Origin of the sequence: Actinomyces sp. zg328 (assembly GCF_009829635.1) — a bacterium.
Classification (GTDB): domain Bacteria; phylum Actinomycetota; class Actinomycetes; order Actinomycetales; family Actinomycetaceae; genus Actinomyces; species Actinomyces marmotae.
On the sequence record NZ_VWPE01000003.1, the window covers coordinates 169832 to 227502 of the forward strand.

At 72.2% G+C, this 57671-nt stretch carries 47 protein-coding genes, 1 tRNA gene and 1 riboswitch (1 of these 49 cut by a window edge); of the genes, 21 read left to right on the plus strand and 27 right to left on the minus strand.

What is annotated here, in order from left to right; all coding sequences use genetic code 11:
* The first annotated feature begins 36 nt into the window (after nt 1-36).
* On the plus strand, nt 37-351 hold the full coding sequence (locus tag GVV75_RS03230; RefSeq protein WP_159522762.1) for a YtxH domain-containing protein: 315 nt from the start codon (nt 37-39) through the stop codon (nt 349-351).
* A 50-nt stretch (nt 352-401) separates the two neighbouring features.
* Here GVV75_RS03230 and GVV75_RS03235 read toward each other — a convergent pair whose 3' ends face one another.
* Nucleotides 402-1262, minus strand: a complete 861-nt coding sequence (locus GVV75_RS03235) for a trimeric intracellular cation channel family protein (RefSeq protein WP_442858359.1) — start codon at nt 1260-1262, stop codon at nt 402-404.
* Between the two features lie 286 nt (nt 1263-1548).
* On the opposite strand from GVV75_RS03235, the gene GVV75_RS03240 reads away from it, so the two are divergent.
* Nucleotides 1549-2481, plus strand: coding sequence for a cation diffusion facilitator family transporter (locus GVV75_RS03240; RefSeq protein ID WP_159813512.1), 933 nt, complete (start codon nt 1549-1551; stop codon nt 2479-2481).
* A gap of 123 nt (nt 2482-2604) precedes the next feature.
* A complete protein-coding gene (locus tag GVV75_RS03245) occupies nt 2605-3540 on the plus strand; it encodes a copper homeostasis protein CutC (RefSeq protein WP_175993993.1) in 936 nt (311 codons plus the stop codon).
* Between the two features lie 31 nt (nt 3541-3571).
* Here the strand turns inward: GVV75_RS03245 and metE are convergent, their stop codons facing one another.
* On the minus strand, nt 3572-5998 hold the full coding sequence (gene metE / locus GVV75_RS03250; RefSeq protein ID WP_159813444.1) for a 5-methyltetrahydropteroyltriglutamate--homocysteine S-methyltransferase: 2427 nt from the start codon (nt 5996-5998) through the stop codon (nt 3572-3574).
* 24 nt (nt 5999-6022) lie between these two features.
* Nucleotides 6023-7075 carry a methylenetetrahydrofolate reductase gene (locus GVV75_RS03255; protein ID WP_159813446.1) on the minus strand — a complete coding sequence of 351 codons (1053 nt, stop codon included), beginning with the start codon at nt 7073-7075 and terminating at the stop codon, nt 6023-6025.
* Nucleotides 7076-7079: 4 nt separating this feature from the next.
* Nucleotides 7080-7161, minus strand: a riboswitch (SAM riboswitch).
* Nucleotides 7162-7342: 181 nt separating this feature from the next.
* On the opposite strand from GVV75_RS03255, the gene GVV75_RS03260 reads away from it, so the two are divergent.
* Both GVV75_RS03260 and hrpA read left to right on the plus strand, forming a co-directional pair.
* On the plus strand, nt 7343-8176 hold the full coding sequence (locus GVV75_RS03260; RefSeq protein WP_159624560.1) for an alpha/beta hydrolase family protein: 834 nt from the start codon (nt 7343-7345) through the stop codon (nt 8174-8176).
* Between the two features lie 163 nt (nt 8177-8339).
* Nucleotides 8340-12980 carry an ATP-dependent RNA helicase HrpA gene (gene hrpA, locus GVV75_RS03265; RefSeq protein ID WP_159813448.1) on the plus strand — a complete coding sequence of 1547 codons (4641 nt, stop codon included), beginning with the start codon at nt 8340-8342 and terminating at the stop codon, nt 12978-12980.
* 119 nt (nt 12981-13099) lie between these two features.
* On the opposite strand, the gene GVV75_RS03270 is transcribed toward hrpA, so the two are convergent.
* The 3 genes from GVV75_RS03270 to GVV75_RS03280 all read right to left on the minus strand — a co-directional run bounded on the left by GVV75_RS03270 (nt 13100) and on the right by GVV75_RS03280 (nt 17426).
* Nucleotides 13100-14575 carry an IS1096 element passenger TnpR family protein gene (locus GVV75_RS03270; RefSeq protein WP_159813450.1) on the minus strand — a complete coding sequence of 492 codons (1476 nt, stop codon included), beginning with the start codon at nt 14573-14575 and terminating at the stop codon, nt 13100-13102.
* Between the two features lie 190 nt (nt 14576-14765).
* Nucleotides 14766-16355 (minus strand): phospholipase D-like domain-containing protein, encoded by a 1590-nt coding sequence (locus tag GVV75_RS03275; protein WP_159813514.1) that lies wholly within the window; start codon nt 16353-16355, stop codon nt 14766-14768.
* A gap of 105 nt (nt 16356-16460) precedes the next feature.
* Complete coding sequence (locus tag GVV75_RS03280) at nt 16461-17426, minus strand: hypothetical protein (protein WP_328703531.1); 966 nt, start codon at nt 17424-17426, stop codon at nt 16461-16463.
* Between the two features lie 89 nt (nt 17427-17515).
* Here GVV75_RS03280 and GVV75_RS03285 point away from each other — a divergent pair, with 89 nt between their 5' ends.
* Nucleotides 17516-18076 carry a SprT-like domain-containing protein gene (locus GVV75_RS03285; protein ID WP_159813452.1) on the plus strand — a complete coding sequence of 187 codons (561 nt, stop codon included), beginning with the start codon at nt 17516-17518 and terminating at the stop codon, nt 18074-18076.
* Between the two features lie 65 nt (nt 18077-18141).
* Nucleotides 18142-18510 carry a heavy metal-binding domain-containing protein gene (locus tag GVV75_RS03290; protein ID WP_159717673.1) on the plus strand — a complete coding sequence of 123 codons (369 nt, stop codon included), beginning with the start codon at nt 18142-18144 and terminating at the stop codon, nt 18508-18510.
* Between the two features lie 37 nt (nt 18511-18547).
* On the opposite strand, the gene GVV75_RS03295 is transcribed toward GVV75_RS03290, so the two are convergent.
* The 6 genes from GVV75_RS03295 to GVV75_RS03320 all read right to left on the minus strand — a co-directional run bounded on the left by GVV75_RS03295 (nt 18548) and on the right by GVV75_RS03320 (nt 23331).
* The gene (locus GVV75_RS03295; protein WP_159624553.1) at nt 18548-20035 is read right to left on the minus strand and encodes an MFS transporter; all 1488 of its coding nucleotides are present in this window, start codon (nt 20033-20035) and stop codon (nt 18548-18550) included.
* Between the two features lie 122 nt (nt 20036-20157).
* Nucleotides 20158-20919: a 2-C-methyl-D-erythritol 4-phosphate cytidylyltransferase gene (ispD, locus tag GVV75_RS03300; RefSeq protein WP_159717675.1), complete on the minus strand. Its 762-nt coding sequence runs from the start codon at nt 20917-20919 to the stop codon at nt 20158-20160.
* Nucleotides 20920-20957: 38 nt separating this feature from the next.
* Nucleotides 20958-21452: a CarD family transcriptional regulator gene (locus GVV75_RS03305; protein WP_159522742.1), complete on the minus strand. Its 495-nt coding sequence runs from the start codon at nt 21450-21452 to the stop codon at nt 20958-20960.
* 153 nt (nt 21453-21605) lie between these two features.
* Entirely contained in the window at nt 21606-22343 is a 738-nt protein-coding gene (locus tag GVV75_RS03310) for a phosphoglyceromutase (protein ID WP_159522740.1), read from the minus strand.
* A 174-nt stretch (nt 22344-22517) separates the two neighbouring features.
* Entirely contained in the window at nt 22518-22838 is a 321-nt protein-coding gene (locus GVV75_RS03315; protein ID WP_159522738.1) for a histone-like nucleoid-structuring protein Lsr2, read from the minus strand.
* Between the two features lie 420 nt (nt 22839-23258).
* Nucleotides 23259-23331, minus strand: a tRNA-Thr gene (locus GVV75_RS03320).
* A 361-nt stretch (nt 23332-23692) separates the two neighbouring features.
* On the opposite strand from GVV75_RS03320, the gene GVV75_RS03325 reads away from it, so the two are divergent.
* Together GVV75_RS03325 and GVV75_RS03330 are read left to right on the plus strand one after the other, a co-directional pair.
* On the plus strand, nt 23693-25162 hold the full coding sequence (locus tag GVV75_RS03325) for an amino acid permease (RefSeq protein WP_159522736.1): 1470 nt from the start codon (nt 23693-23695) through the stop codon (nt 25160-25162).
* 52 nt (nt 25163-25214) lie between these two features.
* Nucleotides 25215-26264 carry an asparaginase gene (locus GVV75_RS03330; protein ID WP_159522734.1) on the plus strand — a complete coding sequence of 350 codons (1050 nt, stop codon included), beginning with the start codon at nt 25215-25217 and terminating at the stop codon, nt 26262-26264.
* On the opposite strand, the gene GVV75_RS03335 is transcribed toward GVV75_RS03330, so the two are convergent.
* From GVV75_RS03335 to tmk, 3 genes are all read right to left on the minus strand, one after another.
* Complete coding sequence (locus tag GVV75_RS03335) at nt 26248-27891, minus strand: alpha/beta hydrolase (protein ID WP_159522732.1); 1644 nt, start codon at nt 27889-27891, stop codon at nt 26248-26250. The two genes, GVV75_RS03330 and GVV75_RS03335, sit on opposite strands and share 17 nt — an antisense overlap.
* Nucleotides 27892-28033: 142 nt before the next feature.
* A complete protein-coding gene (locus GVV75_RS03340) occupies nt 28034-29254 on the minus strand; it encodes a DNA polymerase III subunit delta' (protein WP_159522730.1) in 1221 nt (406 codons plus the stop codon).
* A complete protein-coding gene (gene tmk / locus GVV75_RS03345; protein WP_235925216.1) occupies nt 29251-30012 on the minus strand; it encodes a dTMP kinase in 762 nt (253 codons plus the stop codon). Before tmk ends, GVV75_RS03340 begins: the two co-directional genes overlap by 4 nt.
* Nucleotides 30013-30418: 406 nt before the next feature.
* Here tmk and GVV75_RS03350 point away from each other — a divergent pair, with 406 nt between their 5' ends.
* The 7 genes from GVV75_RS03350 (at nt 30419) to GVV75_RS03380 (ending at nt 38356) form a co-directional block, all read left to right on the plus strand.
* Nucleotides 30419-31648, plus strand: coding sequence for an arginine deiminase (locus tag GVV75_RS03350; RefSeq protein WP_159522728.1), 1230 nt, complete (start codon nt 30419-30421; stop codon nt 31646-31648).
* A 56-nt stretch (nt 31649-31704) separates the two neighbouring features.
* Nucleotides 31705-32715, plus strand: a complete 1011-nt coding sequence (argF, locus tag GVV75_RS03355) for an ornithine carbamoyltransferase (RefSeq protein ID WP_159522727.1) — start codon at nt 31705-31707, stop codon at nt 32713-32715.
* 3 nt (nt 32716-32718) lie between these two features.
* Nucleotides 32719-33684: a carbamate kinase gene (locus GVV75_RS03360; protein WP_159522726.1), complete on the plus strand. Its 966-nt coding sequence runs from the start codon at nt 32719-32721 to the stop codon at nt 33682-33684.
* A 147-nt stretch (nt 33685-33831) separates the two neighbouring features.
* Complete coding sequence (locus GVV75_RS03365) at nt 33832-34959, plus strand: serine/threonine protein kinase (RefSeq protein WP_159522725.1); 1128 nt, start codon at nt 33832-33834, stop codon at nt 34957-34959.
* Between the two features lie 154 nt (nt 34960-35113).
* Nucleotides 35114-36142, plus strand: coding sequence for a DMT family transporter (locus tag GVV75_RS03370; protein ID WP_236266042.1), 1029 nt, complete (start codon nt 35114-35116; stop codon nt 36140-36142).
* A gap of 94 nt (nt 36143-36236) precedes the next feature.
* On the plus strand, nt 36237-37622 hold the full coding sequence (locus GVV75_RS03375; RefSeq protein WP_159813518.1) for an MFS transporter: 1386 nt from the start codon (nt 36237-36239) through the stop codon (nt 37620-37622).
* A gap of 140 nt (nt 37623-37762) precedes the next feature.
* Nucleotides 37763-38356 (plus strand): TetR/AcrR family transcriptional regulator, encoded by a 594-nt coding sequence (locus GVV75_RS03380; RefSeq protein ID WP_235905104.1) that lies wholly within the window; start codon nt 37763-37765, stop codon nt 38354-38356.
* Nucleotides 38357-38439: 83 nt separating this feature from the next.
* On the opposite strand, the gene GVV75_RS03385 is transcribed toward GVV75_RS03380, so the two are convergent.
* The 5 genes from GVV75_RS03385 to GVV75_RS03405 all read right to left on the minus strand — a co-directional run bounded on the left by GVV75_RS03385 (nt 38440) and on the right by GVV75_RS03405 (nt 45003).
* Nucleotides 38440-38916 carry a hypothetical protein gene (locus tag GVV75_RS03385; protein ID WP_159813454.1) on the minus strand — a complete coding sequence of 159 codons (477 nt, stop codon included), beginning with the start codon at nt 38914-38916 and terminating at the stop codon, nt 38440-38442.
* Nucleotides 38917-39278: 362 nt separating this feature from the next.
* Nucleotides 39279-39419 carry a hypothetical protein gene (locus GVV75_RS03390; RefSeq protein WP_159813456.1) on the minus strand — a complete coding sequence of 47 codons (141 nt, stop codon included), beginning with the start codon at nt 39417-39419 and terminating at the stop codon, nt 39279-39281.
* 419 nt (nt 39420-39838) lie between these two features.
* On the minus strand, nt 39839-42781 hold the full coding sequence (gene topA, locus GVV75_RS03395; protein ID WP_159813458.1) for a type I DNA topoisomerase: 2943 nt from the start codon (nt 42779-42781) through the stop codon (nt 39839-39841).
* 142 nt (nt 42782-42923) lie between these two features.
* Entirely contained in the window at nt 42924-44270 is a 1347-nt protein-coding gene (locus GVV75_RS03400) for a diguanylate cyclase (protein WP_159813460.1), read from the minus strand.
* 190 nt (nt 44271-44460) lie between these two features.
* Nucleotides 44461-45003: a hypothetical protein gene (locus GVV75_RS03405; protein ID WP_159813462.1), complete on the minus strand. Its 543-nt coding sequence runs from the start codon at nt 45001-45003 to the stop codon at nt 44461-44463.
* A gap of 284 nt (nt 45004-45287) precedes the next feature.
* Here GVV75_RS03405 and GVV75_RS03410 point away from each other — a divergent pair, with 284 nt between their 5' ends.
* Together GVV75_RS03410 and GVV75_RS03415 are read left to right on the plus strand one after the other, a co-directional pair.
* Nucleotides 45288-46073 (plus strand): response regulator transcription factor, encoded by a 786-nt coding sequence (locus GVV75_RS03410; protein ID WP_159522719.1) that lies wholly within the window; start codon nt 45288-45290, stop codon nt 46071-46073.
* Complete coding sequence (locus tag GVV75_RS03415; protein WP_201288692.1) at nt 46070-47740, plus strand: sensor histidine kinase; 1671 nt, start codon at nt 46070-46072, stop codon at nt 47738-47740. The genes GVV75_RS03410 and GVV75_RS03415 overlap by 4 nt, the downstream gene beginning before the upstream one ends.
* 219 nt (nt 47741-47959) lie before the next feature.
* Here GVV75_RS03415 and GVV75_RS03420 read toward each other — a convergent pair whose 3' ends face one another.
* Entirely contained in the window at nt 47960-48880 is a 921-nt protein-coding gene (locus tag GVV75_RS03420; RefSeq protein ID WP_159813464.1) for a phosphatase PAP2 family protein, read from the minus strand.
* A 306-nt stretch (nt 48881-49186) separates the two neighbouring features.
* Between GVV75_RS03420 and GVV75_RS03425 the strand changes: the two genes are divergently transcribed.
* Together GVV75_RS03425 and GVV75_RS03430 are read left to right on the plus strand one after the other, a co-directional pair.
* On the plus strand, nt 49187-49768 hold the full coding sequence (locus tag GVV75_RS03425) for a peroxiredoxin (protein ID WP_159522717.1): 582 nt from the start codon (nt 49187-49189) through the stop codon (nt 49766-49768).
* A gap of 50 nt (nt 49769-49818) precedes the next feature.
* Nucleotides 49819-50349 (plus strand): carboxymuconolactone decarboxylase family protein, encoded by a 531-nt coding sequence (locus GVV75_RS03430; RefSeq protein ID WP_159522716.1) that lies wholly within the window; start codon nt 49819-49821, stop codon nt 50347-50349.
* 119 nt (nt 50350-50468) lie between these two features.
* Here the strand turns inward: GVV75_RS03430 and GVV75_RS03435 are convergent, their stop codons facing one another.
* From GVV75_RS03435 to GVV75_RS03460, 6 genes are all read right to left on the minus strand, one after another.
* Nucleotides 50469-50981 carry a PH domain-containing protein gene (locus tag GVV75_RS03435; protein ID WP_159522715.1) on the minus strand — a complete coding sequence of 171 codons (513 nt, stop codon included), beginning with the start codon at nt 50979-50981 and terminating at the stop codon, nt 50469-50471.
* Between the two features lie 93 nt (nt 50982-51074).
* On the minus strand, nt 51075-51818 hold the full coding sequence (locus GVV75_RS03440) for an HAD family hydrolase (RefSeq protein WP_159813466.1): 744 nt from the start codon (nt 51816-51818) through the stop codon (nt 51075-51077).
* Between the two features lie 19 nt (nt 51819-51837).
* Nucleotides 51838-53148 carry a type II secretion system F family protein gene (locus tag GVV75_RS03445; protein ID WP_159813468.1) on the minus strand — a complete coding sequence of 437 codons (1311 nt, stop codon included), beginning with the start codon at nt 53146-53148 and terminating at the stop codon, nt 51838-51840.
* Complete coding sequence (locus GVV75_RS03450) at nt 53145-54374, minus strand: TadA family conjugal transfer-associated ATPase (protein WP_159813470.1); 1230 nt, start codon at nt 54372-54374, stop codon at nt 53145-53147. Before GVV75_RS03450 ends, GVV75_RS03445 begins: the two co-directional genes overlap by 4 nt.
* Complete coding sequence (locus GVV75_RS03455) at nt 54371-55750, minus strand: cellulose synthase operon protein YhjQ/BcsQ (protein WP_159813472.1); 1380 nt, start codon at nt 55748-55750, stop codon at nt 54371-54373. Before GVV75_RS03455 ends, GVV75_RS03450 begins: the two co-directional genes overlap by 4 nt.
* Nucleotides 55751-56032: 282 nt before the next feature.
* Nucleotides 56033-57193: a cell filamentation protein Fic gene (locus tag GVV75_RS03460; RefSeq protein WP_159813474.1), complete on the minus strand. Its 1161-nt coding sequence runs from the start codon at nt 57191-57193 to the stop codon at nt 56033-56035.
* Nucleotides 57194-57232: 39 nt separating this feature from the next.
* Here GVV75_RS03460 and GVV75_RS03465 point away from each other — a divergent pair, with 39 nt between their 5' ends.
* Nucleotides 57233-57671, plus strand: the 5' end (the start) of a protein-coding gene (locus tag GVV75_RS03465; RefSeq protein ID WP_159717709.1) for a hypothetical protein. Its footprint extends 593 nt past the window's final position; the window shows 439 of its 1032 coding nt (coding positions 1-439); it begins with the start codon at nt 57233-57235; its stop codon lies beyond the right edge, outside the window.

A 57671-nucleotide genomic window follows, 5' to 3' on the forward strand; every position in this document is an offset into this window, starting at 1 on the left:
CATGACGCGCCCGCCGCGCACTTCTAGGAGGCACGCATGAGCAAGCTCCCCTTCGTCCTCGGCCTCGGCGCCGGGTACGTCCTGGGCACCCGGGCGGGCCGCGCCCAGTACGAGCGCATCAAGGCGACCGCCCGGGGCGTCGCCGAGCAGCCCTTCGTCCGCACCCGGGTCGACGCCGCCCAGGCGAGAGTCGCGCAGGCCGTGCGCCAGCAGGGCGAGGCCGTCACCGACAAGGTCGCCGACGCCGTCAAGGAGCGCCTTTTCGGCGCCCCCGCCTCCCCGGCCCCGGCGAAGGGCTCGGAGCCGGCCGCGGTCGCCGTCGACGACGCCACAATCCGCCCCATCAAGTAGCGCCGCGCGGCGCCCACTTCCCCACGCGGCCCCGGTGAGAGCCCCGGCCCTTAGAGGTCCTCGGGGGCGAGGGGCTCGCGGTCGCGCCGTCCCCGGGAGGACCCGCCGCCCGCGCTCGCCCGCCGGGCGCCATCTCCCCTGACGCGCAGACCCATGAGCCCGCGGCGCCATCCGATCGCGGGGCCGCTCGGAAGCGCCCACTTCAGGGGCCTCTCCCCCCGGGCGCGCCGCCGCATCTCGCGGTCCCCCACCACGGGCAACTGCCAAGAGCGCCAGTAGGCGAGCAGGCACATGCCCGCCCCCACGAGCGTGGCCACGAGAATGCCCCAGCTCTCGTGGAAGCCTACGCGCACCATCACCACATCGGTGAGCGCCGCCAGGAGCGCCGGGATCGCGTAGAGCTTGTTGCCGCCGAAGACCGCCGGCGTCTCACCCACGGACACGTCGCGGATCATGGAGCCGCCCACCGCCGTCAGGCAGCCCAGGAGCAGCGCCGGCATCACGCCCAGCCCGTTCGCCAGGGCCTTGGTGGCGCCCGTGGCCGCCCACACCCCCAGGACGACGGCGTCGGCCACCACGAGGAAGCGGCGAGCCGGGCGGGAGGTGAAGGGGACGAGCCAGGCGATCATCGCGCCGGCGCAGGCGGCGTAGAGGTAGTAGGGGTCCGTCAGGGCGAAGGGCGGGCCGTTCTGGATCATAACGTCGCGCAGGATGCCGCCGGCGGTCGCCGTGAGGATCGCCAGGACCACGAAGCCCACGAGGTCGAAGTTCTTGCGGCGGGCGATGAGCGCCCCCAGGATCCCGTTGAGCAGCACACCGGACAGGTCGATGGCGCGGAAGGTGACGGGCAGGGCGCCGAGCGCCGTGATCTGCACGGGATGAAGCGCGATGGGGAGGCAGACCACTGACAGCACGGCCACACGATAGAGGATGCGCGGCGGTGAGGGCCCGCACGGGGCGGGGACTCACCGGGCCAGCGCCATCCCGCCCGGGGTAGGCGGCGGGGGCCGAGCCGGGGCGCGCCCGCGAGGCCTCGCGCCCAGCAGGGCCGCCCACAGCATCAGGCTCACCGAAACCGCCGCTGGCGGGCACGACCGGCCAGGGGGGAGGATCGGGCGCGTGCCGTCACAGCCCTCCCCGCCCCCGCAGCCCTCCCGGCCCTCGCCGCCAGCGCCGCCAGTGCCGCCAGTGCCGCCAGTGCCGCGGCGCTCGGCCACGGGCTCGCGCTACGCCCCGCCCCAGGACCTGTCCACGTACGCGTGGCTGTCCATCGGGGCGGCCCTGGCCACCATCGCCCTGAAGTCCTGGGCGGCATGGGTGACCGGATCGGCCGGGCTCCTCTCGGACGCGGCGGAGTCGCTCGTCAACCTGGTGGCGGCGGTGGTGGCCCTGTGGGTGCTCAAGGTCTCGATCCGCCCGGCCGACGAGGACCACCAGTTCGGCCACTCCAAGGCGGAGTACTTTTCCGCGGTGGTCGAGGGCGTCATGATCTTCGTCGCGGCGGCCCTCATCATCGTCACGGCGGCCGAGCGGATCATCCGCCCGGTCATGCCCGAGAGGCTGGGGCTGGGCCTGGGGGTCTCCGTGATCGCCTCGGTCATCAACGGCGGGGTCGCCTGGGTCCTGCATCGAGCGGGGCGCGCCGAGCGCTCGGCCGCGCTCATCGCCGACGCCAAGCACCTGGCCACCGATGTCATCACCTCCGCGGCCGTGCTCATCGGCGTGGGGATCGTGGCGCTCACCGGCTCGCCGGTGCTCGACGCCCTCGTGGCCCTGGGGGCGGGCCTCAACATCATGTGGACGGGCTTCAAGCTCATCAACGAGTCGGTGGGCGGGCTCATGGACGCCGCCCCCGCCGCCGAGGCGATCGCCCGGGTGGAGGAAGTGCTGGGCACCCGCCGCGAACCCGGCCGCATCGACTTCCACGCCATGCGCATCCGCGAGGCAGGAAATCGCCGTTTCATGGATCTCCACGTGCTCGTGCCCGACGCCTGGACGGTCAAGCAGGGGCACGACTTCGCCGAGGACCTTATCGATGACCTGGTCCGCGCGGATCCGGGCCTGCGGGTCTCCGCCCACCTCGAGCCGATCGGCGATCCGAAGAGTTACGAGGACCTCGACGACGTCTGACCGCCCGCGCGCCCGGGACCGGGGTCCTCGCCGCCGGGGATCGCACCGGCGAGGCGCGAAGCCAGACACGCTCCGGCGCAGCATGGGATCGCGAGATGGAGCGCCGCGTGCCACACTCGTGCCATGAACCCAGCAGTTCTATCCGTGACCGCTCCGTCCCTGCGCCATCACACCGCGCCACACACCGCCCCCTGGCGCGACCTCGACCACATCGGGGTCGAGATCTGCCTGGAGAACGTGGCGGGCGTGCGGCGCGCGGTCCGCGCGGGGGCGGATCGCGCCGAGTTATGCGACAACGTCACCGTTGGAGGCACCACGCCCTCGATCGGCGCTGTCGAGGCCGCCATCCTGGCCGCAGCCGAGGAGGTCGAGGCCAAGCGCCAGCGCATCGGCGCGCACTGGGCCTCCTCGAAGGACGGCGCCCCCTTCGGCCTGCGCGTCATGATTCGCCCCCGGGGAGGCAGCTTCGTCTACGACGGCGACGGCAGGCGCGCGATGATCGCGGACGTGCGCAGGATCGCCGCCCTGGCGCGGGAGATGAGCGAGTACACCCGGCCCGTGCCCACCTCCAACCCGGCCCAGCCGCTGCCCCCGGCCGTGGACCTGGGGATCGTCGTCGGCGGCCTGACGGACGACGGCACCGTCGACCGCGGCCTCATCCGCCTCCTCAAGGACCTCGCCGACGGCGCCACCCTGACCTTCCACCGGGCCATCGACGCCAGCCGCGACCCCCTGGAGGCCTACCGCGACCTGGGCCAACTCGGCGTCGACTACGTGCTCACCAGTGGCGCGGCGGACACCGCCCTCGACGGGGCGCGGATGATCGCCGCGATGGTGGCCGAGGAGGGGCCGACGGTCATCGCCACCGGCATGGTGCGCAGCGACAACGTCGCCGAGGTCATCGAGGCCACGGGCGCCGGGGAGATCCACCTGCGCTGCTCCTTCCCGGGCCTGCCCCCGCACCTGCCCCAGAACACCGACGAGGAGCAGGTGCGCGAGATCGTCAAGGTGGCGCGCGCCCTTCCGGTCCCGGGCCGGCCGGGCCGCTCAGAGGGCTGAGGGGCCCGGCCGGCTCTCACCGGCCCGGCGCTCAGCCCTCCAGGCCGCCCCGCACGCGCGCCGCGGCGTCCACGAGGTTCCGCAACGAGGTCGTGGTCTCCGCGTAACCGCGGGTCTTGAGTCCGCAGTCGGGGTTGACCCAGACGCTCCCGGCGCCCAGGGCGTCGACGGCGCGGCCGACGAGTTCGGCGCACTCCTCGGTGCTGGGCACGCGCGGGGAGTGGATGTCCCACACGCCCGGGCCGAGCTGGCGGGCGAAGCCGTGCTCGGCGACCGCCGGGAGGATGTCCATCCTGGAGCGGGAGGCCTCAATGGAGGTGACGTCGGCGTCCAAGTGGTCGACGGCGTCGATGACCACGTCGAACTCCGAGTAGCACAGGTGGGTGTGGATCTGGGTGGCGCTGGCCGCCCCGCCGGTGGCCAGGCGGAAGGAGCCGACGGACCACTCCAGGTAGGCGGGCTGATCGGCGCGGCGCAGCGGCAGGGTCTCGCGGATGGCCGGCTCATCGACCTGGATGACGCCGATGCCCGCGGCCTCCAGGTCGGCCACCTCGGCGCGTAGGGCCAGCCCCAGCTGGTCGGCCACCTCAGCGCGCGGCAGGTCGTCGCGGACGAAGGACCAGGCCATGATCGTCACGGGTCCGGTGAGCATGCCCTTGAGAGGCCTGTCGGTGAGCGACTGGGCGTAGGAGGACCAGGCGACCGTCATCGGCGCCGGCCGGGCGACGTCGCCCCACAGGATCGAGGGCCGGGTGCAGCGCGAGCCGTAGGACTGGACCCAGCCGTGCTCGGTGGTGGCGAAGCCGTCGAGCAGCTCGGCGAAGTACTGGACCATGTCATTGCGCTCGGCCTCGCCGTGGACGAGCACGTCCAGGCCGATCTCCTCCTGGAGGCGCACCACGCGCTCGATTTCGGCCCTCATCTGGGCCCCGTAGCCGGCGGCGTCGAGCTCTCCCCCGCGGTGGGCGGCGCGGGCGGCGCGGATCTCCGGGGTCTGGGGGAAGGAGCCGATGGTCGTGGTGGGCAGGAGCGGCAGGCCCAGGCGGGCGTCCTGAAGCGGCTTGCGCTCGGCGTAGGGCGGGCGCGCCCGGTCGGCGGGGGTGATGGCGCTGACGGCGTCGCGCACCTCGGCGCGCCGCACCCCGGGGTGGGCGGCCCGCTGGGCACGCAGGCTCGCGTCACGGGCGAGCTCGTCGGCGATGGCGTCCCGGCCCTCGGCCAGGCCCCGCGCGAGGGTGAGGACCTCCCCCACCTTCTGGTCGGCGAAAGCCAGCCAGGAGCGGATGGCCGGGTCGAGGCGGGCCTCGCGCTCGACGTCATGCGGGACGTGCTGCAGGGATGTGGAGGTGGCCACGGTCAGGGGCGCGCCCTGGGGCAGGGCGTCACGCAGGCGCTCAAGGGTGGTCAGCGCGGCCTCAAGGTCCGTTCGCCAGATGTTGCGGCCGGAGACCACCCCGGCGACGACGCTCTTGCCGCCCAGAGCCGCCAGGTCCTCGTCCCGCGGCAGCGCCCCGGCCACGAGGTCCAGGCCCACGGCCTCGATCCCGGTGGCCCCCAGCACGGGCAGGGCGTCGCCGAGCGAGCCGTAGGCGCCGGTGACGAGGACCCGCGGACGCTCGACGATGGCGGCGATCCAGGCGTAAGCCCGGTGGACGGCGGCCAGGACCTCCTCGCGGGGCACGCCCCAGGTGTCGGCGACGAGGGCGGGCTCGTCGATCTGGACCCACTGCGCCCCGGCGGCCCACAGGTCGGCCAGGAGGTGGCCGTAGGCGCCCAGGAGGTCGTCCAGGCGGTCGATCGGCCGGAATCCGGGGGCCGCGCCGTCGGCGGGCTTGGAGGCGAGCAGGTAGGTGACCGGGCCGACGATGACCGGCCGCGGATCCGGCTCGCCCGCGGCGAGGGCCTCCAGGACCTGAGCGGCGGGCCCGTCCGTGGGGTCAATGGCGCCGAATCCGGGGGCGTAGTCGAAGACGGTGGACTCGTCGATCTCGGGGACGAGGTAGTGGTAGTTCGAGTCCATCCACTTCGTCATCTCCTGCGCCGCGAGGTCTCCCTGGCCGCGCGCCACCGTGAAATGACCCTCAAGGCCCAGGCCGGGGTGCCCTTGCCCGGCGCCGCCGCGCAGGTGGGCGAAGCGGGCGGGCACGGCGCCCAGGGCGCTCGTGACCTGGAGGACCTGGTCGTAGTAGGCGAAGTCGGCGGGGACGGCGGCCGGCCCTGACAGCCCCAGGCCGCGCAGGCGCTCACGGGTGGCGCGGCGCAGCCCCGCGGCGGCGGCGCGCAGCTCATCGGCGCTGGTGGCGCCCTTCCAGTAGGACTCGACGGCGCGCTTGAGCTCGCGGTCGGGGCCGATGCGCGGGTAGCCGAGGATGGTGGCGGCGGGCAGGGGGGTGGAGGGGGCGGGCGCGGTTGTGGCGGCTGGCGTGGTCGGGCTAGTCGGGGTAGTCGGGGTAGTCATGGTCGTCGCTTTCGTCATCGAGGTTCAGGGGCGCGCAGGACCGGCGTGAGCCGGCTCGGGCATTCGACGATCACCGCCGGGCGTGGCGTTGAGGTAGGCGCGGAGCACGTCGCGCTGCATGGCGGCCGAGGCGCGCTCGCCGCCGAGGATGCCGCCCAGCCGCAGCTGGCTGACGACGTCGAGGGCGGGGCGGGTGCGGTTGAAGGTGTAGAGGTGGATGCCGGGGGCGCCACCGTCGAGGACCTCGGTGGCCAGCCTGAGGGTGGCGTCGATCCCTCGCGTGACGGCCTGGGCCCCCCGGGCGGGCTTGAGGCTGGCGGCGAGCCCCGCGGGGATGGGCACGCCGGTCAGGGCGGCCAGGCGGGAGAGCCGGGCGAGGTCGGTCATCGGCAGGATGCCGGGAAGCAGGGGCATGGAGACGCCGCAGTAGGTGGCGGCGCGGGCGAGCGAGAGGTAGTCCTCGGGATCATAGAAGACCTGGGTGATGGCCAGGTCCGCGCCGGCGGCCTGCTTGGCGGCGAGGACCTCAACGCCGCGCCCGTGGTCGAGCACCGCCGGGTAGGCGGCGACGGCGATCGTGAGGTGGCGCTCGCCGTCGTCGAAGTACTCGGCCTCGACCTCCCGGATGACGCGCACGAGGTCCTCGGCGTGGGCGAGCTCGCCGGGCAGTTCGTCGGCGTCGTGCCCGCGGGGAGGATCGCCGCGCAGGGCCAGGAAGCGGCGCACGCCCAGGGCCAGGAAGAGGCGGACGATCTCCACGACGTCGCGCTTGCGGTAGCCGATACAGGTCAGGTGCGCCATGAGCGGGGTGCGGGAGCGCGCCAGCACGTGGGTGACGACGTCCTCGGCGGGGTTGTGCTCGCGGATGACCCGCACGGCGGGATCGGCGGGACGGGCTCCCAGCACGAAGGTCGGCCGGTAGGTGACGGAGACGAAGTCCGGGGCGGTGGCCAGCAGCCGGTCCAGGGCGCTCCAGGTCTGAGAGGAAGCGGCGCCGGCGCGGGGCGGGAAGAGCTCGAGGGAGAGCGTGGGCGCCCCGTGCGGGGCGGGGGCCGAATCGTCTGGGGTGGTCGACATGTCTTCTCCATCGGTCCTGGCGGAAGCACCCTCAGGGGTTGCTGCGACGTCGTTGAGCCAGGTCTCTCAATCGCTCTGGATGGGTATTCGCATCCTGCCAGAGCCCAGCGGGGACCGGCCCCCGGGTCCGTTTTCTGAGACGCGGCGTCATGTTGCGGGAATCTGTGAGGGCCGTGCCGCGTCGGCAGTCACGCTTCGAGCGCAATCGGCGGATCTCCCCCTGTGGGGGGATGGTCGGGGCGACGGCACTGCCTTACCTTGGTGCCCATGTCTGATCAGCGCATCGAGGCGCGCATCGATACCGCCAGGGGCATCGGCCTCGCGGTTGAACTCGTGCTGCCCGCCGGGGTCCCCGACCTCGATCCCGACGATGGGCAGCGGGTGGTGGGCACCGGTGGCGCGATCCCCGGGCGCCCCGAGGCCATCGTCATCCTCGCCCATGACTTCCTCGCCGACCGCCACGGGCCCGGGCACAGCCTCGACCGGATGGCCGCCGCGTACAGGGAGGCTGGCCTGGCGACGCTCCAGTTCGATTTCTCGGGCCTGGGCGCCTCCGACGACGACGTCATCACCCTGGCCGGTGAGGTCGCCGATCTCCAGGCGCTGTGCGGGTGGCTCGCCCAACTGGGCTACGCGCGCCAGGGGATCCACGGGCATGGCCTGGGGGCCACGGCGGCGCTCGTCGCCAGGCCGGAGCAGGTGCGCACGGCGGTGGCCGTTGGCGCGATCGTCGGCCCGCAGTCGATCCTGTGGGAGGAGGTCTTCTCCCCCAGCCAGCTCGACGAGCTCGACAAGCACGGCATGACCCGCCTGCCGGATGACAACCCCAATGACCGCGCCTGGGATGTCCTGACCAAGGAGACCCTGGCGGACGTGTCGATGCAGCGCCCCGACGACGTCATGGAGGGCCTGCCCTGGCCGATCCTCATGGTGCACGGCGCGCGGGTCGAGGAGTCCTCCGACGCCGCCGACGAGGCCGCCAAGGGCTTCCCCCTCTTGCCCGACGGCTCGCGCATGCTTCAGATCCACTCCTCGGGCGAGGAGGCCGATGCCGAGCTCGCTCGCGCCGCGGTGGACTGGATGGCCCTGCGCCTGCGCTAGCCCCTCACAGCGCCTCCCCCCGGCGCCCACGCCACGGGCTCCTCCGGCGCCCCGGCGGGGAGGCGCCGGGCGCGCGCCACCGCCCTGCCCGACGAGGCGGGTGGCGAGGGGATCTTCCCGACCGTCCGCCCCTGCCCGCCGCATGGGGGACAATGGGCGGCCTATGGATACCACCAGTGCTGCCGGCGACGCCGGTGAGGGCCACGGGCGCCAGCAGGGGCGCCGCGATCGCCGCGACTCGGGAGGACGGCGAGAGGACGGGGGCCGTCGGGGGCGCCGCCCCGCCCAGCAGCGGGACGGGCATGTCCGCCGGCCCAGCGGGAGTCGCCAGGGCAGGCGCCCCCGGCCGGGTTTCACCGCGGATCAGCTCTCCGAGCGCGCGGCCTCCGTCCCGGAGATCGTCTACCCCGATGAACTGCCCGTCACCGCCCGCCGCGCTGAGATCGCCGAGGCGATCCAGCGCAACCAGGTGGTCATCGTGGCCGGGGAGACCGGGAGCGGCAAGACCACGCAGATCCCCAAGATCTGCCTGGAGCTCGGCCGCGGCATCACCGGGATGATCGGCCACACCCAGCCCCGTCGCATCGCCGCCCGCTCCGTGGCCGAGCGCATCGCGGACGAACTAGGCACCCGCGTCTCCTCCGAGGGGATCGTCGGCTACCAGGTGCGCTTCACCGAGGAGGTCGGGGCGCGCACCCTCATCAAGCTCATGACCGACGGCATCCTCCTGGCGGAGATCCAGTCCGACCCCATGCTCAACCGCTACGACACGATCATCGTGGACGAGGCCCATGAGCGCAGCCTCAACATCGACTTCATCCTGGGCTACCTCGCCCGGCTCCTGCCGAGCCGCCCGGACCTCAAGGTCATCATCACCTCGGCCACCATCGACTCTGCGCGCTTCGCCGAGCACTTCGGCACCAAGACCCCGCGCCCCGACGGCGCCGAGCCCGATGGCGCCGCCCCCGCCGCGCGCGTGCCCGCCCCGGTCATCGAGGTCACGGGCCGCACCTACCCCGTCGAGATCCGCTACCGGCCCCTGAGCGCGGACGAGCCCGATGACGGCGCGGACGAGCCCGATGACGGCGCGGACGAGCCCGATGGCGCCGACCGCGCCCCCCGGGCCGGGCGCGCCAAGCGGCCGGGGCCCACCCCCCGGGAGGACCGCGACCAGGTCACCGGCATCCTCGACGCCGTCGACGAGCTCCTGGCCACCGGCCCCGGGGACATCCTCGTCTTCCTCGCGGGCGAGCGGGACATCCGGGACACCGAATCGGCCCTGGCTGATCACCTCGGACCGCGCCTCGCCGTCGACGGGCGCTCACGGCTGCCCGGAGGGGTCGAAGTGGTGCCCCTGTACTCGCGCCTGAGCGCCGCCGAGCAGCACCGCGTCTTCGAGCCGCATTCAACGCGCCGGATCGTCCTGGCCACGAATGTCGCCGAGACCTCGCTGACGGTGCCCGGCATCCGCTACGTCATCGACCCGGGCCTGGCCCGCATCTCGCGCTACTCCAACCGCACGAAGGTCCAACGCCTGCCCATCGAGCCGATCAGCCAGGCCAGCGCCAACCAGCGCTCGGGGCGCTGCGGGCGCCTGGCCGACGGCGTCGCCATCCGCCTCTACTCCGAGGCCGATTTCAACTCCCGCCCCCAGTACACCGAGCCGGAGATCCTGCGCACCTCGCTGGCCAGCGTCATCCTGCAGATGGCGGCCCTGGGGCTGGGCGCGGTGGGGGACTTCCCCTTCATCGACGCCCCGGACCGCCGGGCCGTGCGCGACGGCATCGCCTTGCTCGCCGAGATCGGCGCGATCCACCCCGACGGCGCCACCAGCGCCGCCGGGCCGCGACTGACCGCCGTCGGGCGCCGCCTGGCGCGCCTGCCGATCGACCCGCGCCTGGGGCGGATGCTCCTGGAGGCCGGCGAGCTCGGCTGCGCCGGGGAGGTGCTCGTCATCGTCGCCGCCCTATCCATCCAGGATGTCCGCGAGCGCCCGGCGGACAAGCAGGAGGCTTCCGACGCCCTGCACCGCCGCTTTGCCGACCCCACGAGCGATTTCCTGACCTACCTCAACCTGTGGCGCTACCTGCGCACGCAGTCCCGGGAGTTGTCCGGCTCGGCGTTCCGGCGCATGTGCCGCGCCGAGTTCCTGCACTACCTGCGGATCCGCGAGTGGCAGGACGTCCACGCCCAACTGCGGCAGATGTCGCGGCAGTTGGGGCTCAGCGCCTCCCCCGTCGAGTTGCCGACTGCGCGCGCCATCCGCGCCGCCGGGGAGGCCCTGGAGCCCGGCTCGCACGCCGCCCAGATCGCCCACGGGGATGTGGCGGCCGCCGTCGTGGCGCTCGGCCGCAGCGCCGACACCCCCGACGCCGACGCCATCCACCGCTCCCTGCTGGTGGGACTGCTGTCCAATGTGGGCAACTGGGATGAGCGGCGCCGCGAGTACGCCGGGGCGAGGGGCACGCGCTTCACGATCTGGCCCGGCTCGGGGCTGCGCCGCAAGACCTACGACTGGGTGATGACGGCGGAGTTGGTGGAGACCTCCCGGCTCTTCGCGCGCACCGTGGCGAGGATCGATGAGCGGTGGATCGAGGAGGCGGCCGAGCGGGCGGGCCTGCTGCGCCGCGTCTACGGCGAGCCCTACTGGTCCACTCGCCACGGGGCCGCGATGGTCCACGAGAGGGTGATGCTCTACGGGATGACGCTCGTGGCGGACCGCCCCTCCACGCTGGCGTCGGTGGGCACGGAGTCGGCGCGGCAGGTGGCCCGGGAGATGTTCATCCGCTCCGGGCTCGTCGAGGGCGGCTGGCACGCCCGGCACGGCTTCGTGGAGCGCAACCGGGAGCTGCGCGAGGAGCTGGAGGATGTGGAGCGGCGGCGCCGCGTGCACGGCCTGCTGGCCGGTGACGAGGCGCTGTTCGACTTCTACGACGACCGCCTGCCCGAGGAGGTCCATGGCGCCGCCGACTTCGACGCCTGGTGGAAGCGGGAGCGGGGCCGCCACCCGGACCTGCTGGACTTCACGCGAGAGTTGCTGCTCCCCGGCGATGACGACGCCACGGGCTACCCGGACACCTGGACGCAGGGGGACCTGACCCTGGGCCTGGAGTACGTCTTCGAGCCGGGGCGCCATGATGACGGCGTCACCGTGCGGGTGCCGATCGAGGTGCTGGGGCGCCTGGAGCCGACCGGCTTCGACTGGCTCGTGCCGGGGATGCGCCCCGAGCTCGTGGTGGCCACGATCCGAGCGCTCCCCAAGCGGGTGCGCCGCCAACTCGTCCCCGCCCCGGATGTGGGCGCGCAGGCGTGGGCGGTCCTGCGGGAGGAATACCCGACGCCGCCGGGGGCCTCCTGCCCGGACACTCCCTTCGAGGAGGCCTTCGCTCAGGTGGTGGGGCGTCTGCGCGGGGTGGAGATCAGCGACGACGACTGGGCCGAGGCCGCTGAGCGCCTGCCCGATCACCTGTCGATCGCCTTCGTGGCGCTTGACTCGCGAGGGAAGGTCCTGGGGCGCGGCAAGGATCTCGTGGCGCTGCGGAGGCGGTTGTCGGGGCGCACCGAGGAGGCCGTGCGCTCGGCGGTGCGCGGGGCGCTCGCCCAGGCGATGGAGGAGGCGCGGGCCCGCTCCGGCGGGGGCGGCGGATCACGAGGCCCCGGAGCGGGGAAGGCGGGGCGGGGCCGGCAGGCCCCCGGGCGGCTCGGCCAACGCGGTCACAGGGCCGGCGCCGATCCCACGGGTGCGGCGGGCCCGGTTGGCCCGAAGGCGGGCGGCGCCGGGTCCGCCGGCATGAGCGCGGGGCTGGCCGAGCGGGCGGGCCTGGAGGAGTGGCCGAGCGGCCTGGCCGGACTCATCGGCCCGGATTCCTCCACGATACCCATCACGGTGGAGTCCACCGGCACGGCCGGGCTCGTCGTGCGGGGCTACCCGGCCCTGGTGGCCAGTGGTGGCGCGGCCCGGCTGCGCCCCGGCGGGGCCGGCGGGGGCGTGACCCCCGGCAAGCCCACGGCCCCCACCGCGGATCTGACGATCCTGTCCGACGCCGTCGCCCAGGGCCGGGAGCACCCCGCCGGTGTGATCGCGCTGGCACAGGCGCGCGTGGCGCTGCCGACGGGCCGGATCACGAGCCGCTGGAGCGGCAGGGAGTCGCTGACGCTCGCGGCGAGCCCTTACCGGTCCACCGAGGCGCTGGTGGCCGACCTCCAGCTGGCGGCGGCGCGCGCCGTCGCCGAGCGGTGGGCCTCCGGCACTGGCCGGGGACTCGCCGAGGTGCGCGAGAAGGCCGCTTTCGATGAGCTCGCGGGGGCGATGCGCGAGGGCCTGGAGGATGAGGTCCACCGGATCGCTCTCATCGTGGTGCGCGCGCTGGAGGCCCAGCGGGAGGTTCAGGACGCGGTGGACGCCCATGCCTCGCTCGCGCTGCTGACCACGCTGCAGGAGGTGCGCGAGCAGGCCGCCGCGCTCATCGCCGATGGGTTCATCACCGCCACGCCCACCGGCCGGTTGCGCCACCTGCCCAGGTACCTGAAGGCGCTGGCGATGAGGGTGGAGCGGGCGGCCTCCTCGCCGTCGGCGGCGGCGCAGGACGCGGCCCTGGCCTACCAGGCGCGCGAGGCCCTGGCGGGTGTCGAGCGGGCGCGTGAGCGGGCTGCGGCGCTCCCGCCGGACGCGGCGCGCGAGGCGGCGCTGGCCGAGGCGCGGTGGATGGTGGAGGAGTTGCGGGTGAGCCTGTTCGCCCAGACGCTGGGGACCTCCCAGAAGGTCAGCCCCCAGCGCATCTCCAAGCTCCTCGCCACCATCTAACCCCACCGCCCATCACCCCTCCCTATCAGCGAGACCGGTCGAAAATAGGAGCGAGACCGGTTCCGGGACCGGTCTCGCTCCTATTTTCGACCGGTCTCGCTGGAGGGGGCGGGCTGGCGTTAGGCCGGCCGCAGGCCCTCGGCGTCCAGCGCCGCCCGGGCCCGGCCCCAACGACGGTCGTCGCGGAAGGTGAGCCAGAGGGAATCGAGCCCCCGATCGACGACGGCGGCGTAGAAGGCCTCCGGCCCACGCTCGGCGCCGCGCCTCAGGGCCCGGGCGTTGATGATCTCCTCCTCGGACCGGCCCCCGGCCAGATGTGCGATGAAAGCGCGCCGATCGGACCACGCGGTTCCCGGATCGCTCTCATCGAGGTGGAGCCAGCGGTGCCCGGGCGCGATCCCGAGCGCCGCATCACCCTCGACGGGCGGGGTGATCGGCCCCGCCCAGTCCCGACCGGCCCGGGCGGCGAGGATCGAGGCTGGCCAGACGACGCCGGTGTCCAGGTCCAGCCAGACGCCGTCGCGCTGCCCCGCGGCGGCGATGGAGGTCACCAGGGCTCCCAGGCGCAGCGGCAGGGGCGAGCCGGCGGGGCGCTCTTGACGCAGCCGGGCCATGATCAGCTCGGCGAGGACGTCGTCGCCGGGCCATCCGCGCAGCCCGAGCTGGGTGATGGCGGAGAGCATCGCGGCGGTCATGGGCTCGCGCAGCGCGTAGCCGGGCCCGTCACTGGAGCGCCAGGCGCCCGCCAGACAGGCTCCGACCTGCTGGAGGGCGTGGCGGCAGTCGGCGCCGGTGATGGCGGACACGAGCGAGGGGATATCGCGCCTGGCCCGGGCCCTGCGCACCGCGCCGACGTCGACGGGCTCGGCCACGGGAGCGCCGAACTCCTCCAGGAACTCCAGGTGCCGGGGGCGGCCCCGCTCGCCGCGCGCGTCCCGCGGATCCCGACGCCCCTCACATCCCGGGTGGTCCCAGCGATCCGGGGCCCCGGCGCGCTCGGCGGCCCTGCGGGCGCGGCGGCTCGGTCCCGATTCGAGGGCCTCGGGTGCGGGCCGCGCCCCGCCGGCCCCACCGCCCTCATCATCGACGCGGCGGCTCCCCGCGCCCCGGTGGCGCTCGGCGTCGGGGCGGGTCCGGCCGTACTGATCCGGCAGGTCGCCCCAGCCGCGGATCGGCTGCGGGCCGGTGATCCTGGGGCCGATGAGCCGCTCGACGCTGATCTTGTCGGTGATGGCGCAGCGGTAGACCCACCGGTCGGACAGGTCGAAGACGTAGCGCATCGTGTCCCCGCGCTCCAGGAGCGGCTTGACCTGGGTGGTGCCGGGCAGGACGCGGTCGAGGATGGGACCGCCGGTGGCGGCGCGGGCCGCGAGGTCGCGCTGGGCGACGTCGTCGATGATGCGAGTGCCATCCGCGAGGGTGAACTCGTGGTGGTGGGCCCGATCCCAGCGGGCGAAGGCGAGGTCGATGGCGTGGGCGAGCTCGGCGAAGGTGGTCGACGGCGGCGCGATAAGGTCGCGCCCAGGGGGCGGGTCGAGGTCAATGCCGCGACCGCCCAGGAGCTCCACGGTGATGACCTGCCAGCGTCTCGCCATGGTCCCGATGCTGCCATAGCCTCGCGGAGCGCGCATGGGCCCCAACCTGGGAAAATCCTGGGGGCCGCGCCGGTGCGACCCACTCAGGGTCCACCCACCTGCGGCGGGTCCCGGACAGCCGGCGGACGTGTCGCAGACCACGATTCCGCGATGCGCGGGCGGGGAGCGCGGGGCCCCGCCGCTCAACGTCTCACAGCACCGAGGACATGAGCCGGCAGACATTGTCGATGTAGCGCAGGTAGCGGGGCTCGGCGGCCCACTGCTCTGCGGTCAGCTCCTCGGAGACGGCCCGGTAGGCATCATCATTGGCGCGCAGGAGGTCGTCGAGATCCCCGCCGAAGGCCAGCAGCATGACCTCGTAGTTGAGGGTGAAGCTGCGGAAGTCCATGTTGGACGAGCCGATGACCGCCACCTCGCCGTCCACCGTCATGTACTTGGAGTGCAGGACGGTGGGCGGGGGGTAGCGGAAGATCCGCACCCCGGCGGCCAGCAGCGCCGGGTAGTAGGAGCGCTGGGCGTGGTTGACGATGAACTGGTCGGACTCCTTGCCGACGAACAGCTCCACCCGCACGCCCCGGTAGGCGGCCGAGGTGATCGCGGCCAGCAGCGCCTCGTCGGGGATGAAGTAGGGGCTGGTGATGGACACCCGCCGGGTGGCCCCCTGGATGAGGGACAGGAACATCCTCAGGTTCGGCTCCAGGGGGTAGCCGGGCCCGGACGGCACGAGCTGCATGGCGTTGACGACGGCGTCGGGCCGCCCGGGACGGGGCGCGGCGGAGCCCACGGTGGGCGCGGGCCCCTGGCCCACCTCGGGGATGGCCTCGGGCAGGGCCTCGGCGATGGTGGAGGTGGGGCGCTTGTGGGCGGGCCGGGAGACGCCGGGCTTGCGCTTGCGGGCGGGGCTCAGGGCGAAGACGTCGAGGAGCTCGTCGGCCTCGAAGAGCCAGTCCATGGCGAAGACGGCCTGAGCCTCGGCGACGATCGCTCCTGTGACCTCCACGGTGAGGTCCTTCCAGACGCGCCCCGCCCAGCGGTTGCGGCGCAGCAGATAGGTGGGGTCGATGATGTTGTGGGAGCCGATAAAGGCCCGCTCATTGTCGATGATGAGGAGCTTGCGGTGATTGCGCAGGTCGGGGCGGCGCCAGCGCAGTCGGAAGGGCAGGAGGGGCATCATGAGCCACCACTCGATGCCCGCCGCGCTCAGCCGCCTGCCCAGGGTCCTCCAACCGGGGTACTTGCGGCTGCCCAGGTGGTCGAGCAGGAGGCGCACCTTGACGCCGCGGGCGGCGGCGCGCTCCAGGGCGCTGTAGAAGACGTCGGTGACGTCGTCCCAGGACTGGATGTAGCACTCGACGCTCACCGAGGTGGTGGCCCCGTCAATGGCGCGGGCCATGGCGGCGTAGGTGGCCTGGGAGTCGTCGTGCAGGGCGACGACCTCCCCGGTGAGGCAGGGCAGTCCGGTCAGGCGCCGGTTCATGCGCAGGATCGAGTCGAGGTGCCTGGACTCGCTGGCCCCGGGCGGGGCGTCGGGCAAGTGCGCGGTGTAACGCAGGGCCATCTCATTGACCTCGACCTGCTGGCGGTAGCGCTTGCCGGTCACGCGCGGGCTGCCCAGGAGCAGGTAGAGGGGGAGCCCGACGACGGGCAGGAGGAAGATGAGGATGAGCCAGGCCGTCGACGACGACGGGCGGCGGTTCTCGGGGATGGTCCCCAGGGCGATGATCTTGATGACGTACTCGATGACGACCCACGCGGTGGCGAGGGAGGTGGGGAGCGTCATCAGCCTCATGGGCGCATGATGCCACGTGGCGGGCCATGGCAGGGGGCGATCCCGCGAGCACCGCCGGCCCGGGCGCGGAGGGCCGCCGCCTCCAGCCCGGGCCGGTCAGCCGGCGATAAGAGGGGAGCCGAAGAACGTGCGGTAGTAGCCGTAGAAGTTCCAGTTCCCCCAGGTCGTGCAGTCATCCCCGCCGGAGGCGGCGGCGTCGTTGGCTAGATAGGGGGTGTAGTCATAGAGCCCCGCGGTGGCCTGGTTGGCGGCCGTGACCTCCCCGGACCCGCAGGAGGCGTCCGGGGAGTACGCGATGGTCGTCGGCGTCCCGGCGACGAAGGAGTAGCCACCGGGGTCGAGGCGGTAGCGCTGGAACTGCGCGGCGGCGCCGTACAGCTGGGCGAAGAAGCCGGCGAAAGCCGGGTCGCACTGGCCGCCATCGGGGCAGGCGTAGCCGGTGGCGGCCTCGTAGTCGCGGGCCGTGAGACGGCTGCCGGAGGCGGTGAGGAGGCCCTGCTCCTTCTGGATGAGCACGAGGAGGACCCGGGGGTTGATGCCGCAGGCCGAGGCGACGCCGGAGATGATGCGGGCGGCGCTCTGCCCCTCGGCGGCGATGTAGCCGCCGGGGCAGACATTGGAGACCTCGCGGGTCTGGGTTTGGAAGACGGCGTCGGCGAGGCAAGGCGTGCCGTCGTGGCCCGGGACGCAGCCCTTGTTGACCCTGGCGATGAAGGCGGCAATCTCCTCCTCACTCATGGCCTGGGAGTCGTAGAAGACCTCGTCGTCGATGATGCGGGAGGGGGTGTAGCCCGTCATGTCCGGGACGACGGGCGCGGGCCCCGCGGCCTCGGGGGTGGGGGTCGTTCCGGTCCCGAGGACCACGAGCCGGCCCTCAAGGGACAGGGCGAAGACGGCGACGAGCACCGTGATGAGGAAGGAGAGAATGAGGACGGTCAGCGGGCTGAGCAGGCGACGGCGCCGCGCGCGCGAACGGGCGCGGGCCGAGGCGCTCGGGCGCTGGCCCGCGCCGCTGGGCTGGTCACGGCGGGAACCGGGGGATGAGGGGGGCACTGCCCTCATGCTGCCATACTCGGGGCGGGGCTTCACGTCCGCGAGGCGTCAGGGCTCCGCCTCCCGAAGGCCGCGGGGGCCGGCCGTACCCTTGGCCCGTGGATCCTCACGACGCCCTGGCCCTCGCCCGCGAGCTCATGGACGCGCACGGGCTGGGCGATTGGGGGCTGGCCCTTGACCGCGCCCGGCGCCGCGCGGGCCAGACCGATCACGCCCGGCGCCGCATCACCCTGTCGCGCGCGCTGATGGCCCTCTACTCGCCCTCCGAAGCGCGCGAGACGATCCTGCATGAGATCGCCCACGCGCGGGTGGGGCCGGCACATGGTCACGACGCCGTGTGGGTGGCGGAGGCCCGGCGCCTGGGCGCGAGCGGCAGGCGGCTGGTCGCCCCGGACGCGCCGAGCCTGCCCGGCAGGTGGGTGGGCATCTGCCCGGTGGGCCACACGGTCAACCGGATGCGCCGCCCTCGTCGGCCGATGTCCTGCGCGCGCTGCTCCAGGCGCTTCGATCCCGCGCACCTGCTGAACTGGGAGCTCGACGGCGCCCCCGTGGCGCCCGGGCGCATCAGCGCCGAGTACGAGCGGGCGCTGCTGATGCTGCATGGGGCCTCCTCCCCCAAGGGCGATGTTGCCGGTGGGGGCGCCACTGGGCGAGGATGACACGGGGCCGCGTCAGCGGGCGCCGCCGCCATCGAGACCACGATCGAACCCGCCGAGGAGGCACAATGATCGTCACCACCACCCCCACCATCGAGGGATGCCCCGTCAGTCAGTACCTGCGCGTCGTGTGCGGGGAGACCATCGCCGGGGTCAACATGTTCAAGGACATCGCCGCGGGCTTCCGCAACATGGTGGGCGGGCGCGCGGAGTCCTATGAGCGCGAACTCATCCAGGCCCGCGAGACCGCCCTGGCGGAGATGGTGCAGCGCGCTATCGAGCTCGGCGCCGAGGGCGTCGTCGGTGTCGATATCGACTACGAGACGCTCGGCTCGGACAACGGCATGCTTATGGTGACGGCCTCCGGCACGGCGGTGCGCTTCACCCCCGTCCAGCAGGCCCCCGGCGCTGGCACCGCGGGCGCCGTCGGCTACTGACCCGCCGGGCAGCGGCCCGGGGCCCGGGCGGCCCCGGTCAGGCGAGATGCTGGAGGTGGCCGTCGGGGTCCTTGACCCCGGCCATCAGGACGAGCCCGGCGATGAGCACCGTCATGATGCCGAGAATCCCCCAGTAGCCGGAGCCCTGCCCCGCGAAGCGCGCGCCCACCCAGATCGCCGCCCCGTACAGGGCGGGAGCGAGGAAGGAGGCGGCGCGCCCCGTCGTCGCGTACAACCCGAAGATCTCGCCCTCGCGGCCCTCCGGGATGAGGCGGGCGAGGAAGGTGCGGGAGGCCGACTGGGCGGGTCCCACGCAGGCGGACAGCGCCAGGCCGAGCGCCCAGAACACGGCCTTCCCGCCGTCGTGGAGGAAGAAGACGGCGTTGCCGGCCACGACGAGGATGACGAGTGAGCCCATGATGACCCGCCGCGGCCCGACGATGTCGTCGAGGCGCCCGCAGGCGATCGTGGTGATGCCGGCCACCACGTTGGCGGCGACGGCGAACTGGATGACTTCGGCGTCGGAGAAGTCGAAGGTGGTGCGCGCGACGATGCCGCCGTAGGCGAAGACCCCGGCGAGCCCGTCCCGGAAGATCGCCGAGGCCAGGAGGAACCGCAGGACATTCGGGTGGGAGCGGTACAGCGAGCGCAGGGTGCGCCACAGGTGCCGGTAGGACGCGAGGATCGACTCGTGGCGCCCAGCGCCAGCGGCGCCCGCGAGGCCTCCCACGCCGGGGATGTCCCCGGGCTCCACGGGCTCCGCGCCCCTCCCGGGGATCCGGCTGGCGCCATCCGCCTCGGGGCCGCCCGTCGCGGGGCCTTGGCGCCGACGGCGCCGCCTGGCGGCGCTGGACTGAGTGAGCAGGACCGGGATCGCCGAGATCCCGAACCAGGCGGCGGCCACGAGCATGGCCACGCGGACATTGAGGCCGTCGGCGCTGGTCACGCCAAACCAGCCGACCTCGGGGCTGATGAGGCCCGCGTAGACCACGAGCAGCAGGACGATCCCGCCCAGGTAGCCCATGCCCCAGCCGATCCCGGAGACCGCGCCGATCCGCTCCTTGGAGGTCACATGGGACAGCAGCCCGTTGTAGTTGACGGAAGCGAGCTCGAAGAAGAGGTTGCCCACCCCCATGAGCACGATCCCCAGCCACAGGTAGCCGGGTTCGGGCTTGACGAAGAACAGCGCGGCGGAGACGGCCACGACCAGCGCGGTGTAGACCCCCAGGGAGGCGACGGCCCGCCCGGCACGATCGGCCCTCTGGCCCGTGACGGGGGCGAGCAGGGCGATGAGCAGGCCGGCGACCGCCATGCCCGCGGACAGCCGCGACTGGTTGGAGGTGGGATCTCCGAAGGACGAGGAGACCAGGTAGGTCGCGAAGACGAAGGTCGTGATGACGGCGTTGAAGGCGGCTGATCCCCAGTCCCACAGCCCCCAGGCCAGGACGGGCCAGGTCAGGGGGCGGGACTTGGTCTGCTGCCCAGGGGCGGTGATCGACCCCAGGAGTGAATCAGGGGAGAGCATGCGCCGAGCCTACGGCGTGAGCCCTTCGCTCTGCTCTCCTCTTAGGCACAGATGGAGCACCGTCCAGTTGGGCATTCCCGCACCTGCCCGCGGCCTCCCGCGCTGGGCGGGCGCGCTCCCGCCTACCCGCGCTGGGCGGGCACGCGCTCCTCGGCGGCGAGCAGGGCCTCGGCGAGGAGCAGGTCGAGGCTCGTGGTCACCTTGAGGGCGCGCGAGTCCCCGGCGACGGCGACGACGCCGGCGCCCATGGCCTCGACCAGACCGGCGTCGTCGGAGGCGGCCAAGCCCTCACTGGCCGCGCGCTGGGCGCCGGCGCGGTGAGCGGCCAGCAGGGTCTCACGCGCGAAGCCCTGGGGCGTCTGGACGGCGCGCAGCCGGGAGCGGTCCGGGGTGGCGACGATCGGCTCGACCGCCTCACCGGTCCGGACCTCCTTGATGGTGTCAGTCACCGGCATGACGGGGATGACGGCCTCGTGCCCCTCGCGCAGGGCGGCGACGACGCGCTGGATGACATCGGGGGGCGTGAGCGCGCGGGCGGCGTCGTGGACGAGTATGAGGGCGGCGTCGGGCTGGGCGCGCAGGGCGGCCTCAAGACCGAGGGCGACACTCGCCTGCCGGGAGGCGGAGGAGCCCGCGACCACCTCGACGTCGCCGAGATCGGCCACCTCGCGGCGGAAGTCCTCGATCCACCCCTGCGGCGCCGTGACGACGACGCGTTCGAGGACGCCGGAGGCCAGCAGGCCCTGCACCGCGCGCTGCACGAGCGACTGCCCGGCGAGGGGGACGAGGCCCTTGGGCACCTCGGCGCCGAGGCGGCTGCCCGAGCCTGCGGCGGTGACCACGGCGATCACCGGGGAGAGGGCCTCGGGGGCTGCGGCGGTCATGGCGGGGCTCGCTCGGGGGCGGGGCGGCCCGGGCGCCGTCAGGCGGCGGCGCCGGCGGCGAGGACCTCGTCGAGGCGGCTCTCGGCCTCCTCCTCGGGGGTCTTCTGCGCCAGGGCGAGCTCGGAGACGAGGATCTGGCGGGCCTTGGAGAGCATGCGCTTCTCACCGGCCGACAGGCCCCGATCGGTGTCCCGGCGCGACAGGTCCCGCACGACCTCCGCGACCTTGATGACGTCGCCCGAGGCGATCTTCTCCTGGTTGGCCTTGAAGCGGCGCGACCAGTTGGTGGGCTCCTCGGTGAAGGGGGCGCGCAGGACCTCGAAGACCTTCTCCAGGCCCTTCTCGTCGACGACGTCGCGCACCCCGATGAGCTCGACGGACTCGGCGGGGACGAGGATCGTCAGGTCGCCCTGGGCGACCTCGAGCTGGAGGTAGGTCTTCTCCTCCCCCTTCACCTTGCGCTGGCGAATATCGATGATCCGGGCCGCGCCGTGGTGGGGATAGACGACGGTCTCTCCGACTTCAAGGGTCATGGGTGAGGTCTCCAGTCAAGCAAACAGGAGCCTCAGTTTACCAGTGCCGAGCGGCGAGATACCGGGGGAGTTTGCTCACAGCGCGCGATGGCACCGGGCCCGCGGGGGCCCGGCGCCATCGTCGACAAGCGCGCCCGCGTGCGGGCGCGGGGCTCACTTGCCCTGGTTGGCCACGGCCGCGATCTTCGCCTCGGCCTCCGGGTCGAGGTAGCGGCCGCCCTTCTTGAGCGGCTGGAGGGTCTCCTCGTCGAGCTCGTAGACCAGCGGGATGCCCGTGGGGATGTTGACGGCGGCGATGTCGTCGTCGGAGATGCCGTCGAGGTGCTTGACGATCGCGCGCAGGGAGTTGCCGTGAGCGGCGATCATGACGGTCCTGCCGGTCTTGATCTCGGGGACGATCGTGGACTCCCAGTAGGGCAGGAGGCGGGCCAGGACATCCTTGAGGCACTCGGTGGCGGGAATCGGCTCGCCGGCGTAGCGCGGGTCGGCGTCCTGGGAGAACTCGGTGCCGGGCTCGATGGCCGGCGGCGGGACGTCGTAGGAGCGGCGCCAGAGCATGAACTGCTCCTCGCCGTACTCGTCGCGGATCTCCTTCTTGTTCTTACCCTGGAGGGCGCCGTAGTGGCGCTCGTTGAGGCGCCAGTCGCGCTCGACGGGGATCCAGTGAAGGTCGGCCGCGTCCAGGGCGAGGTTCGCCGTCATGATCGCGCGGCGCAGCATCGAGGTGAACAGCTTCTCGGGGAGGACGCCGGCCTCCTTGAGGAGCTCGCCGCCGTGGACCGCCTCGGCGCGGCCCTTCTCGGACAGGGGGACGTCCACCCAACCGGTGAACAGGTTCTTCGCATTCCATTCGCTCTCGCCGTGGCGGAGCAGCACAAGGGTGTAAGCCATGGGCCTATCCTGCCAGGCGCGTGCGCCGCGCGCGAGGCCCCCGGTCCCACCCGGGATCATCCGGAGCGGGGGCCGGGGGCCTGCGGGCAGCGGCGCCCGGGAGCGAGGGCCCTCCCGGGCGGCGCGCACGGGGTCTCGCGCCTTCGGCCAGGCGCGAGGGGCCCGCGAGCGACCTCAGTGGGCCTGGTTGTAGGCCTCGCGGATCGGGGCGGGGATACGCCCGCGGTCCGAGACCTCCATGCCCTGGCCGCGGGCCCACTCGCGGATCTTCTGGGTCTCGGCCGAGGCGCTGGCGCCCCGACGGCGGACATTGCGGCGACCGGAGACGCGACGGGCCTTGGAGGACCACTCCTCAATGGACTCGCGCAGCGCGGCGGCGTGCTCGTCATTGAGGTCGATCTCGTAGGTAACCCCATCAAGACCGAAGGTGACTGTCTGCGACGCGGCGGACTGGTCGATATCGTCGACGAGGATGATCTGGGTCTTCTGGGCCATGGCTCACTCTTCTCTTCGTGACGTAGGAGGATTGCTGAGATGAATCCTCTTGCGAACACCCCGAAGGATAATGGAGGAATACGGGGGACGCAATATCGCTCCTGGATTCACGGCCCTGAACTCCATGCATTTCCTCTGTGAGAACCCTGGGAGCGGCACTCTTCCGTTCTCGGAGGTGGCGCCCGGAACGGGATTCGACGAGCGGGCGGCCGATGAGCGCGTCCCTTATGCGCCGCGAGCCGCCAATGACGCCCCGCGGAGGCGCGAGTTCCAGGCGGGCAAAATAGCGCGCGCGGTCGGAGGGCAGGAGGAGGGCCCGCAAGAGCGGCGCGCGGGTGGAACTTACACGCCGCGAGCCCCTGAGCGCGGGCCCGCCAATGAGAGAGGGCCCCGGGATCACTGGTCCCGGGGCCCTGTTCGAGCCACCTGTGGGAATCGAACCCACGACCTATTCATTACGAGTGAATCGCTCTGCCGACTGAGCTAAGGTGGCGCGCCGCTAACGGCGGCGTGAGGACTCTACAGCGCGCGGCGCGCCGGGCGCAACGCGGGAGCCATCGCCACCCCGTGGCGCTGAGCACAGCCTCGGACCGCCTTGGATCGGCCTGGGCCGGCCTGAGCCAGCCTGGACCGCCTCGCGCGCGAGCGGCCGCGCCAGCCACGGTCAGTGGCGCGATGGCCCGGACGACGGCGGGATGCCGCGTATGACGGGCATTGGCGCGCGCCATGTCGCATGTCAGCGTACGCTGACGCACATTGGCGCGCCGGCACGGCCACGCGCGCCCCACCCGATCGGGCTCCGCCGCGTTCGCGGCGCTCCCAGGCCCCTCCTCTCCCTGGAAAGGACCAGCAGCATGTCGCAGCAGACAGATCCCCCGGCCGGCGCGGCGCACTCCGTGGCGCATGACAAGGGGGACGCCGGCTACAACAAGGAGTTGAAGAGCCGCCACCTCCAGATGATCGCCATCGGCGGCTCGATCGGCACCGGCCTGTTCCTGGGGGCCGGCGGGCGCCTGGCCCAGGGCGGGGCGATCCTCATCGTCGCCTACGCGATCTGCGGCGCCTTCGCCTTCCTCATGGTGCGGGCCCTCGGCGAGCTCGCGATCCGCCGCCCCTCCTCGGGCGCCTTCGTGTCCTACGCGCGCGAGTTTCTCGGGGAGAAGGGCGCCTACATCACCGGCTGGTTCTTCTTCCTGGACTGGGCGGTGACGGTCATGGCGGACATCACCGCCGTCGCCCTCTACTTGCACTACTGGGGCGCCTTCAGGGCCGTCCCCCAGTGGGTTCTCGCGCTCATCGCGCTGGCCCTGGTCTTCGTGCTCAACATGCTCAATGTCAAGATGTTCGGCGAGGCCGAGTTCTGGTTCGCCCTCATCAAGGTAGCGGCGATCATCTCCTTCATGCTCGTGGCCATCTGGGCGATCGTCAGCGGCGCGGAGGTGGGCGGCCACACGGCGGGCCTGAGCAACATCACGCAGCACGGCGGTTTCGCCCCCGCGGGAATCGGGGTCGTCCTCACCCTCACCCTCGGCGTCGTCTTCGCGTTCGGGGGCACGGAGATGGTGGGCGTGGCCGCCGGCGAGGCGGAGGACGCGATCACCGTGCTGCCCAAGGCGATCAACTCCATGATCCTGAGGATCTTCGTCTTCTACGTCGGCTCCGTGCTCCTCATGGCCTTCGTCCTGCCCTACACCTCCTACTCCAAGAATGAGTCGCCCTTCGTCACGTTCTTCTCTGGGATCGGCGTCCCCCACGCCGGGGACATCATCCAGGTGGTCGTCCTGACCGCGGCGCTGTCCAGCCTCAACGCGGGGCTCTACGCCACCGGCCGCACGCTGCGCTCCATGGCGGTGGCGGGCGAGGCGCCCAGCCTCGCGGCCGGCCTCAACAAGCACCAAGTGCCCGCGGGCGCCATCGCCATCACCTCCGCGCTGGGCCTCGTGGGCGTCGCCCTCAACGCCTTCCTCGCGGAGGACGCCTTCAACATCGTCATGAACCTGGCGGGCATCGGCATCGCCGGCACCTGGGTGGCGATCCTCGTGACGCACCTGGCCTTCCTCAAGCGGGTCAATCAGGGGCTGGAGGAGCGCCCGGCCTACCGGATGCCCGGCGCCCCGTACACCAACTACATCGCGATCGCCTTCTTCGTCCTCATCGTCATCGCCAATGTCCAGGAGCCCGAGGGCCGGTGGACCCTCGCCCTATTCGGCCTCGTCATCGTCATGATGGTGGCAGGCTGGTACCGAGTGCGGGGCCGGATCCGCGGCGATCTGCTCGACCACGTCCTCGACGAGGCGACCACGGGCCCCGACGACAAGCAGTAGCCGCAGCGGCCGCCCGCGGCGGAGCGGGCAGGATAGGGAGCAGGAGGGTCCCATGGGGAGCGTCCACATCATCTACACCGGCGGGACCATCGGCATGGTGGACTCGCCCCAGGGCCTCGTCCCGGGGGCCGATCTCGCCGGCTGGCTCGCCGGCCTCCTGCCCCCGAACCGCCCGCCGGCCCCCGGCCTAGAGGCGCTGGAGTCGACGTCATTGACGGCCCTGGAGCCGCTCATCGACTCCTCGAACGCCACGCCGGAGTCCTGGCAGTCGATCGTCGAGGAGGCGCGCGAGCACGCGGCCCGCCACCCCGGCGAGCCGATCGTCATCCTCCACGGCACGGACACCATGGCCTACACCTCGGCCGCCCTGTCCTACGCCCTGGCGGGCCTGGGGGCGCCCGTGGTCATCACCGGTTCCCAGCTGCCGCTCGGGGCCGAGGGCAGCGACGCCGAGGCGAACGTCCTGGGGGCGCTGCGGGCGGCCGTCAGTGGGCGGGTGGTCGGCGTCGCTCTGTTCTTCGGCGGCCTGCTGCTGGCAGGCGGCCGCGCCACGAAGTCCTCCTCCTGGGACTTCGCGGGCTTCGCCTCGCCCATGGCCCCGCCGCTGGCCCGCGCGGGTTCCGACGGCGCCAGCTGGGAGTGGTCCGTGAGCCGCGAGGGCTCCGGGGCCGCCCCCGACGCCTGGGCGGAGCCCAAGCCCTACGCCCGGCACGACGTCGTCGTCCTCGATATGGCGCCCGGCATCACCGGAGCGCGCCTGGCGGCACTGCTCGACCCCCTGCCCCAGGCGGTCATCCTGCGGGCCTTCGGGGTGGGCAACGTGCCCAGCGACGAGCCCGGGCTGACCGAGGCGATCGCGCGGGCGATCCGGGCCGGGACCGCGGTCGTCGTCGCCTCCCAGTGCCACCAGGCCGAGGTGCTCCTCGGGCACTACGCCACCGGGGACGCCATCGCGCGGGCGGGCGCCGTCGGCACCGCCGACATGACCCTGGAGGCGGCCTACGCCAAGGCTCAGTTCCTCCTGGCCCAGGGCCTGACCGGCACGGCCCTCGCCGAGGCGATGGGGCGCCCGATCGCGGGTGAGCTCAGCCCTCGCAGGTGAGGCCCTCGGCGGGCATCGTGCCCTTGAGCAGGTACTCATCCACGGCCGTGGTCACGCACTTACCCGCGCGGCCGTAGGCCGTGTGCCCGTGGCCCTTCCAGGTCAGCAACTGGCCCGAGTCGAGCTGATCGGCCAGGGACTGGGACCACTCGTACGGCGTGGCCGGATCCCCCGTCGTCCCGATCACCAGGATCGGGTTGGCCCCCGAGGCGTGGATCGCCTTGCGCTCATTGCCCGACGGGTGACCCCAGGCCTGGCAAGCGACGTCGGTGTACTGCAAGCCGTCACCGAAGGTCGGGGAGGCCTTCTTGATCTCCGCGGCCTCCTGGTCCCAAGAGGCGGCGTCGCCCATGACGGGGAAGTCCGCGCAGTTGATGGCGCCGATGGCCTCACTGCCGTTGCCGGAGTAGGTGCCGTCATTGCCGCGCTGCGCGGCGAGGTCGGCGAAGTACAGGAGGATGGCGCCGTCGGGCTTCCCATCATTCGTCGTCTTGCCCATCGCCCGTGACAGGGCGATGCTCAGCTGAGGCCAGGCCTCGGACTGGTAGAGGGGAACCATGATCCCGGAGGTGGCCAACGAGCGGGTCAGGGGACGGTTCGCATCCGAGGTCCTGATCGGTCCGGACTCCAAGGAGGTCAGGAAGTCCTGGATCTGCTTGACCCCGTCATCCACCGAGCCGGTCAACGGGCAGTCCGACCCCGACTGGCAGCTCTCCACATAGGCCCGCAGCGCGTTCTCGAAGCCCTTCGCCTGGCCCAACGCCACCTGGCCGCCGCTGATCGAGGGGTCGACGGCGCCGTCGAGCACGAAGCGGCCCACATTGCCCGGGAAGAGGTCGGCGTAGGTCGCCCCCAGGAAGGTCCCATAGGAGTAGCCGAAGTAGGTGAGGGCGGAGTTGCCCGTGACGGCGCGCAGGATGTCGAGGTCCTTGGCGGCCGAGACCGTGTCCACATGGTCGAGCAGCGCCGCGGGCCGGGTCTTGGCCCGGCACTTGGCCTCGCGCTCGGTGGTCTCCTCGGCCACGGCGGCGCGCTTCTGCTCCCCCGTGGCGTCATCGGGAAGGCTGGGGGACTCCGTCCCGGAGCGCTCGGCGTCCAGCTCAGCATCGGTCAGGCAGTCGATCGCCGTGGACTCACCCACCCCGCGGGGGTCGAAACCGATCACGTCGTAAGCGGTGACGAGGTCTTTGGAGAATTGAGTCGACGTGATCTGGGGAAGGATATCGACGCCGGAGCCGCCGGGGCCGCCGGGGTTGATGAACAGAGCGCCCGTGGCCGTATCGGCCGAGGCCGAGCGCTTCTTCATCGCGATCTGGATCGTCTCGCCCCCGGGGTTGCCGTAATCCAGGGGCACCTTCACGCGCGCGCAACTCATCGTCCCCGGCCCCATGTCGCCACTGCGCTCAGTCATACCGGCGTCCTTCTTGCACGGGTACCACTCCACGGCCTGGCTGTAGAACGACTCCAGACCAGCCGGGACGGAGGCGGTGGCAGCACCGGTGGCCTGGGTGGCGCCGGGGACTGACGGGTTGCCGCAGGCCGACAGCGCCGCGGTGGCGGTCACGGCGGACAGGGCGGCCAGGATCTTGATCCGGCGGGGACGGGAGGAGGCGTCGAGGATGCTCACGGCGCCAGCCTAAACGCCGCCCACGCGTAGCCTGGCCGCATGAGCCGATCCGACGACGTCGCGCCACCCGCCGCTGATCCGCGCGCGCAGATCAAGGAGTCCCTCACCTCCCGCCGCGCGTGGGTCGGTCAGCGCGACGCCCTCAGCGCGCCTGGGGGCGCAACTGGATCATGAGGGCCTCGACGGCGAGCAGCGGCGCGGCGTTGGAGCGCAGCCTCCCGCGGCACTCCTCGATGGCGGCGATGCGCGCCAGTGACTGCTCCGGCCCGGTGGAGGCGGCCGCCCGCTCGATCTGCTCGGCCAGGTCGATGTTAACGCGTTCGACGTCACTGCCCATCTGCGCGGCCAGGACGTCGCGGTAGAAGGAGAGCAGGTCGATCATGGCCCGGTCGAGCACATCGGTCCGGGCCCTCTTGGCCCGCCGCTTCTGGTCCTCCTCCAGGGCGCGGATCTGCGCGCGCAGGGCGGGTGGCACGCGCCCCTCCCCCTCCAGGCCGAGGGCTCGCATGAGGTCGGCGCGCTCAGCGGCGTCGCGCTCAGCGGTGCGGGCCTGGGCCTCGGACTCGGCGCTCTCGACGAGGTCGGCGGCGGCGAGCACGGCGTCACCCACGCTGCGCAGCGACACGGGGGCGCGCAGGAGGCGGCGACGGCGCTCCCAGGCGTCGGGGTCGGTGGCCAGGTGGCGGGCCAGGCCGATATGCGACTGGCTGGCGCGGGCCGCGCGGGCGGCGAGGGCGGGGTCGGCGCCGTCACGGCGCACGAGGAGGTCGGCAACGGCGCCCGCGGGCGGGATGCGCAGCGTGATCAGCCGGCAGCGCGAGCGGATGGTGGGCAGGACGTCGTCGGCGCTGGGGGTGCACAGGAGCCACACGGTCTGGGGCGGTGGCTCCTCGATGGACTTGAGCAGGACGTTCGTGGTGCGCTCGGCCATGCGATCGGCGTCCTCGACGAGGATGACCCGCCACCGGCCAGTCCAGGGGCGGCGCTGCGCCTCGCCGATGAGCTCCTTGACCTCGTCGAGGGTGATGATGAGCTTCTCGGTGGCCAGGCGCACGACGTCGGGGTGGGCGCCGCTCATGACGTCCCGGCAGGGCTTGCACTGGCCGCAGCCGGGCACGTCGCCAGCGCACTGGAGGGCGGCGGCGAAGGCGAGCGCGGCGTTGGAGCGGCCCGAGCCCGGAGGGCCGGTGATGAGCCAGGCGTGGGTCATGGCGGAACCGGGGCCGGTGGCGCTCGGGGGGTCCTCGGCCCCGCCGCCGGCCCGGGCCTCCCGCTGCTCGGCGAGGCCCCTGGCGGCCTCGGCCGCCCCGGACAGGGTGGAGATAACCGCCTCCTGCCCGACGACGTCGTCCCAGACGCTCATGCGCCCTTCCCCTCGGGGCCGCTCAGGCGCGCCGCGGCCTGGAGGAAAGCGGCATGCGCGTCCGGGGCAGCTCCCCGCGGAGCCGCTTCCACGCCCACCGCGCCGGGGCGGGCCTTCAGGAGCGCGGCGACGCGCTGGGTGACATCCTCGGCGACCTCCTCGATGGTCCGCCGGGCGTCGAGGACGGCGAAGCGCTCGGGCTCGGCGTCGGCCAGGGCGAGGAACTGCTCGCGCAGGGCGGCGCGGAAGGCCGCGCCCTCGCTCTCCAGGCGGTCCTTGGCGCCCCTAGCCCCGGTGCGGCGGTCGGCCACGGACGGGTCGGCGTCCAGGAGGATCGTCAGATCCGGGAGCAGGGAGCCGGTGGCCCATTCGGACAGGGACCGGACCTCGGCGGCCCCCAGGGAGCGGGCGGCGCCCTGGTAGGCGATGGAGGAGTCGAGGTAGCGGTCGGTGAGGACCACCTCGGAGCAGCCCAGGGCGGGGCGGATGACCTCGGCGACGTGCTGGGCGCGGTCGGCGGCGTAGAGCAGGGCCTCGGCGCGCGGGTCCACCGCTCCCCCGTGCAGGAGGAGGCGGCGGATCTGGGCCCCCAGATCGGTGCCGCCGGGCTCGCGGGTGAGGCGGTAGTTGATCCGGGCGGCCGCGAGCGCGGTGGCCAGGCGCTTGATCTGCGTGGTCTTGCCGACGCCGTCGCCCCCCTCGAAGGAGATGAGCAGGCCGGGGCGAGGCTGGGTCGCGGGCGAGGGGGCGTCGGTCACGGCTCCAGGGTAGCGGGGCCGCTTCCTGGCGGTGACGCTCCCGGTCCCCGCCTCGGCGACCACGGGATCAGCGCGCCCAGCACGCGCCGGATCTCGCGGGCGTGGGGCTCTCCGGGGCGGGAGCGGGTGGAGCGCTCAACGGACACCGGACGAGAGTGATGCACGTCACTTTTACTTGTAGACGCGCATCACCATTGGTACGCTTGTACCAATGGTACGAACGTACCAATCCGGGAGGGTGACGCCGCCCTCCGGGAGCATCCGGGGCTCCGGGCCCCGCACCATTGCCACCCCTGAGACCACACCCTGAATCCATCACCGCATCAGCGCAGGGCGACGCAGCCCTGAGCCATCCCGCGGGCGCCCATGCCGGGCGCCGCGCCAGATTCCAGAGGAATAGGACGCGATGCTCACGCCATCCATCGACTCAGAGATCGGTCGCCTCAAGACCGTCATCATCCACCGGCCCGGCAAGGAGATGCTGAGGCTGACCCCCGAGAACAAGGACGAGCTCCTCTTTGACGACGTCCTCTGGCTGGAGAGGGCCCAGCAGGAGCATGACGAGTTCGCGCGAGTGCTGCGCAGCCGTGGCGCCCAGGTTCTCTACCTGCAGGACCTGCTCGCCGAGACCCTGGAGATCCCCGAGGCGCGCGCCTTCCTGCTGGACGCCGTCCTATCCGAGGACTCCACGGGGCTGGCGGCCTCCCCCGCCATCCGCCAATGGGCCGAGAGCGTGGAGGCGCCCGCGCTCGCCGAGACCCTCATCGCCGGGATCACCAAGGAGGAGCTCCTCGAACGCATCCCGGGGGTCTCCTCGATGGTGCTGGCCTCGATGGACCCCGAGGACCTGCTGATCGGCCCCCTGCCCAACCACCTGTTCACCCGGGACACTTCCTCCTGGATCTACAACGGCGTGTCGATCAACTCCATGTCGCGCCAGGCCCGGCGCCGCGAGTCGCTCAACTACCGGGCCATCTACACCTGGCACCCGCTTTTCGCCGCCGGGGGCTTCCCCATCTGGTCCGACGGCACGGTCAGCCCCGCGCTGTCCACCGAGGGCGGGGACATCCAGATCATCGGCAACGGCGCCGTGCTCATCGGCGTCTCCGAGCGCACCTGCCCCCAGGGTGTGGAGCGCTTGGCCACCCAGCTCTTCGCCGGGGGCGTGCGCGAGATCATCGCCGTCAAGATGAGGAAGACGCGCGCCCAGATGCACCTGGACACCATCATGACGATGGTCGACCACGGCACCTTCACCAAGTACGCCGACGCGGGAATGCTCCCCACTTTCACCCTGCGCCCCGGTGAACGCGAGGGCGCGGTGGACGTCATCGAGAATCCCGCCGAGGCCATGCACGAGGCCATCGCCGCCGCCCTGGGCATCGATGAGCTCAACGTGCTCACGACCCCCCAGGACAGCCGCGCGGCCGCCCGTGAGCAGTGGGACGACGGCGCCAACTCACTGGCCATCGCGCCCGGTGTGATCATCACCTACGAGCGCAACGTCAACACCAACGAGTACCTCACCTCCAAGGGCATCGAGGTGCTGACCATCCCCGGTAGCGAGCTCGGCCGCGGCCGCGGCGGCCCGCACTGCATGAGCTGCCCCGTTGTCCGCGAGCCCCTCGGCTCGTGACTACTCTTCCTCCCGTCGCCCACATTCACCTCAATTCCAATGAAGGACGGATCGACATGACCCACCCCCTGCACAACCGCCACTTCCTCAAGGAGACGGACTTCACCACCGCCGAGTGGATGAGCCTGCTGGACCTCGCCGCCCAGCTCAAGGCGGACAAGAAGGCCGGCAAGGAGGTCCAGCGCCTCAAGGGCAAGAACATCGCCCTCATCTTCGAGAAGACCTCCACGCGCACCCGCTGCTCCTTCGAGGTCGGCGCCGCCGATCAGGGGGCCCACACCACCTACCTCGACCCCTCCGGCTCGCAGCTGGGTCACAAGGAGTCCGTGGCGGACACCGCCCGCGTGCTCGGGCGTATGTACGACGGCATCGAGTACCGCGGTGACGACCAGGCCAAGGTCGAGACCCTGGCAGAGCTGTCCGGCGTGCCCGTGTGGAACGGCCTGACCGACGCCTGGCATCCCACCCAGATGCTCGCCGACCAGTTGACCATGATCGAGCTGGTGGACAAGCCGATCACCGAGATCTCCCTGGCGTACCTGGGCGACGCCCGCAACAACGTCGCCAACTCCCTGCTGGTCTCCGGCGCGCTGGTCGGCATGGACATCCGCCTGGTGGCGCCCAAGGAGCTCCAGCCCGAGGCCGAGGTCGTGGCCATCGCCGAGGGGCTCGCCGCCGTCTCCGGGGCCCGCATCACGATCACCGACGACGTCGACGAGGGCGTCAAGGGCGTCGACTACCTCTACACCGACGTGTGGGTCTCCATGGGCGAGCCCAAGGAGGTCTGGAACGAGCGCATCGCCCTGCTCAAGGACTACCAGGTCAACGGCGAGCTCGTGAAGCGCACCGGCAACGACGACGTCAAGTTCCTCCACTGCCTGCCGGCCTTCCACGACCGCAACACGAAGGTCGGCCAGCAGCTCTTCGAGGCCACCGGCATGGACGGCCTGGAGGTCACCGACGACGTCTTCGAGACCGAGCGCAACGTCTCCTTCCAGCAGGCCGAGAACCGCATGCACACCATCAAGGCCGTCATGGTCGCCACCTTGGGCGACTGGGAGGACTGACCCATGCGCATTGTCGCTGCCCTGGGCGGCAACGCCCTGATGCGCCGGGGGGACAAACCCGACGCCCGCACCCAGATCACCAATGTGCAGGCGGCCGCCAAGCAGTTGGCCCTGCTGGCCGAGAAGCACGAGCTCATCATCACCCACGGCAACGGCCCGCAGGTCGGCGTGCTCGCCCTGGAGTCCGCCAACGATGACCGCCTGAGCGAGTGCTACCCCTTCGACACCCTGGGCGCGGAGACCCAGGGGATGATCGGCTACTGGCTCCTCCAGGCCATGCAGAACGCCCTGCCCGGCAGGCAGGTCGCCTCCCTGTTGAGCCAGACCCTCGTCCTGGCCGGGGACCCGGCCTTCGCCAACCCGACGAAGTTCGTCGGCGAGGTCTACGACGAGGCCACCGCCAACAGGCTGGCCGCCGAGAGGGGCTGGACGGTCAAGAAGGACGGCGAGCACTTCCGCCGCGTCGTCGGTTCGCCCAGGCCCCAGCGCGTCATCGAGACCCGGATGGCCCGGGCCCTCCTCCACGCGGGCGCCGTCGTCATCTGCGCCGGCGGCGGGGGCGTGCCGGTCATCCGCAACGAGCACGGCAAGCTCCAGGGGGTCGAGGCGGTCATCGACAAGGACCTGACCGCCGCGGTGCTCGCCGAGCACCTCGATGCCGACGCCCTGCTCATCCTCACCGACGTCGACGGCGTCCAGGAGGGATTCGGGACGCCGCAGGCCAAGCGGGTGGACCGCGCCACCCCGGCCTCGCTGCGCGCCATGGACCTGCCCGCGGGATCCATGGGCCCCAAGGTGGAGGCCGTGTGCCGCTTCGTGGAGCTCACGGGGGACATGGCCGCCATCGGCCGCCTCGAGGACGCCATCGGGATCATCGAGGGGGTCTCCGGGACGATCGTGACCCCGGGAGGGAACTACGGCGGGCCGGACGACATCCGGCCGCCGGTGCCCGACCGCACGACCAACTGACCGGGCGCCGATCGGCCGTCAGCGCCCGGAACGCCCACGAGCCCCAGGAAGGAGGACCTCTCTTCCGCTGAGCGGATCCGTCAACCATTCATTCGATGCATCGAAACCCGCGGCGCACCGCCGCACTCACAAAGGAGTGATTTCCCCATGACGAAGATCGTGAACTCGTGGAACGACTTCGACCCCCTCAAGCGCGTCATCGTCGGACGCGCCGACTTCTCAGTCATCCCGCCCGAGGAGCCCGCCACCAGCGAGAAGGTGCCGATCGACTCCGAGATGCGCGGCATGTGGGGCCCCCGCCCCACGGAGACCGTCGAGAAGGCGAACGCCCAGCTCGACTACCTCGCCAAGGTCTGTGAGGACCACGGCGTCATCGTCGACCGCCCGACCCCGCTCCAGTGGAACCAGCCCGTCATCACCCCGGACTTCCGCACCGACTCGATGATGACCTGCATGCCGCCCCGCGACATCCTGCTGACCATCGGCAACGAGATCATGGCCTCGGCCAACTCCTTCCGCTGCCGCTACTTCGAGTACCTGGCCTACTGGCCCCTCATGAAGAAGTACTTCGACGAGGACCCGGAGTTCAAGTGGACGCAGGCCCCCCGCCCGCGCCTGACCAACGCCTCCTACAAGCACAACTACTACGACGAGAAGATCTCGCTGGAGGAGCGCCTCGAGCGCACCGCCGCGAAGGACTTCGTCACCACCGAGGCCGAGCCCATGTGGGACGCGGCCGACGTCCTGCGGCTGGGCAAGGACCTGTTCATCCAGCACGGCCTGACCACCAACCGCACCGCGATGGAGTGGTTCAAGCGCTACTACCCGGACCTGCGCGTCCACGCCGTCAACTTCCCGGGTGACCCCTACCCGATCCACATCGACGCCACCTTCGTGCCGCTGCGGCCGGGGCTCATCATCAACAACCCCCACCGCCACCTGCCCGAGGAGCAGAGGAAGATCTTCGAGGCCAACGACTGGCAGATCGTCGACGCCGCTATGCCGGCGCACGAGACCCCGCCGCCGCTGTGCTACTCCTCGGTGTGGCTGTCCATGAACTGCCTGGTCCTGGACCACAAGACCGTCATCTGCGAGGCCAGCGAGGTCCACCAGATGGAGCAGATGGACAAGCTCGGCATGAACGTCATCCCCGTCCCGTTCCGCGACGCCTACCCGTTCGGCGGTGCCCTGCACTGCGCGACGGCGGACGTCTACCGCGAGGGCGGCTGCGAGGACTACTTCCCGAACCAGGTCGAGGACCCGACCCTCGTCTGAGACACCGGGTCCCTGGGGGCCGGTGCCTGCCGGCCCCCAGGGACCATCCACCTGACCAGGCATTCGCGCCCGGTCCCTGTGCCCACCGGGGCCTTCCAGGCAACGGCGCCTGAACCGGATCCACCACGTGCAAGGACGCATAGGACGCACCCCAATGAACGACACCTCGACCACCCCTGATCTCAAGGCCGCCGGGTCCACCTACGTCATGGACAAGAAGCTCGGCGCCATCGCCATGCTCATCTCCGCCACAGGCATGGGCCTGGTGGGGACCTTCAGCCGGGGCGCCACCAATGGCCTCATACCCGATGACAAGGCCGTCATCGGCTCCTTCCTCGCCTCGGGCCGCATGCTCACGGGCGTGGTGGGCTTCACCATCCTGCTCTTCGCGACCCACAAGGCCGCGCTGTTCCGCGCCACCCGGCTCAGCCCGGCCATCATCATGGGCGGGATCTCCATCGGCCTGTCGCTGGGCTGCTACATCTCCTCCACGCTGCTGACCACGATCGCCAACGCGGTCTTCCTCATCTACACCGGGCCCCTGTTCTGCACGATCCTGGCCAGGATCTTCCGCAAGGAGAGGATCAGCCGCCTCAACGGGCTCTTCCTGCTCATCGTGTTCGTCGGAATGCTCATGACGATCGGGATCATCGACTACAAGGACGGGGCGCTCTCCTTCGGGCTGGACCTGTCGGTGACCTCGGCCGAGTACCCGAAGAAGGCCATGGGGGACCTCCTGGGCCTGCTGTCCGGCGCCTTCTACGGCATGGCCCTGTTCTTCAACGGGTACCGCAAGGACGTGGACTCCATCGTCCGCGGCGTGTGGAACTTCGTGTGGGCCTCCGTCGCGGCGCTGAGCATGGCGCTCATCCTGCGCCCCTGGCACGGGGTGAGCGCCTTCACCGGCTCCAACTGGGGCTCGGCCGCGCTGCTGTTCGTCTTCAGCGGGCTGGTCGCCCTCGGGTTCCTCGTCGTGGCGGGAAGGAACCTGCCCGCCGTGGAGATGTCCACGATCTCCTACTGGGAGTGCCCGGTGGCGATCGTCTGCGGCCTGCTGATCTTCCACGAGCAGTTGACCCCGATCGGTATGATCGGTGGAGCCCTGATCGTGGGAGGAGGCTTCGCCCCGATCATCGTCGATGCTCTCGCTCGAGCCGGTAAACGCTCTGTCGCTACCGCCTGACCTCATCGACGGCCGCCCCCGTATCGCCATGGCGCGAGGGGCGGCCGTCGCCACTGAACAGCCCCTGACAGTCCACGAACCCGGAGAGATGCCCATGACCGCCGACGGTAGTACTGCCCCTCCCCCCTCAACCGTGATCCCCAGCAGCGCCCAGGGGGCGACAGTACGCCGAGCGGCGGCGGCGTCCTTCATCGGAAACTTCATCGAGTGGTTCGACTACGCCTCTTACGGATACCTCGCCGTCGTCATCGGCAAGGTCTTCTTCCCCGAGAGCGACACCTCCGTCCAGCTCATGTCCACCTTCGCCGTCTTCGCGATGTCCTTCCTTCTTCGGCCCATCGGCGCCGTCGTCTGGGGAGCCTGGGGGGATAGGTTCGGGCGGCGCTGGGCGCTGTCGTGGTCGATCCTCATCATGTCCGGCTCCACCTTCCTCATCGCCTTCCTGCCCGGGTACTCGATGATCGGGCTGGGCGCCGCCATCCTCCTGCTGCTCCTGCGGCTCATCCAGGGATTCTCCGCCTCCGGCGAGTACGCGGGCGCGGGCACCTTCCTGGCCGAGTACGCCCCCACGGGCAGGCGCGGCCTGTACACCTGCCTCGTGCCCGCCTCCACGGCGACCGGGCTGCTCGCGGGCTCCACCCTGGTGGCCCTGCTCCACTGGCTCCTCGACGACGCCTCCATGGAGTCCTGGGGCTGGCGCGTCCCGTTCCTGCTGGCCGGCCCCCTGGGCGTCGTCGGTCGCTACATCCGGGTGCACCTGGAGGACTCCCCCGCCTTCCAGGAGATGAGCGCGCAGCTCGAGGCCGCCGCCGGCCCGTCGCGGCGCACGCCCGTGCTCGATGTCCTGAGCAGGCACGGCCGGACGGTGGCGATCGCCTTCGGGGTCTCCTGCCTCAACGCCGTCGGCTTCTACCTGCTGCTGAGTTACATGCCCACCTACCTGCAGGAGGAGATCGGCATCGGGAAGAGCACCTCCAACCTGCTGACCTCAATCATGCTCTGCGGCTACATCTCCTCGATCTTCGTCATGGGGCACTTCTCGGACACCATTGGGCGCCGCAAGATGCTCATCGGCGCCTGCGTGGCCTTCATCGCGCTGTCCGTGCCACTGTTCTGGATCATGAAGGGCGGCGACATCTGGGTCATCCTCGCCTGCGAGTTGATCTTCGCTGTCATCCTGACCGCCAATGACGGGACCCTGGCCACCTTCCTCGCCGAGTCCTTCCCCACCGAGGTGCGCTACTCCGGCTTCGCCCTGTCCTTCAACACGGCGAACGCCCTCTTCGGCGGCACGGCGCCCTTCCTCGCCACCTGGCTCATCTCCGTCACCGGCTCCCCACTGGCGCCCGCGGTCTACCTCAGCGTCGTAGCGCTGGCCGCGCTGGGCGCGATGATCGTGGCGCCGGAGCACTCCGACGCCGACCTCACCGCCTTCACCGAGGAGGGCGCGAAGTCCGCGACATCCTTGCCATCGCGCTGAGTGGCCTCGCCCCCCCGCCGACGGCGGACGGCCAGCGGGCGCGAGATCTCGCGGCTCCTGGGGCCGACTCACACGCCGTCATCTGGATTCACATCCCCACGGCGCCGTTTTGGCCTTATCGTGTCAGCATGTGCAGCGCCGTGGAAACGACCAGTGACCGGCGGGAGAAGGCGTCGACTGCCAAGGGGGAGGCCCGCAGGCAGGCGATTATCGACGCCGCGGCCGCCATCATCCGCGAATCCGGCCCGAAGGAGGTCACTCATCGGGCCGTGGCCCAGCGCGCCGGGTGCTCACTGTCGGCCACCACGTACTACTTCGACGGCCTTGACGATCTCCTCCACCAGGCCGGCCTGCTCAACATCAGCCTGTGGGCCGCGCGCGCGGAGCGGGTGGCCGACGCCGTCGAGGCCCTGGAGGAGCGGCCCGGCCTCGATGAGCGGATCGAGTTCCTGCTGCGCGCCACCCTGCCCGAGAAGGGCCCGTACCTGGGCCACTACCTCCAGCTGATCTCCGCCGGGGCCTCGGCGCCCGTCGGGTCGGCCTACCGCGAGGGGCGCCAGCGGCTCAACGCCGCCATCAGCCGCATCGCGGAGAGCTTCTCGCTGCGCTACTCGGCCGAGATCATCATCGCGGTCGTGGACGGCGCCGTCGTCACCGCGCTGTCCGAGCGCCGCGACGTGCGCGAGACCGCGGCCGCCCTCGTCCGCGCCCTCGCCGAGACCGGTCGAAAATAGGAGCGAGACCGGTCGAAATTAAGAGCGAGACCGGTCTCGGTGAGGAGCGCGTGGCGCACTCGGGCGTGATGGTGGCCGGGTCATCACCCCCGGCGCAGCGCCCCGGAGGGCGGCAACAGGAGACCATCAGTGAGGGTGACGACCGTTCCGCAGGACTCGATCGGCTTGGCGGCATCGATGCTGGGGAAGCATTCCACGCGCGGCGCCTTGGGCAGCGGCTCAGCCTTCACGGTGCGGTTCCCGGTCGGCGAGACGACCAGCGCTGTGCCGTCGCCGTTGTTGGTGATGCTCAACTTGCCGTCGGCGTAGAGGCCTGCACCGTAACGGTCGTTGATCACCGAGGACTGACCGTTGTTCGTCACCACGCCGTCGTCGCCGCTGACGACCGTGGAGCCGCCGGCGAGGACGCCCGGCTCATTGCAGCGTGCCGGGGAGACGGTGATGCCCGCCCGGGAAGTCAGCGGCGCCGTCAGGTCCGGGGTGAGGCGGCCGGTGGAGGCGGTCCGGTCAGCCCTTATCCGTGGTAGCGCCGGGGGTGGCGGATGGCCTCGCGCTCGCACCGGTCGTGGCCGTCTCGTTGGGGCTGGTGGTGGGATGAGGCGGACAGCTGATGTGCAGCAGCGCCCAGCCGGTCTGGCTGCCCGGCGCACGCCCGGACCGACCAGGGTGGGTCTCCAGCACGGCGACGGTGCACGAGCCAACCACACCGCTCGTACCATCCATCCTCAAGAAACTCACTCACAACCTCACCGGATTCATCAGCCGACCAGACCTGCACCTTGGCGCCACCGGTCTCCACCGAGAACAGCACTGCCCTCCACCCGCCGGCAATGGGGAACGGACGCGCCTCACCCTCGACCTGCGCCTCCCCGCGCAGCGCCTCAAGCTCTTCAGGCAGGTCAGGTGTGCCCGCACGCAACGATCACCACATCACACCAACGACGGCGAGGACGAGCACGACGACGACGCTGACGGCTCCAATAAGCACCTTGCGGACCATCCTCAGATACTTCCTTTTCTCCAACCACCAGTCACGCAGGCCGTCCGGCGATCCGCCTACCATGGATCACTTCCTCCAGTCCTCGTAGGGCATTGTCATGACTTGGTTCGGATACCACGGGTTCCGGATCGTCACCGTGTCGTCGGAGGGGTCGTTCGGGTTGCCCAGGTCAACCGAGACAACCTGGTAGGCATGACCGTACTCCAGCCGTGCCGGCAACTCGTTGCCCTTCGAGTCCTTGGGGTGGTCGTCGTGCAGAGGATTCTCATCCCAGGGCGGCCAAGGCTCCCCCCCTGCGAACTGAGCGCGACGGCGTGACCCCGCTCGATTTCCCACCTTGAGGCCGGCCGCGCTGTAGCTGCCCGTGGAACGGCTCGTTGACGGCTTTCCGGTGAGCGCCTCAATGCCGTTGCTCGCCCAGCCGCACTCGCGCGCACCCTCGCGAGGACCGGTCTCGCTCCTATTTTCGACCGGTCTCGCTCCTATTTTCGACCGGTCTCGGCGGAGGGGGACTTCTTCTTGGCCGTCGTCGTCTTCTTCGTGGCGGTCTTGCGGGTGGCGCGCTTCTTGGCGGGGCCCTTGGCGCGCTTCTCAGCGAGGAGCTCGTAGGCGCGCTCGGGGGTGACGGTGGCCGGGTCATCACCCCGGCGCAGCGTCACGTTCGTCTCGCCGTCGGTGAAGTAAGGGCCGAAGCGCCCATCCTTGATGACCACGGGCTTGCCGGTGGCCGGGTCCGTGCCGAGCTCGCGCAGGGGCCCGCGCGCGGCGGCCTGGCCGCGGCGGGTCTTGGGCTGGGCGAAGAGCGCGAGCGCCTCCTCCAGGGTGACCGTGAAGATCTGCTCCTCGGTGGCCAGGGAGCGCGAGTCCGTCCCCTTCTTCAGGTACGGCCCGAAGCGCCCGTTCTGCGCGGTGATGTCCACGCCCTCGGCATCCTGGCCCACCACGCGCGGCAGGCTCAGCAGGTCGAGCGCCTGCTCCAGGGTGACGGTGGACAGGTCCATCGACTTCAGCAGGCTCGCCGTGCGCGGCTTGGGCCCGGCAGCCTTCTTCGTGGTCCGCTTCTTCTTCGCCCCCGACGACGACGCCTCCTCCGCGTCGGCCCCGCCCTCCGGGGCGGGCAGCACCTCGGTGACGTAAGGCCCGTAGCGCCCGTCCTTGGCGATGATCGTGTGGCCGGTGGACGGGTCGACGCCGAGCTCGCGGCCGTCGTCGGCGGCGCGGGCGAAGAGCTCACGGGCGCGCTCAACGGTCAGCTCATCCGGGGCGAGGTCAGCGGGCACGTTGGCGCGCTTGCCGTCGTCGGACTCCAGGTAAGGGCCGTAGCGGCCCACGCGCAGGGTCATGCCCTCGCCGATCGGCACGGAATTGATGGCCCGGGCATCGATCTCGCCGAGGGTGTCGAGCATGGCGCGCAGGCCGCGCTCGCCATCCTGGCCCGCTCCCCCGGCGCTCCCAGCGGCCCCCGCAGACCCCGACGAGCCCGCAGACCCCGCCCTGTCCGCCCCATCCGCCCCGAAGTAGAAGCGGGCCAGCCAAGCGACCCGGTCGGCCTCCCCGGCGGCGATGCGGTCGAGGTCGGCCTCCATGGAGGCGGTGAAGTCGTAGTCCACCAGCTCGGCGAAGTTCTCCTCCAGCAGGCGCGTGACGGCGAAGGCCAGCCAGGTGGGCACGAGGGCCTGTCCCCGGTGATCGACGTAGCCGCGATCGGAGATGGTGGACATGGTGGCGGCGTAAGTGGAGGGGCGGCCGATCTCGCGCTCCTCCAGGGCCTTGACCAAGGAGGCCTCGGTGTAGCGCGGGGGCGGCGTGGTCTCGTGCCCGGCGGCCTCGGCGCCGAGGGCCGCGAGTTCCTGCCCGGCGATCATGGCGGGCAGGCGCGCCTCGCGCGACTGCGCGCCCCCACCGCCGGCCCCAGCGCCCGCAGCGCCCGCGCCGCCAGCCTCGCCGCCGCTCACGGCCTCACCGGCACTGCCCGCGACGGCCTCGGAGTAGCGCTCGGCGTCGCGCCCCTCCTCGTAGGCGGCCAGGAATCCGCGGAAGGTGATGACGGTGCCCGAGGCGGTGAGGGACGCGGTGGAGAAGGTGTGCCCGGAGTCGCGCGAGCCGCCATCGGCGGGCGCCAGGGGCACCTCCACGCGGACGGTCGCGGTGGAACCGACGGCGTCGGCCATCTGGGAGGCGACGGTCCGCTTCCAGATGAGTTCGTAGAGGCGGAACTGCGCGCCGCTGAGCTCGCCGCTGACCTGCGCGGGGGTGCGGAAGTGGTCGCCGGCGGGCCGGATGGCCTCGTGGGCCTCCTGGGCGCCCTTGGTCTTCGCGGCGTAGACGCGCGGCTTGGCGGGCACGTACTCGGGCCCGTAGAGCTCGGCGACCTGCGCGCGGGCGGCGGCCACGGCCTGGCCGGAGAGCACCGTGGAGTCGGTGCGCATGTAGGTGATGAAGCCGTTCTCGTACAGGCCCTGCGCCACGCGCATGGTCTCACGCGGGTTCATGCGGAGCTTGCGGGAGGCCTCCTGCTGAAGGGTGGAGGTGGTGAAGGGAGCGGCAGGACGCCGCTTGTAAGGCTTCTCCTCCACCTCGGCCACGCGTGGGACGGCGCGCATGACGGCCTCGGCGATGGCCTTGGCCGCGCCCTCGTGGAGGTGGACGGTGCTCGCCTTGCGGGCCGACGCCGTCAGCTCGCCGCCGTCGGTGAAGTCGCGCCCGGTGGCCACGCGGCGCCCGTCGAGAGCGGCCAGGCGGGCAGTGAAGGAGCCCTCGGCGCGAGCGGCCTCATCGAGCCCGCCCAGGCCCGTGCTCAGGCGGGCCTCAACGCCCCAGTAGCCGGCGGGCACGAAGGCCATGCGCTCGCGCTCGCGCTCCACCACGAGGCGGGTGGCCACGGACTGCACGCGCCCGGCGGACAGGCCCGCGCGGACCTTGCGCCACAGGACGGGGCTGACCTCGTAGCCGACGAGCCGGTCGAGGATGCGGCGGGTCTCCTGGGCGTCCACGCGGTGGGAGTCGATGTCCCGCGTGGAGTCCAGGGCGCGGGTGACCGCCTCCTTGGTGATCTCGGTGAAGGTCATGCGCTTGACCGGCACCTTGGGCTTGAGGACCTCCAGGAGGTGCCAGGCGATGGCCTCGCCCTCGCGGTCGTCGTCGGTGGCCAGATAGAGCTCGTCGGCCTCCTTGAGGGCCTTCTTGAGCTGGGTGACGGTCTTCTTCTTGTCGGGGTTGACGACGTAGTACGGCTTGAACCCGTCCTCGACGTCGACGGCGAAGCGCCCGTAGGGGCCCTTCTTCTCCGCCGCCGGCAGCTCGGAGGGCTGGGCGAGGTCGCGGATATGGCCCACGGAGGCCTCAACATCGAAATCGGGGCCCAGGTATCCGGCGATCGAGCGGACCTTGTTGGGGGACTCGACGATGACGAGCTTGCGGGGCACGGGGGAACCTTCCTGCGACGTTGGGAAACCGCCGCGCGCGCAGCAGCGGACGGCACAACCTCGACGCCCCTTGCGGGCGCCCGAGCCGACTCTAACCCATCGGCGCCCGGCGCTCCCCGCCCGGCCGGCGGACCGCCCGGGGTCAGGACAGCTGGCCGAGCGCGGTGATGATGGAGCCGATGAGCTGATGGGCGGCGGCGGAGTCGAAGGGGAGGTCGATCGTGCGGCACTCGGCGGCCAGCGCCGCCATCGGCCGCACCTCGGGCGCGCCCTGCTGGGCGAAGGAGCGGACCTCCAGCATGTCCTGGTCGATGGTGTCGGCCGGGGTCACGGCGCGCGTCGCGGCCTTGTCATCCACCCACTGGCGGGTGCGGCGGGTGATCCGATCGATCTGGGGGGTGACGGCGCGCAGATCGGCGTCGAGGGTCTCCGCGGCCTGGCGGGCGCGGGCGCAGACGGCGTCCATGGCGCCGACGACGGAGTGCAGGGCCTCGCACAGGTCGGAGATGGAGCCGATCGGGTCCTCCTCACTGCCGTCGAGGATCGAGCGGGAGAAGCGCCCGACCATGAGGGTCATGAGCCGCATGAGGGCCACTGAGAAGCGCAGGTCGAGGACGCCGTCCCGGGCCGCGCTCATCCGCCTCGGCAGCGCCCGCAGGGCGGGGGCGGCCTGGCCGGCCAGCTCGACGACGCGCTCGGCGATCTCGTCGCTGCGCGTGCGCTGCCAGGAGGTGCGGGCCTGGGCTCCCAGGACCCGGCCGGTGAACTCGACGCGCTCGGCGACCCGGAGCATCGAGTCCCTCGTTGCCTCCAGGGAGCCCAAGAGCCTGAGGTACTCCTCGAGCTGGAAGACGAGGCGGTTGGTGGAGCGCTCGAGGTCCGCGGCGGCGCGCAGGATGTCGGCGACGGGCCCGCTCACGCCGGTGGAGTCCGGGACGCGCACACCCTGGGAGACCAGGGCGCTGACCTCCGCGGGCAGGAGGGCGCGGGTGGCGTCGATAAGCGCGGGGTAGCCCAGGCCGGCCAACTCGGCGGCGAGCTCAGCGGCACCCATCTCGCCGATCTGGGAGCGGGAGGCACCCCGGCCGGCGAACTCGCGCTCACGGGCCCGCACGCGGCGGTAGGCCTCCTCGATGGCGCGCTGGGCGCCCTCGCGCAGGGGCTTGGTGCGCACGGAGAGGAAGCCGTCACGGATCGGGACGATGGTGGCGAAGACGCGGTAGTCGACGCCGTCGGCGGCGCGGTTGAGGACGTAGGCGCTCACGGGCCGCCCGGCGCCCAGGTCATCCCACATGAGCTTGAACAGGCCCGCGGGCATATCCAGGTGGCGGACGATGTTGTGCGGCGCGCGCTGGAGGCGGTCCCGCGAGTAGCGCGACAGGGAGTCGAAGGTCCGATTCGTGCGGCGGATGACGCCCTTGGGGCCGGTGGTCGAGAAGAAGATGTCCTCAGGGTCAAAGAATCTCTCGTAGCCGATCTGCGATTCCAACGTAGATGTCCTTTGCTGCTATCCCAGGGAGGAAGCCGACGCGCACGGGAAGCCGCCGACCAGCAGAAACCTACCAACGAAGGTCGCTTTTCAGACACAGTATCCGGCAAAACCCCTCAACACTGCTACCGAATCGTTATCGAAGCGGCGCGGGCGCCGTCACGAGGATCACCGCTCGACGGCGCAGCGCCTAGCTGAGCGCGGCGAGAGCGGCCCGTATCCGCTCAACGGCGCCGCCCAGGGCCTCGTCGTCGGTGCTCAGGTCGGCCTCAAGACCGTGCACGAGCTCGTGCATGGCGAGGGATTCGTCGGCCTCAGCCCCGTCGACAACGGAGGCGGCGTAGGCACCCAGCACGAGGGTGTGCAGGCGGATGAGCGCGGCACTGAAGGCCATCGACTCCATGGCATCGGCGAAGGAGGCCACGGAATCCTTCAGACCGGTCACGGCGATGGCGGCCCGCTCGCAGCGCTCGATGATCCGCTCAGCCAGCCCGGGCGCGGACGACTCCGGATCCTCACTGGCCAAAGTCCGTACCAGGGCGGCGGCGCGCTGGGCGCAGTCTCGGATGGACTCCGCGCCGTCGAGCCAGGCCCCCAGGGAGGAGACGACCTCCCGGAAGTCCCCGATGCGGTCCACGAGGCTGTCGCTGGAGGCCTCGACGCGGCGGGCCCCGCCCAGGATCTCGGCCGCGGGGCCCTCGGCCCCCTCGCGGCGGTTGGCACCCGAGTCCATTCGCTCTCGCTCGGCGGCGTGCACCCGTCCGTAGACCTCTGAAGGAATGGCTCATTCGCGGCGCGAATGACGCCTTTGTCATCTGTCGAGGAGAAGAACACGTCCTCGGCGTCGAAGTAGCGGCGGTTCCCGATGGTCGTTTCCACTGGAGTCACTTCCGTCAGGGTGTAGGGCTTCGATTCCATCGAAGCCCGATTCACTTCAAGTGAGGACAGCCTGAGTCATCCTGGAAATGGCCACAGTTTCACAGCGCAGACACAGGGAAGGAGTGTTGGATAGGCGATATGAGTACTCCCGCCGAGACCTTGACCCGATCCGATGGCTCACCGGTCCGCGTCCTCGTCGTCGACGATGAGCAGATGCTCGCCGATCTCCTGGCCTCCGCCCTGCGCTACGAGGGCTGGGAGGTGACGACCGCCTCCACGGGCGTGGCCGCGGTGCGCGCCGCCAAGGAGATCCAGCCGGACGTCGTCGTCCTGGACATCATGCTGCCCGACTTCGACGGGCTGGAGGTCATGCGCCGCATCCACGACCACACCCCGGGCGTCCCCGTGCTGTTCCTGACCGCCAAGGACGCGGTCGAGGACCGCGTGGCCGGCCTGACCGCCGGGGGCGACGACTACGTCACCAAGCCCTTCTCCCTGGAGGAGGTGGTGGCCCGGCTGCGCGCCCTGCTGCGCCGCTCCGGGGCCTCGACCGCCGAGCCGGCCAACATCCTGGCGGTCGGCGACCTGCGCATGGACGAGGACTCCCACGAGGTCTGGCGCGGCGACACCGAGATCCGCCTGACCGCCACCGAGTTCGAGTTGCTGCGCTTCCTCATGCGCAATCCCCGCCGCGTGCTGTCCAAGCCCCAGATCCTGGACCGGGTGTGGAACTACGACTTCGGGGGCCAGGCGAATATCGTCGAGCTCTATATCTCCTACCTGCGCCGCAAGATCGACAAGGGCCGCGAGCCGATGATCCACACGATGCGCGGCGTGGGCTACGTCCTCAAGCCCACTGAGGCCCAGGAGCGCTCCGAGCGCGCGGCGGGCCCGGGCGGGGCGGGCGCCGGGACCCAGGGGTGAGCAGGCCCCGCTCCCTGCGCACGCGCCTGGTCGCGGGCGTCCTGGGCATCGTCCTCATCATGGCCGCCGTCATCGGCGCCATCTCCACGCTATCCCTGCGCAACGGCCTCATCGAGCGCCTCGACAGCCAGGTGCGGGCGGCCGCGAACCGCGTCGAGTTCCGGCGCCACGGGGACGTCCCCGAGCAGACCCTGGAGGTGGTGCCCAACGAGGATGAGGCGGATAACGGGACGCGCTCCACGCCCCCCGATCATCACGACCACTCGGTGCCCAAGGGCCTGGACGCGGTGGGGCAGCGGGCGGGGACGCTGACCGCCGTCATCGCGGGTGAGCAGGCGGGCGGAAGCACCCCGGCCACGTCCCGTGCGATCACGGCCGGCTACATCCGCGACGACGGCACCTATCGCGCGCTGAGCGCCGCCGAGGTCTCCTCCCTGCTGGACCTGAAGGACACCGGCAAGCCGGTGAGCGTGCGCATCGACTCGCTCGGCGTCTACAGGGTGCTCGTAGAGCACGACAGCCGCACCGGGGACAAGGTGATCACGGGCCTGTCCATGGAGGAGGACAACGACCTGGTGCGCGGCCAGATCCTCTTCCTCGGGCTCATCGCCCTGGCGGGGGCGGCGATCGCGGCGTTCAGCGGCCGCGCCCTCGTGCGCTCCTCGCTGGCACCCCTGGAGCGGGTGGCGTGCACTGCCCAGCGCGTCGCCTCCCTGCCTTTGGACCGCGGCGAGGTGAGCATCGACGAGCGGGTCGACGACGCCGACCTGGCGACCTCGCAGGAGGTCAGCCAAGTCGGCGGGGCCCTCAACACGCTCCTAGGGCATGTCGATTCCGCCCTGGCGGCGCGCCAGCGCTCGGAGACTCAGGTGCGCCAGTTCGTCGCCGACGCCTCCCACGAGCTGCGCACCCCCCTGGCCTCGATTCGCGGCTACACCGAGCTCATACGGCGCGGGAGCGGGGAGCGGGAGCACCCCGGTGGAACCGGCGCGCCCGGAGGCGCGAGCCAAGCGGCGGGCCCGCTCGGGCTGTCGGAGGAGGCCTCCTACGCGCTAGACCGGGTCCACTCGGAGTCCCTGCGGATGACGGCGCTCGTCGAGGACCTCCTCCTGCTGGCCAGGCTCGACTCCGGACGCCCGGTGGCCCGCGAGGAGGTGGATCTGGTGGGGATCCTCGTCGACGCCGTCGCCGACGCCCGGGCGGCCGGCCCTGACCACGAGTGGTCCCTCGACCTGGCGATCCTGACCCCCCCGGAGGGCATGAGTGAGGACGAGGCCGAGGACTTCGAGCCCACTCCCGCGATCGTGGAGGGCGAGGAGGCGCGCCTGCGCCAAGTGATCGTCAATCTGCTAGCCAATGCCCGGGTGCACACGCCCGCGGGGACGCGCGTGACCACCACCCTGGAGCGGGACGGCAAGCGCCTGGTGATCCGAGTGGCGGACAACGGCCCGGGGATCGAGGAATCCATGCGGGATCGCATCTTCGTTCGCTTCGCCCGCGGGGACGCTTCCCGGGAGCGCTCGACGGGCTCAACGGGTCTGGGCATGTCGATCGCGCTGGCGATCGTCGCTTCGCACGGGGGCGCCCTCACGGTGGAGACGAGCACAGAGGAGGCCGACCACGGGACGGTGTTCACCGTGGAGCTGCCCGCCGCCGACGTCGAGTAGGGCGGGCCGGGCGGCGTGCGCGCTCGCGGAGCCTTCAGCGGTGCGTTCCACACTGAGCGGTGCTGTTAGCACCCACTGGTGCGTCCTGCCCGCACCTGTGGGTGCGGAGCGCACCTGTGGGTGCAGAGCGCACCTGTGGGCGCGAAAGCGACGACGGCACCCAGACCGGTGTGGCCGGTGAGTTCGGAGTGGATGACGAGGCGGCCCAAGCCCCCAGGCCTAAGGAGCCTCCAGGGCCAACGGAGCCCGAGCCTCGCCGTCGGGCGCGAGCGCCACGAGCCCCGCCATGGACAGGCAGCTCGCCGCCGCGAGGGCGACCGATCCGGTGGCGTAGGAGGCGAAGTACTCCCAACGGCCCAGGGGCGAGTCCATGCGGGTCAGCACCCACAGGCCCAGGGCGAGGGCGAGGGCCGCGCCGAGCGCCCCGAGAAGCCAGAGAGCGGCCAGAGCCGGTGCCGGGCAGGCCCCGCGATCGGCGCCGTCGGGGGGCGCGTGGGAGGAGGGCCCCGCGTCATTCCACGCGCCACCGGCCACCGCGAGCGCGCCCCAGCCCACCGCAAGCAGCACGGCGGCCATGACGTCAGCCGGTCGGTGCCACTGGCACACCAGCGTCGAATAGCCCATCGCCACCGTTATCGCCGCGCCGAGCCAGGCTGCGGGCACCCGCCAGCGGGCGTCCACGAGGAGGATGAGCGCCACCGCGGCCGACGCCGCCATCGCGGTGTGCCCCGAGGGGAGCGTGTTGGCGTTGTCCCAGCGCGCGGTGATGCCGTAGTCCGGGCGGAAGAGGATCCAGTGCTTGAGGACCTGCGCGCTGGCGCTCGCCCCGATGACGGCGACGAGGGCCCACAGGGCGCGCCGGTGGCTGCGCCGCAGGAGGCCGACCAGCAGGATGACGACGACGAGCAGCACCGCCGCCGGCATTGAGATGGCCGAGAGGACCATGCGCGCATGCCCGTCCACCCGGTGCGAGCCGATCTCCGAGCCCGCCAGAGCGGCGGCCTCGAGGAACTGTCCCGGCAAGGTGTCCACGAAGGCCCACCACAGCGCGAGGAGACCGGCGAAGCACGCGACCGCGAGGGCGAGGCCCCTGGCGCGCGGATGCGCCAGGGCACTCTGGGCCGGTCGGGGGGATCGCATCCAACGATGCTAAATCCCCGCCGCGCCGCGGTGGCGCTCAGGTCTCGCGATTCACGGTGGCGCGCGCCACCCCGCGCCCTCCCCCACCCCCTCCCCCTCCTCGCCGAGACCGGTCGATATCACGAGCGAGACCGGTTCGAGAACCGGTCTCGCTCGTGATATCGACCGGTCTCGGAAATAGGTGGGGTTGACCAATGATGTGATATATAGGTGTTGCACTTATCGGTCTGGGGCCGTACCCTAGGACTGAACAGAGGGCGTCACCTCTGGTCTAGCAGCGCTTCATCACATCCAGGAGGTTCTTCCATGGCCGTTCTCACCATCGGCGACCAGTTCCCCACCTACGAGCTCACCGCCGTCGTCCCCGGCAACCTCAAGGACGTCGAGGCCAGCAAGCCCGAGGACTACTTCACCACCGTCTCCTCCACCGTTCCCGCCGGCACCTGGCGCGTCGTCTTCTTCTGGCCCAAGGACTTCACCTTCGTGTGCCCCACCGAGATCTCCGCCTTCGGCGACCTCTACCAGGACTTCGAGGACCGCGACTGCCAGATCGTGGGCGTCTCGGTGGACAACGAGTACACCCACTACGCCTGGCGCCGCAGCCACGAGAAGCTGCAGGACCTGCCCTTCCCCATGGCCTCGGACCTGAAGCGCGAGCTGGCCGCCGCCACGGGCGTCCTCAACGCCGACGGCGTCGCCGACCGCGCCACCTTCATCATCGACCCCAACAACGTCATCCAGTCGGTGTCCATCACCTCCGACTCCGTGGGCCGCAACACCGACGAGACCCTCCGCCAGCTCGACGCCCTCCAGTCCGACGAGCTGTGCGCCTGCAACTGGCAGGCCGGCGCCGCCACCATCGACGCCCTGGGCGAGATGGCCCACTGAGCCCCCCCCCCCCCCGCACAAACGAGCCCTGACAAGAAAAGAACACAGATATGAGCATCGACAACCTCCGCTCCGCCCTGCCCGAGTGGGCCAAGGACCTCTCCCTCAACCTGTCCACCCTGTCCCGCTCCTCCACGCTCACCGAGCAGCAGCAGTGGGGCACCTTCGTGGCCGCCGCCGCCGCGACCCGCAACGAGTCCGTCCTCGTGCAGGTCCTCGAGGACGCCCGCGCCCACCTGAGCGAGGAGGCCATCAATGCCGCCCTGGGCTCGGCCTCCATCATGGCGATGAACAACGTCGCCTACCGCACCCGCCACTTCCTGGGCGACGCCTATGAGAACGAGCGCATGGGCCTGCGGATGAACATCATCGGCACTGCCGGCGGCGTTGAGAAGGTCGACTTCGAGCTGTGGAGCCTCGCCGTGTCCACGATCAACGGCTGCGAGCGCTGCATCACCTCGCACGAGGCCACCGTTCGCGGCGAGGGCCTGAGCACCGAGCAGGTCTGGGAGGCCGTGCGCATCGCCTCCACCCTCACCGGCGTGGCCCAGGCCGTCGCCGTCGTCGAGACCATCGGCTGACGCTCCGCCACGCGCAGCTGACCACGTATGACGGATCCCCGTACCGCCCGGTACGGGGATCCGTCATACACGCGGGCCGAGGCCACTGCGGCGCGGCCAGGCCAGGGGCCTCAGCGGCCTCAGTGGTCGGGATCGGCGTCGATCGCGCCCTGAATGTCGTTGAACAGCAGGTTGGAGATCTCGACCTGCACCATTGCCACGCTGGGGACGTCCTCAAGGATGAGGGGGTCGCCCGCGCTCGTCTCCAGTCGCAGGGTGCCCGCCCCGAAGATCCGGTCGGTCAGCGCCCGGTTCTGCTGGACATCGCTGATGCGCGACAGCGGGAGATCATGGCCGCGCTTGTTGAGGATGCCCGAGCGCGTGATCACGCGCTTGGAAGTGATCGTGTAGGTCGTCGTCGCCCAGACCAACCAGGGCAGGAGGAACACGGGCACCGAGACCACCAGGACGACGACCCACACAGCGAGGTGGCTCCACGGGGACCAGTCGCCCGGCAGGAGGATCGAGGCCGCAATGCCGACGGCGATGAGGACGACCTGCGCGATGATCCGCCACAGGAGGACCTTGAGGTGGGTATGCATGTGCCGGACGATGACCTCGTCCTGGCTCAGCTGCTTCTTCGACAATGCCATGACCCCATCGTGCCAGCAATCACCTTCCGGGGCGAGGCGGCCGGGAGCGGCGCCAGGACGACGGCGGGCGCTAAGCGGGCGCCGAGCCGGGGCTCAGAACTCGATCTCGTCGAGGCTCGTGACGGTGGGGACCGCGCGCGACGGCCCCTGATCGCCCCGCCGCAGGTGGACTACCGGCATCCCCACGGCCAGGGCGCCGTCGACGTCGGCTCCGACGTCGTCGCCGATCATGAGGGCCTCGGCCGGTGCCACGCCGAGGCGCGCGCAAGCGGCGAAGAAGATCGCGGGATCGGGCTTCGTGGCACCCATCTGGGCCGAGGCCAGCATCTCCCAGCCGGCCACGCGGGCGCCGACGGCGGCGAGCTTCTCCTCCTGGCTGGGGGCGTCGCCATTGGTGAGGTAGGCGACCGCCAGCGGGGCGGCGGGCCCGCCGGCGGCCGCGGCCTGCTCGCGGGCGGCGCGCAGGGCCTCCAGTCGGGCCAGGAAGGAGGGGACGTCGTCGTAGGCGCGCCACAAACGGCGATAGATGGCGCGGTAGGCGGCCATATGGGAATCTGCCTCGGCATCGCTGAGAGCGCTCCCGCCGGGCACGAACTCGCGCACCCGCTCGCGCAACTGACCGGAAAAGTCGAGCTCGCCGGCCTGGTAGCGGGCGAAGTGGCGCCGGTCGATGGCCTCCCACAGCTCGGCGGTCTCCCGCGGGCCGAGCTCCCAGCCCTCCAGGCCGGAGGCCCACAGGTAGGAGGCGCGGTCGGAGGCGCGGCGGTGGTCGACGAGGACGCCGTCGATATCAACGAGCACGGCGCGAGTGGGCGGCGGCAGGCGGAGGGGACTCATGCGCCCAGTCTGCCCTCCCTCATCCGGCCAGGATGTCCAATCCGGCACCCGCGACCACGGGGACGATGCCCAGCAGCACGAAAGCGGGCAGATGGCACAGGCCCAGGGGGATGACGAGGCGGACGGCGAGGCGCTCGGCGGCCTCCTCATCGGCGGCGCGCCGCCCCGCCCGGATCGAGGTGGCCGTGCGGCTCAACAGCGACGACGGCGACGCTCCGTCCTCCCAGCCGGGCCGCAGGCAGTGCTCGAGGCGACCACGCGAGGCCCTCCAAGCGGCGTCCTGCGGCGCGTCCCAGGCCTCCCCCCAACTCGCGCCGATAAGGAGGGCGCGGGAGACGACGCCGAGCTGATCCTCGCCGAGCGCCTGGCCGAGGGCCCCCAGGGACCCGGGCAGGGAGGCGCCCGCCTCAAGGGCGGCCGCGGCGAGGTCGAGGACGAGAGCCTCGTCAACCGGTTCGCGCCGCGCCGGACCCCGCCTCCCGCCCCGACCCCATCGACCCGGCGCGGGAGGCCCGTGGATGGCGGCGCGCTCAAGCCGTCGGGTGAGGCGGTGTCCGACGACCATGAGGCCGATCCCGGCCAGACCGAGCGCGCTCCCCCAGGACCCTCCCAGAAGAAGGTCCTCGGGATGGGCCCCGACGAGCGCCCCCAGGGCGAGCGCCACCAGCGGCAGGCCGGCCAGGAGGCGCGCGGTGGTGCGGGGCCCGGAGAGCGCGGACTGCCGCGAGGCCCGGGCCCGGCCCGCCTCTGAGACGCCCTCGGCGACGGACTCCAGCACTCCGGCCAATGGCGAGCCCAGGGCCCGAGTGAGGCAGCAGGCGGCGACGGCTCCGGGCACGGCGGCGCGCATCGCCTGGTCCGCCGCGACCGCTCCTCTGAGAGGAGGCCGCCACGACCAGCGGCCCGCGTCGCGCCTGGGCAACCAGGAGGGCGCGGGACCACCTGTGAGGGAGGCTAGGGCGGGCGGGACGCCGTCGGCGGCGGGGATGAGGCCCGCGTCCTCCGGGACTCCCGAGCGGCTCAGGGCCCGTGACCAGGCCCGATCGGGGGTGGCCCCGGCCCTCAGCAGGGCTGCGACCTCGGTGAGGGTGAGCCCGATGTCCGCTTCCCCCGCGCGGCCCCGGCGGGCTCGCGCAGTCGCCCGGCCCCCTGCGACAGTGCCGCGCGCGCTTCCCCGACCGGCTGAGCCTCCCGCGCCCGAGACCCCCTCGCCCGAGCCCCCGGGCGGCGGGCGCATCTCGCGGCGGGCGGGCAGGAGGAGGACGGCCACCGCCGTGGCGGCGAGGAGTGCTGTGAGGAGGGGTGTCGAGCCGCCGGCCGCGCCGCTCATGATCCCTCCCCCGCTCCACGAGCGCCACCCGCCAGGGCGCCCACTCCCCCGGTCAGCGCCAGGAGCCCCTCGTGGGCCGCCGCCGCCTCCATGGCACCATCGGGCTGGATGCGCAGGGCCTCGTGGCAGGCCAGGCGGCCATCCCGCTCACGAGAGAGCAGCCCCAGGGAGGAGACGCGACGGCGCGCCCCGGATGGGTCGGCCTCGCGCCGCAGGTGGATGACGGCGTCGAGGGCGCTACCGGCCTGCGCGGCCACCGCGATCTCGTCGAGGCCCGCGAGCGCCCCCAGCGCGGTGAGGCGGGCGGGGACGTCGGCCGGGGAGTTGGCGTGGAGGGTGGCCCACCCGCCCTCATGGCCGGTGTTGAGGGCCGTGAGGACATCACGGACCTCGGGGCCGCGGCACTCCCCCAGGACGATGCGGTCGGGCCTCATGCGCAGGGCGGTTCGCACGAGGGCGGTCATGGGGACGGCGCCGACGCCCTGGACGTTGTCCCCGCGCTCCTGGAGATGGATGACATGGGGGTGGTCCGGGGCGAGCTCGCTGGCCTCCTCGATGCACACGATCCTCTCGTCGGCGGGCACGAGCCCGAGGAGCGCGGCGAGGAGAGTGGTCTTGCCGGTCCCGGTGGCGCCGGTGATGAGGCAGGAGGCGCGCCGCTCCACGAGGGCGGCGAGGATCCGATCGAGTCCGGGGGCGATCGTGCCAGCCTCGACGAGTTCGGGCAGGGTGAAGGCGCGGCGGCGCTTCGTGCGCAGGCAGATGAGGGTGCCGTCGGCGCTGAGCGGTGGGAGGACGGCGTTGAGACGGGTGCCGTCGGGCAGGGTGGCGTCGACGATCGGGGCGGCGTCGTCGAGCCGGCGCCCGGCCGAGGCGGCCATGCGCACCGCCAGTGCCCGGGCCTCGGGCTCGTCCAGGCGCGCCTGCGGGACGGGCTCGAGGCCGCTGCCGCGGTCGATCCAGGTCATCCCGCCGCCGACGAGCACATCGGTGACGCCCTCAGCCTCGAGCAGGGGCGTGAGGGCCGCCCCGGCGCCGTCGACATCGGCGTGGACGAGGCGGGTGAGGGAGGCGATCCCCGTGGCGCCGGTGGTGGAGGCGGCCCCCTCGCTGAGTGCCCGCCCCAGGCCCGCGCCCCGGGCGAGGGCGCCACGAACGCGGGCGAGGTCCGGGGCGGTGCCGTGGCCGGGGCGCTGGGCGCCGAGTGGGGCGGGCTCCGGGCTCATGGCCGCCCCTCTTCCAGTTCAGCCTCCCAGGGGGCTCGCGAGAGGACGGCGTCGTCACCCTCCAGGAGGTGGGCGGCCAGTGGGCGGATGGCCCGACGCAGGGGCCCGCGGCTGCGGCCGGGATCGTCGCCCCGGGCGATGCGGGAGGCGACCGAGTGGTCCGACGGCGCCCGCCCGAGCACCTTCGCGCCGGTGAGCCCGGTGATCTCCTCGGGGGCGAGGTCCTCCCCGATCTGGCGCAGGACCAGGCCGAGGCATCGCGGCCCCTCAGCGCGCTCCCGCCCCAGGCTCCCGGCCACCGGGCGGGAGCCATCCTCCGGGCCCGGCTCGCCCCCGCCCAGGCGGGCGACGATGGACTCGGCGGCCTCGGCGGAGCGAACATCGCATCCCATGACGATGACGACCTCGGCCTCTGGCGGCGGCTCGGCGCCCCGAGGGAGGTCCACCAGGACGACGTCGTGGCAGGCCTCGATCGCCGCGAGCGCGGCAGCGGCCTGCGGAGCGCTCACCGGGCCGCCGCGGGGGTCACCGGTCAGGAAGCGGATCCCCGACCATCGCGGCAGGGCCTCGGCGAGGCGCTCGGGATGGTAGGAGCCCTCCTTCTCGGGCAGGTCCCGCCAGCGCAGCCCGGGCCGGACGCCCTCCCCCATCATGAGGTCGATGCCGCCCGCGGGGTCGAGGTCGACGATGGCCACACCGCGCCCCGCCGCGGCCATGGCGCGGGCCAGGAGCAGCAGGATCGTCGTGGTCCCCAGTCCTCCCCTGGCCCCTGTCAGAGCGATGACGCGGGCGCGCCCCGGGTGCCCGGTCGCGATGATGAGGGAGGCGAGCGCACCGGACTGCGGGGCGTCGAGCGCCTCGTGGAGCGTGGCGGCGGAGATGTCCGGGCGCTGCGACAGGCTCTCCGCCAGGGCGGGGAGGTCGTCGGGCACGAGGATGAGGGCGTGGGTGGCACCTGTGCGGCGGCGCAGGGCTCGCGCGCGTTGGACGAGGTCGGAAGCCGCCCGGGGCGCCTCGGGATATGAGCAGACCAGCGCCTGAGGCTCCAGGCCCGTGCAGGCCAGCACGATATCGGCGGCCCATCCGGGCAGTGGCTCCTCAGGGGGCCCACCCTGGTGGCCGGGGCGGAGCAGGACGGCGACGACGACGCCGTCGGCCAGGGCGTCCCCCGCGGATCCCCCGGGGGTCGAGGATCCCCATTCCTCATGCTCACCCAGGGGCCAGTCAACGGGATCCTCCTCGCGGGGCCGCCCGCCCTCGACGCCTCCCGGCCCTCCGGCACCACCGGTGCCGCGCGCGCCGGGGGCGGGCGCTCCTGGACGGCCGCGCAGCGCAGGGAGGCCTGGATGGGTGGAGCGGGGGGCGGCGTGTCTCATGGTGGGCTCCTTCGCGGACGGATCGGCGGGGCGCGGTACCGCTCCAGGGTCGCCCACCGGGGATCACCCGCGGTGATGGCCTCCACATAGGGGGCCGGAGGAGGCGCGTCCGAGCGCATGTGGTTCCCGGCCGCCGCGCCCCCGCGCGCCCTCCAGCGCGCATTCCACCGCGCTCTGCCGCAACCCCACCGCGACTCGCCGCGACGGTGGCCGGGCGCTTCTGGGCGCCCCGGCCGCGCCCCGGCGCGGCCGGGCGGCGTCAGGCGCTGCGCCGTCGCCCGCTCACCCCGTCCGCCCCGCCTGGATGGCGCGGCACAGCTCGACGCCCTCCGTGATGCCCACGAGGATCGCCTCGGCCTGCCAGATCGTCCAGGCGATGACGCCCTCGGCGTCGCCTCGCGCGTAGGAGGCCGCCGCGTCGCTGTAGGCCCCGGGGGCGCGGCGCGCGTAGGCGTCGGGGACGGCCACGCCCGTGGGCTCCAGTCCGTCGCGGGTGATGAGATGGCGCACGAGGAGGCGGCCGAGTGCCGCGTTGCCGGCCGTGAAGGGTCGCGCGGCGATCATCTCGCCATGGACGACGGCGGCGCGCACCAGCGCCGGGACGCCGGGGGCGGCGATGATCGCCAGGAGCGCGTCGAGCCGCTCGGCCAGGGCCCTGCCCCGGGGGGCCATGCCGGGCCCTCCCTCGCGCGGCGCCGCCCCCAGCGCCGCAGAGCTGACGGCCCCCCCGCTGCTCCGCGCGCCCACGACGCCGTCAGCGCCGTCAGCGCCCGCGACGCCATCAGCGCCATTCTCGCCCGCCGCTCCGCCCCTGCCGGGCGGGAGCGCGGTGCGCGGCACGGCCACCTCGTCGAGCCCGATGGCCCCCGAGGCCGCCAGGGGGCCCGCGAGATCGCGGTGCAGGCCGGCCAGGAGAGATCGTGGGGAGGGCTCAGCGGGCCGGCCCTGCCCGCGCAGGTCCGGCATGAACCCGGTCAATCGCACGCCCGCGCGCCAGATCCCTGCGACGGCGTCGAGCGAGGGGTCCCCGCTCAGCGGCCGCTCCAGGCGGCCCGCGGCCACCTGCTCGCGCAGCGTGGACGCGCTCACCAGCGCTCCCTCGATCGCGCCCGAGGCGATGGCCCCCCGGATGGCGGCCTCCGCACGAGCCTCGCGCCAGCGTCGCCGAAGCGCCTCGTGCCAGCGCAGTTCCGCGCTGGCCTCGCGCACAGCCTCCTGCGCCCGGGCGACGCGAGCGTCCTCGGCGATGGCCGCCAGGGCGCTGACGAGGGCGCGCTCGGCGCCTCCCACCCCGGCGCCCGTCGCGCTTCGGGAAGGCGCGCCAGCGCCGCCAGCGCCGCCGGTGAGCCGCGCCCCACCGGTCCCAGCGGGGACCGCGGAGCCGCCCGGGCGCCCGCCCGAGGCGCCCGACGACAGGCCGATGCTCGCTCCCATGGTGATCACGCTGCCACTCTACGGGCCTCCTGGAACTACTCTGAGCCCGTGACCTCCTCGGAATCCCATCCCCAGGGCGCTCATCCCAGCGCGGTGCCGCCACCGGGCAGTGGAGCCGCCACCGGCGCCCCCACGCCCCCTCCCGCCGCTGACCCCGCCCCCGCCTCCCAGACCAGCCCCATGGGCTCCCCCGCGCCGCGCGGGCGCCGCCTCGACCACATCGCCGCCGCAGCACTGGGCGCCGCAGTGGCGCCCCTCACCCTGGCGTTGACCGGGCTCGCCGGCCAGGCCTCCTCGCAGGGCCGCCTGCTCGTTGGGGTGGGGCTCCTCATAGCGCTCGTCATCGTGAGCACGGCGGTGCAGGCCGCCTTCGGCCGGCGCTCCTCCCTGGGCGGCCTTATCGGCGGCCTCGTGGCGCTCGCCGCGCAGGCGGCCATCCTCGCCTCCAGCGGGCGCGCCGCCTCCGCGCCGCATGCCTGGGCCCGCC

Bases quoted from the DNA above. Each gene is read 5' to 3' on its own strand.
- GVV75_RS03450 (WP_159813470.1), bottom strand. From the start codon at position 54,374: ATGAGCCCGGAGCCCGCCCCACTCGGCGCCCAGCGCCCCGGCCACGGC.
- GVV75_RS03370 (WP_236266042.1), top strand. From the start codon at position 35,114: ATGAACGACACCTCGACCACCCCTGATCTCAAGGCCGCCGGGTCCACC.
- GVV75_RS03430 (WP_159522716.1), top strand. From the start codon at position 49,819: ATGAGCATCGACAACCTCCGCTCCGCCCTGCCCGAGTGGGCCAAGGAC.
- GVV75_RS03350 (WP_159522728.1), top strand. From the start codon at position 30,419: ATGCTCACGCCATCCATCGACTCAGAGATCGGTCGCCTCAAGACCGTC.
- GVV75_RS03405 (WP_159813462.1), bottom strand. From the start codon at position 45,003: ATGGACTCGGGTGCCAACCGCCGCGAGGGGGCCGAGGGCCCCGCGGCC.
- GVV75_RS03425 (WP_159522717.1), top strand. From the start codon at position 49,187: ATGGCCGTTCTCACCATCGGCGACCAGTTCCCCACCTACGAGCTCACC.
- GVV75_RS03435 (WP_159522715.1), bottom strand. From the start codon at position 50,981: ATGGCATTGTCGAAGAAGCAGCTGAGCCAGGACGAGGTCATCGTCCGG.
- GVV75_RS03445 (WP_159813468.1), bottom strand. From the start codon at position 53,148: ATGAGCGGCGCGGCCGGCGGCTCGACACCCCTCCTCACAGCACTCCTC.
- GVV75_RS03275 (WP_159813514.1), bottom strand. From the start codon at position 16,355: ATGACGCTCCCCACCTCCCTCGCCACCGCGTGGGTCGTCATCGAGTAC.
- GVV75_RS03360 (WP_159522726.1), top strand. From the start codon at position 32,719: ATGCGCATTGTCGCTGCCCTGGGCGGCAACGCCCTGATGCGCCGGGGG.
- GVV75_RS03290 (WP_159717673.1), top strand. From the start codon at position 18,142: ATGATCGTCACCACCACCCCCACCATCGAGGGATGCCCCGTCAGTCAG.
- ispD (WP_159717675.1), bottom strand. From the start codon at position 20,919: ATGACCGCCGCAGCCCCCGAGGCCCTCTCCCCGGTGATCGCCGTGGTC.
- GVV75_RS03330 (WP_159522734.1), top strand. From the start codon at position 25,215: ATGGGGAGCGTCCACATCATCTACACCGGCGGGACCATCGGCATGGTG.
- argF (WP_159522727.1), top strand. From the start codon at position 31,705: ATGACCCACCCCCTGCACAACCGCCACTTCCTCAAGGAGACGGACTTC.
- GVV75_RS03365 (WP_159522725.1), top strand. From the start codon at position 33,832: ATGACGAAGATCGTGAACTCGTGGAACGACTTCGACCCCCTCAAGCGC.
- GVV75_RS03305 (WP_159522742.1), bottom strand. From the start codon at position 21,452: ATGACCCTTGAAGTCGGAGAGACCGTCGTCTATCCCCACCACGGCGCG.
- GVV75_RS03340 (WP_159522730.1), bottom strand. From the start codon at position 29,254: ATGAGCGTCTGGGACGACGTCGTCGGGCAGGAGGCGGTTATCTCCACC.
- GVV75_RS03410 (WP_159522719.1), top strand. From the start codon at position 45,288: ATGAGTACTCCCGCCGAGACCTTGACCCGATCCGATGGCTCACCGGTC.
- GVV75_RS03440 (WP_159813466.1), bottom strand. From the start codon at position 51,818: ATGAGTCCCCTCCGCCTGCCGCCGCCCACTCGCGCCGTGCTCGTTGAT.
- GVV75_RS03280 (WP_328703531.1), bottom strand. From the start codon at position 17,426: ATGAGGGCAGTGCCCCCCTCATCCCCCGGTTCCCGCCGTGACCAGCCC.
- metE (WP_159813444.1), bottom strand. From the start codon at position 5,998: ATGACTACCCCGACTACCCCGACTAGCCCGACCACGCCAGCCGCCACA.
- GVV75_RS03270 (WP_159813450.1), bottom strand. From the start codon at position 14,575: ATGGCGAGACGCTGGCAGGTCATCACCGTGGAGCTCCTGGGCGGTCGC.
- GVV75_RS03295 (WP_159624553.1), bottom strand. From the start codon at position 20,035: ATGCTCTCCCCTGATTCACTCCTGGGGTCGATCACCGCCCCTGGGCAG.
- GVV75_RS03260 (WP_159624560.1), top strand. From the start codon at position 7,343: ATGTCTGATCAGCGCATCGAGGCGCGCATCGATACCGCCAGGGGCATC.
- GVV75_RS03255 (WP_159813446.1), bottom strand. From the start codon at position 7,075: ATGTCGACCACCCCAGACGATTCGGCCCCCGCCCCGCACGGGGCGCCC.
- GVV75_RS03420 (WP_159813464.1), bottom strand. From the start codon at position 48,880: ATGCGATCCCCCCGACCGGCCCAGAGTGCCCTGGCGCATCCGCGCGCC.
- GVV75_RS03315 (WP_159522738.1), bottom strand. From the start codon at position 22,838: ATGGCCCAGAAGACCCAGATCATCCTCGTCGACGATATCGACCAGTCC.
- GVV75_RS03325 (WP_159522736.1), top strand. From the start codon at position 23,693: ATGTCGCAGCAGACAGATCCCCCGGCCGGCGCGGCGCACTCCGTGGCG.
- GVV75_RS03310 (WP_159522740.1), bottom strand. From the start codon at position 22,343: ATGGCTTACACCCTTGTGCTGCTCCGCCACGGCGAGAGCGAATGGAAT.
- GVV75_RS03455 (WP_159813472.1), bottom strand. From the start codon at position 55,750: ATGAGACACGCCGCCCCCCGCTCCACCCATCCAGGCCTCCCTGCGCTG.
- GVV75_RS03245 (WP_175993993.1), top strand. From the start codon at position 2,605: ATGAACCCAGCAGTTCTATCCGTGACCGCTCCGTCCCTGCGCCATCAC.
- GVV75_RS03230 (WP_159522762.1), top strand. From the start codon at position 37: ATGAGCAAGCTCCCCTTCGTCCTCGGCCTCGGCGCCGGGTACGTCCTG.
- hrpA (WP_159813448.1), top strand. From the start codon at position 8,340: ATGGATACCACCAGTGCTGCCGGCGACGCCGGTGAGGGCCACGGGCGC.
- GVV75_RS03390 (WP_159813456.1), bottom strand. From the start codon at position 39,419: ATGGTAGGCGGATCGCCGGACGGCCTGCGTGACTGGTGGTTGGAGAAA.
- GVV75_RS03375 (WP_159813518.1), top strand. From the start codon at position 36,237: ATGACCGCCGACGGTAGTACTGCCCCTCCCCCCTCAACCGTGATCCCC.